The sequence below is a fragment of the Intestinimonas sp. HCP28S3_D6 genome, from assembly GCF_052065695.1.
Taxonomy (GTDB): Bacteria; Bacillota; Clostridia; order Oscillospirales; family Oscillospiraceae; genus Intestinimonas.
This window is the reverse complement of sequence record NZ_JBQHTM010000023.1, coordinates 1-51,939: the sequence shown is the minus strand read 5'-3', so window position 1 is coordinate 51,939 and position 51,939 is coordinate 1. Positions and strand designations below refer to the sequence as shown.

Here is a 51,939-nt window from a genome sequence, read left to right as displayed (position 1 = left end):
GTAAATGTTTCCTGTTTCTTCATCCCCATACACCACCATTGCGTTGATAGTGTTATTATCCCACATCCGGAGCCTTTATGGTAGTGCGGATTAAATCAGAGATTCCCTAGATAATGTACTTATGTGCCAGTGTTTTATCCGCAATCAAGCAGATTTTTCAGGGATGAATGCTGCCTATGCAAAATATTTTGGTGGTAATCTCAACCTTGCCCCTGCTCGATATACAGTAATTGCCCCTCCAACTGATGAAAAATATTTGGTCGAAATTGCTATGATTGTAGGGCTATAAATAAGACCTAATCCAGTACACCTAGACTTATATACTGTTGTAGTTCAATAAGAGCTACCAACTGTTGTATACACGGTACCAGAGGGTACCATCCGTTTCCGGTGGCCGAAAGTAAAAAAGAAAGACATCTGCCGAAAGCAGATGTCTTTCTTTTTTGGGACATCACAACAGTATAGATGCCGCAGCCTCCAGGTTTGCACCCAAAACCAAATCAAAGCCCAGCGAAGCAGGTCCAATTCGGAAAGGAGGAGCAGCGACATGAGCGCGCTCTGACTCTTGAAAAAAAGTCGGAGCAAGCGATATAACGCTTGCTCCGACATGGTACGCCTGAAGGGACTCGAACCCCCAGCCTTCAGAACCGGAATCTGACGCTCTATCCAATTGCGCTACAGGCGCGTACCTGTGCAGCTTTTTAAGTGCCTAATTATTATAACAACCTTTCCCTGGTTTGTAAAGGGGTATTTTTGCAAAAAACAAGGCGAGCGTCTTTTTCCGGGGTGGTCAGTACGGGATGGTGCTCCAGGTGTTGACGCCGGAGAGATCCAGAAACAGGGGGTGATCCGGAGGTAAAAAGGTGAAAAGGATCATGGCCGCGGCCAGGGCCAGCACGGCCAGAACCGACAGGGTCCCCAAAAGAGGGTGCTCCGAGGCGCCGTCCAGGACCTCCGGCAACAGGAAGCCGGCCGCCATGAGCACCACGTAGAGTCCGATGTCCACCGCCAGGGCCTCGCCGCCCAGGGTCATGTGATAGAGCCAGCCGATGCCCAGCATAGCCGCCGAGAGCACCGGCACCGTCAGCAGCCAGGGGGTGCGGCACCCGGGCGGGCCGTTCCGAGTGAGCAGGAGCATGGCGGCCAGATAGGGCCAGACCAGGATCTTCAGGTGCTCCCACAGGCTCTCGTTTACCGGCGCTAGCAGCGCCGTCACCGGATTGGGCAGCAACGTATACAAAAAATGCAGACAGGCGCCCACCAGCGTGGTCACCACAAAGGCGGCCAGCAGCCCCCTCGACAGCTTGGGCATATGCCATCTCTCCCTCCCGCAGCCGCCCGGAGTGGGACGGCCTTCTGAGATATGGTATGCGCCCAAAGCCCTTTTATGAACCCGTCCGCCTTTTTTCTGAAAAACCGGTAAAAACCGCCGTGGCCGCCGACGCCGTCCCCCGCCATTCGGTGCTTTCCACCTCTTTCCATGCCAAAGGTGTGTTTCATTGCCAGCGCTGGGGCGGCGTTTTTCCTGCCCGAGGCGGCCATATTAACTCTGACGGCGGTTTTTTGATCGCCGTCGGCGTTATTTTTTGCAAAAGGGGTGGTTTTATGAGAGAAGAAGAACAGGGGCGGCCATGGACCGGCGCCCTCCTGCTGCGGGGCCTGGTTTTGGTGGCGGCCATGGCCATGGTGCTGCTGGGCCTGGGCGTCCGGCCCGCCGCCGCGGAGGCCCTGCCCGCCATGGCCGCTGCGGAGGGCACCCACATGGTGGTCCCCATGGGCCGGGCGGTGGGCATCAAGCTCTTTTCCGACGGCGTGCTGGTGGTGGGTCTCTCCGACGTAACCGGCCAGACAGGGGAGTGCTCCCCGGCCCGCTCCTGCGGGCTCCGCCAAGGCGACATCATCACCCACATCAACAACACCCAGGTGGACACCATTGAGGAGGTCCGGGCAGTGCTCCAGAAGCTGGAGGGAGATCAGATGAGCATCCGGGCCATCCGGGATGAGGAGCAAGTGCAGTTCACCGCCCAGGCCACCGCCTGCACCGACGGCACCTACCGACTGGGGGCGTGGATTCGGGACTCCATGGCCGGCATTGGCACCATGACCTTCTATGAGCCCTCCACCGGTCTTTTCGGCGCCCTGGGCCACGGCATCAACGACGTGGATACCGCCCTCCTCATGCCCCTGGAGTCGGGGGCCATCCTGTCCGCTTCGGTCTCCGACGTAAAAAAGGGAGCCGCCGGCGACCCCGGTGAGCTCCACGGCACCTTCCAGACCGACCGCGATCTGGGTGAGCTGTGGGCCAACACCCCCGGCGGCATCTTTGGCACCCTGGAGGACACCTCCCTGGTCCCAGCCGGTGAGGCCATCCCCACCGCCCTCCGAAGCCAGGTGAAGGTAGGCCCCGCCACCATCCTCTCCAACATCGCCGGGGAGGAGGTCAAATCCTATGACGTGGAGATTGTCCGGGTCTTCCCCGAGGGCAGCCACGACACCCGGGACCTGATGGTGAAGGTCACCGACCCAGAGCTGCTTGAGGCCACCGGCGGCATCGTACAGGGCATGAGCGGCAGTCCCATCCTCCAGGACGGGCGGCTGGTGGGCGCCGTCACCCACGTACTGGTCAACGACCCCACCCAGGGGTACGGCATTCTGGCCGAAACTATGCTGAGCGCGGCCTCCTGATACAAAGTCTTTCCCAACAGGGCGGGCACAGGCCCGCCCTCTCTTTTTCTGGAAGCCTTTTATTTATCTGGATTGCCAGGCTCGACCTCGCTGAGCGTAGTTGGTAAAGCGGCGGTTTTTCTGTACAAAACCGCCGTTTTGCGTTATAAATAATAAAGTAGAGAGGACGCCTACCGGACCGGGCCTCTGGGCGTGCTCCCCGGCGTTTTCCCCTTGACAGCTTCGCCCCAACAAAACCGGTCGAAATTTGTTTGGAATATTCTGGTAAAAAAGGGTTGCGTCCGCTGTCAATTTGTGGTAAATTATGGTTACGGAACAAAGGCAGGGGCCGCCGTGCCTCTGTGGAAGGGGAATTTGGACATGGACAGCAAAAAGCGCATTCTTTTGGCCGACGCGGACGACGTTTTCCGGGACCTGCTGCGGGAGACCCTGCTGAACGAGCCTGATTTTGAGATCGTAGGGGAGACCGGTGACGGGGAGGAGGCGGTGGAGCTGTGCCGCCGTCTGTCCCCTGACCTTTTGATCATGGATCTGATGCTGACCCAAATGGACGGTCTGGACGTACTGGATACCCTGAATGGGCCTGAGAAGCCGCCGGTGCTGGTGCTCTCGGCCCTGGTCCGGGGGAGCACGGCAGAGGCGGCCCTGGCCAAGGGGGCCAGCTATTGCCAGATGAAGCCCTGCAAGCTCTCCTCGGTGGTGGACCGGGTGCGGCTGCTCTCCGGCGCCGCAAAAACCGAGGAGGACCCTGCAGAGCGCTCCGCCCGCATCCGCCAGAACCTGGAGAGCTCGGTCACCGCCATCATCCACGAGATCGGCGTGCCCGCCCACATCAAGGGCTACCAATACCTGCGCTACGCCATTATCATGACGGTGGAGAACATGGAGGTCATCAACGCCGTGACCAAGATCCTGTACCCGGAGGTGGCCAAGCACTTTAACACCACCGCCTCCCGGGTGGAGCGTGCCATCCGCCACGCCATTGAGGTGGCCTGGGACCGGGGCGATCTGGAGACGTTGCAGAAATACTTCGGATATACGGTCAGCAACGCCAAAGGCAAGCCCACCAACTCGGAGTTCATCGCCATGATCGCCGACCGGCTCCAGCTTCAGCGCCGGGAAAATTAAATTTTTATCCATATAATCCCACAGAGGGCGGGGGCGCGGCATGTGGCCGCACTCCCGCCCTCTGTTCTGTTCCGGCCCGGGTCTGAGCTAGATCTCCTCCAGAAACTTGCTCACCGGTACCTCCAACACATCCAAAACGCTAAACAGGGTGTCCAGAGCGATGCCTTTCACAATGGCGCCGTTGTTGGCCTCCACCTGGCTGATAAAGGACCAGCTCTTTCCGATCCGCTCGGCGAGCCGCTGCTGTGTGCAGCCCCAGATTTCGGTAACGCTCTCTGTATTCCTCGTGCAATATGTCCACCCCAATTATTATCCTACCGTAAACTGATGTGGATTGTTACTGACTCTCAGCAACTTATTATTTACTGACAGCCAAGAATATGTTATTATGAGCGCGAGAAAAAATTTTGTCGAAATTGGAGACAGCTATGCTCACATTATTGGAAAACCTTCAAGAGCGCCTGGGCTGCCTGTATCTATCCGACCTGCATACAGACAACTTCCGGCGGCAGGCGCTCCAGGAGGCCCTGGACTTTCCGCCAGACGCATATTCCCTTGAGCAGTGGCAGGAGGCGGTCCGCTACCTGTTGGGCAGCCCCCCCCCTTCCGCATCGGTCCAGGAGCTCCGTGAGATGCTGGCGCAGTATACCACAGAACTGTGACGGCGCTCCTCCGTATGAGTCAAATGGAATCAATATACAGCATGAAAGGGCCCGCCGCATATGCGGCGGCCCCTTTCATGCTCGGCACAATATATGGAGGTTGGGAAGTGCAGCTCAGGTGCGGCTCAATGCCGGCCCTCGTTGTGGAACATCTCCCCGACAGCGCGCCAGGGGCTCCCCTTCCAATAGTTCTTCCGCGCACCCAGGGAGTACAGATCCTTCTGCAGCAGCTTTTCCTCGCGGGCTTCGACCATACGCATCATGTTTTTCATTGTTCTCTACTCCTTTCCGGGCAACTATCTCTTGCCTTCCTTGTGACCTTATTATACAATGACATTAGACATTACGCAAACGACTCTTTGTCATGTCTCACATTCCAAAGCAGAATGGATGGTGCCGATGGAAACGGGAAAGTATCAGGCCCTGCTGCGGACAGCGGAGCTGGGCAGCATCACCCGCGCGGCAGAGGATCTGGGCTACACCCAGAGTGCGGTGAGCCGGATCATCTCCGACCTGGAGCAGGAATGGGGGGTAGCTCTGCTCATTCGTGGGCGGTCGGGAGTTACCCTCACCGCCGCCGGGGAGGCCCTGCTGCCCGGCCTGCGTGCGGTGTGCAACGCGGAGCGGGAGCTTCAGGAGGAGATCGCCGAGCTCCACGGCCTCACCCGGGGCACTATCCGGGTGGGCACCTTTAACAGCATCTCGGTCCACTGGCTGCCCCGGCTCATGAAGACCTTTTTGGAAAAATACCCCGCCATCCGCTTTGAGATCCTCACCCACATCGAGTATCGGGAGATCGAGGACTGGGTGGCCTCGGGCCATGTGGACTGCGGCTTCATCTCCCTGCCCTGCGCCCTGGAGCTGGACACCGTCTTTCTCCGCCGGGACCGGCACATGGCGGTACTCCCCGCCGACCACCCCCTGGCCGGGGCGGAGAGCTACCCCCTGGACCGTTTTGCCCAGGACCCCTACATCAAGCTGGAGGACGACCGGGACCGGGAGGTCATCCAGATCTTTGAGCACTGCGGCGTGAAGCCCAACCTCCAATACCTGGTCAACGACGACTACGCCGCCATCTCCATGGTGGAAAGTGGCCTGGGGGTGAGTGTGCTCACCGAGCTGGTCCTCCGGCGCACCCCCTACCACGTGGTGGTAAAGCCTCTGGACCCGCCCCAATTCCGGGACATCGGCCTGGCCGTCCGGGACCGACAGGCCGCCTCTCCCGCCACCGCCCGCTTCCTCTCCCACGTGGTGGAGGCCCTGGCCGCAGGAGAGATTTGACAGGGAGGCGGACCTGTTATATCATAGTAGGCACTGTGCAAAGGAGATGTTTTCATGACCATCGATTACAAGACCAAGGGCACCTGCTCCAGCCGCATGCTCATCGACGTGGAGGACGGCGTGGTGAAGTCTCTCCAGGTGACCGGCGGCTGCAACGGCAACCTTCAGGGCCTCTCCAATCTGGTGGCCGGCATGAAGGTGGAGGACGTGATTTCCCGGCTGGAGGGTATCCACTGCGGCTTTAAGCCCACCTCTTGCCCCGACCAGCTGGCCCAGGCCCTCAAGCAGAGCCTGTAAGACCCGCCCCCAAGACCGCCGGAAGGCGGTCTTGGAGCCTGTTGGCTTTGCCACCAGGCTCTCGCACAAAGTCGGAAGCATTTCTGCTTTTTTGACAAACGGAAGCCCCTCCGGCATTGGCCGGAGGGGCTGCTTTTCTTTTTCTTTTATCTTCTTCTGCGGCGGCCGCTGTAACGGCTGCCGTGGTAGGCCCGGCGGTGGCTGCCGCCGTAGCGGCGGCGGCGTCCGAAGAGGAGCCAGCGCAGCAGCAGCACCACAATGAGCACCGCCACCACGATGAGCACCACCCGCACCCAGAGCTGGCTGAAGAAGGTCTCGATCTGGTCCAGGCGATAGAGGAGCTCGGAGCGGGACACATCGTCCACCGCCACCAGGTCCAGCTGGCCGTACACCGTATCCCCGTTGGAGACGGTGACGTGGCCCACCACCTGACCCTTGGACACCGGGGCGTCCAGGCTCTCGCTGTCATAGACGGGGGTGAGCTGGAAGTCGGCGGGGTTCAGGTCGTTGGGCAGGATGGCCTCCAGCTCGCCGGTGGCCTGGACGCCAATGCGGTCGGTCTCCCGGGAGAGGTTCACCGGAATGGTGCCGGCAAAGTAGGTGGAATCCAGCAGTGTCTTGGTGGAGAAGCTATTGAAGCCCCAGTCCAGCAGCCGGCTGGACTCGGAGAACTGGAGCCGGTTGGTGGAGCCGTCCTCATTCTTGGGGTTCTCCGCCCCCAGCACCACGGCCACCAGGTTCACCCCGTCCTTGGTGGCGGAGGAGGCCAGGCAGTAGCCCGCCTCGGGGGTGGAGCCGGTCTTGATGCCGGTGGCGTACTGGTAGTAGTAGCCCGTGATCCGCCAGGTGGACACCAGAGCGTTGGTCTCGTGGAGCTCCCGGGCCTCGTGCAGGTTGGTGGCCGGGACGGTATAGCTCTTGGAGGTGACGATGGTGCGGAAGGTCTCGTGCTTCATGGCCTCCATGCACATGAGGGAGATGTCGTAGGCGGTGGTGTAGTGGTCCGGGTTGTGGTAGCCGTGGGTGTTGGCGAAGTGGGTGTCCTCCATGCCCAACTCCTGGGCCCGCTGGTTCATCAGGTCCACAAAGTCGTCCACGCTGCCGCTCACCACCTGGGCCAGCACGTTGCAGGCCTCATTGGCCGAGGCGATGAGGGCGCAGTAGAGCACGTCCCGGAGGGTGAGCTGCTCTCCCGGCTTGATGTCCTGGGTGGAGCTTCCGTCTCCCACCTCCCGGTTCACCTCGTCCCCTACGGTGATGACCTGGTCCAGGGAGAGCTCCCCCCGGTCGATGGCCTCGATGGCCAGCAGGGTGGTCATCACCTTGGTGATGCTGGCGGGGTAGCGCTGCTCGTGGGCGTTCTGCTCATAGAGCACGGTGCCGGTGTCGGCGTTCACCAGAATGGCGGCGGCGGCCTCGATGTGCATGTCATTGAGGAGCTGGCTCTCCACCGGCGTTTTCTCCTCTACCACCGGCCCAGGCGGCGTGGTCTCCGGCGTCTCGGTGGCCGCCGGGGTCTCGGTCTCCGGCGCCGGGGAGGAGGCCAGGGCCCAGGGGGTGGTCAGGGAGAGGCTCAGGCTCAGAGCCAGAAGGAGGGAGAGCAGGCTGCGTCGATATTTTTTCATGGGAAACTCCTAGCAAATATGTTATAATCGTTTTTGTGACCCACTGTGCCACAACGTCTTTGGCACATATTATATCAGACCCGACCGTCGGGTGCAATCGGTTGGAGGTGGGTAGACATAAAAATTTCCACACTGGAAAAAGTTCTGCTGGCCGTCACCGCCGCCTTCCTGCTCCTGGCGGCGGGCTATTTCCTGGGCGCCCGCAGTAGCACAGAGCCCTACCGGGTGGAGGCCCTGCCCCCGGCGGCGGAGACCGGGGCCCCGGCGCAGCCCCCGGAGACAGCGGCCCCTGCTGTCACCGAAACGGCCTCCCCGGAGACGGAGGCGTCCGCCACCGCCGGAACGGAGGCCCCGGAGACGCCGACCGTGCCGGACAAGATAAACATCAACACCGCCTCCGCCGAGGAGCTGGAGACCCTGCCCGGCATTGGGGAGCAGCGGGCTGCCGACATCGTCGCCGATCGGGCGGCCAACGGCCCCTTCCGCATTCCGGAGGACCTGACCCGGGTACCCGGCATCGGCGAGGGCATTCTGGAGGGGCTCATCGATTACATCACGGTGGAGTGAGGCTCCGCCCGTCAATAGGAGGACAATATGGCAAAGATCCTGGTGGTAGACGACGAAAAGGTACTGGTAAAGGGCATCAAATTCAACCTGGAGAACGAGGGCTACCAGGTGGAGGTGGGCTATGACGGGGAACAGGCGGTGGAGCTGGCCCGGAACGGCGGCTTTGACCTCATCATCCTGGACCTGATGATGCCCAAGATCGACGGGCTCCAGGCCTGCATGCGCATCCGGGAGTTCTCCAACGTGCCCGTCATCATGCTCACCGCCCGCAGCGAGGACACCGACAAGATCATCGGCTTCGAGTGCGGCGCCGATGATTATGTGACCAAGCCCTTCAACATCCTGGAGCTCAAGGCCCGCATCCGGGCCATGCTCCGCCGCTCCGGCACCTCCAGCCAGAAGGAGAAGGCCTCCCGGCTCTCTCAGGGCCACATTGTCCTGGACACCGACGAGCGCTCCGCCTTCCGGGACGGCACCCCCGTGGACCTCACCGCCAAGGAGTTTGACCTCATGGAGCTCCTCATGCGCAACCCCGGCCGGGTGTACAGCCGTGAAAACCTCCTTAACATCGTGTGGGGCTACGAGTACGCCGGGGAGTACCGCACCGTGGACGTCCACATCCGCCGGCTCCGGGAAAAGCTGGAGCTGGACCCGGCCAACCCGGAGTATATCCTCACCAAGTGGGGCGTGGGCTACTACCTGAAGAACGGCTGAAGCCAAGGAGGTGGATACCATGGCCCATACCCCCGGGGCGGACAAGATCCCCTTCCGCCGCTCCATCCAGCTCAAGTTCGCCCTCACCTACATCATTATCATTGCGGCGGTGCTCATATTGCTCAACACCTACCCGGTGCTGGTCTCCCAGGACCTGGTCTTCCGCTCCAAGACCAGCCTCTTGCAGTCCCAGGCCTCGGTCATCGCCGACACCATCGCCCGCACCGAATCCCTCACCAGCGAGGCCGTCCGGGACTACGTGGAGCCCCTGGGCTACACCGGCCAGTTCCGGGTGCTGGTCACCGACGAGTTCGGCCTCATCCTCTACGACAGCGACGAGCTCCGCTTCACCGAGGGGCGCTACGCCATGCTCAGCGAGGTGGTCACCGCCCTCAAGGGCTACGACGTGGCCACCTGCTCCTACCAGGACGGCGCCTTCCACAGCCGGGCCGCCGTCCCCGTCATCTACCGGGACATGACCATCGGCTGCGTCTACCTCTATGAGCGGGACGCCGACCAGGGCGGCCTGCTCACCGACATCCAGAACAACCTGCGCTCCATCTCCCTGGTCATCTGCGTGGTGGTGCTCATCATGAGCGTGGTCTTCTCCAAGGCCCTCACCCGGCGCATCGGCGACCTGCTGCGGGCCATCCGCATCGTCCGGGAGGGCGAGTACAGCCACCGGGTGAGCATCCGGGGGGGAGACGAGCTCAGCCAGCTGGCCGGGGAGTTCAACCAGCTCACCGACCGGCTCCAGACCACCGAGGAGGTCCGCCGCCGCTTCGTCTCCGACGCCTCCCACGAGCTCAAAACCCCCCTGGCCTCCATCCGCCTCCTCACCGACTCCATCCTCCAGACCGACGGCATGGACCTGGACACCGTGAAGGACTTCGTCTCCGACATCGGGGAGGAGGCCGAGCGCCTCACCCGCATCTCGGAAAAGCTCCTCACCCTCACCCGCATGGACAGCGCCGTCCCCATGGAGCGGCTGCCGGTGGACGTGGCCGCCGTGGTGGAGAAGGTGGAGCACATGCTCCTCCCCCTGGCCCAGGAGCGGGACATCACCGTGGAGACCGACCTCCAGTCCGGCTGCGTGGTCAAAGCCACCGAGGACGACCTCTACCAGATCGCCTTCAACCTCATGGAGAACGCCGTAAAATACAACGTGAGCGGCGGCCGGGTCATGGTGGGCCTGCGGTCCATGGGGGACCTGGTCCTCCTCACCGTGGAGGACACCGGCGTGGGCATCCCCGACGAGGACCTGCCCAAGATCTTCGACCGCTTTTACCGGGTGGACAAGGCCCGGTCCCGAGCCGCCGGCGGCACCGGTCTGGGCCTGTCCATCGTCCGGGACACCGCCCGGCAGCACGGCGGCGCCGTCACCGTCCGCCGCCGGGAGGAGGGGGGCACCTGCTTCCAGGTGGCCTTCCCCCGCTGGGACGAGGAAGGGGGCGACCTGCTGTGAGAAAACGTATCCTGAGCCTGCTCTGCGCCCTTCTCCTGCTGCTCACCGGCTGTGTCCGGGGCGGGGAGGTGGAGAGCGGCGCCTACGAGGTCTACTTCGCCGCCCCCCTGCCCGACAGCGGCACCGACAGCCCCGTCCAGGGCCCCGCCGTGCAGTGGGAGACCCGCCGCCTCCCCCAGGACGCCGACGTGCTCAGCGCTCTGGTGGAGTGCCTCCTCTCCGGCCCCGTCAGCGACGGTCTGCGCTCCCCCTTCCCCGACGGGGTCTACCAGGTCTCCGCCCCCACCCTCACCGACGGGGTGTGTGAGGTGGACCTGTCCGAGCGCTACGGCGGTCTGTCCGGGGTGGACCTGACCATCGCCGACTACTGCATCGCCCTCACCCTGTGCCAGGTGAAGGGGGTGGAGGCCGTCTCCATCCTGGTGGAGGGGGAGCCCATCTCCTACCGGGACCACCAGCTCCTCCGGGAGAGCGACGCCGTCCTCTCCAGCGCCGAGGACGAGCCGGTCTACCTCTCCGCCGACCTCTGCTTCCTCCGGGAGGAGGGGGGACTGGCGGTGGAACACCGGGAGCTGCTGGTGCCCAGCGGCTCTTCCCCGGAGTCCGTCCTCCTCCAGGCCCTCCTGGCCGGCCCCGAGACCGAGGGCCTCAGCGCCCCCCTCTCCGGCGAGGCCCGGGTCATCGACCTGTGGGTCAACGACAGCGGCATCTGCTATCTCAACTTTGACGCCGCCTTCCTCAGCGATCAGCCCGCCTCGGCCAGCCAGGCCCGGCTCACCCTCTACGCCATCGTCAACACCCTCTGTCAGCTCCCCAACGTGGACGCCGTGGCCTTCCTGGTGGAGGGGGAGTCCATCCCCGATTACGGCGGCGTGGCCGCCGACGTCCCCCTGGAGCCCAACCCCGACCTGGTGGTCTCCTGAATTTTCATTGACAAATGGCCGGGGAGCGTGTAGTCTTAATTCAATTATCCGCTCCAGAAAGGAAGAATGACCCATGTCCGACTACCGTCCCAGTACCAACTGCCTCCACGCCGGCTACGTGCCCGGCAACGGCGAGCCCCGCAACATCCCCATCATCCAGTCCACCACCTTCCGCTATGCCACCGGCGAGGCCATGGGCGCCCTCTTCGACCTGGAGGCCGCCGGCTACTTCTATACCCGGCTCCAGAACCCCACCAGCGACGCCGTGGCCGCCAAAATCTGCGCCCTGGAGGGCGGCACCGCCGCCATGCTCACCTCCTCCGGCCAGGCGGCCAACTTCTTCGCTGTCTTTAACATCGCCTCCTGCGGCGACCACGTGGTGGCCTCCTCCGCCATCTACGGCGGCACCTTCAACCTCTTCGCCGTCACCATGAAGCGCATGGGGGTGGACTTCACCTTTGTGGACCCCAACTGCTCCGACGCCGAGCTGGAGGCCGCCTTCCGGCCCAACACCAAGGCCGTCTTCGGCGAGACCATCGCCAACCCCGCCCTCACCGTGCTGGACATCGAGCGCTTCGCCAAGGCCGCCCACGCCCACGGGGTGCCCCTCATTGTGGACAACACCTTCCCCACCCCCATCAACTGCCGCCCCTTCGAGCACGGCGCCGACATCGTGACCCACTCCACCACCAAATACATGGACGGCCACGCCAACGCCGTGGGCGGTGCCATCGTGGACTCCGGCAAGTTCGACTGGACCGCCCACGCCGACAAGTTCCCCGGCCTCACCACCCCCGACGAGAGCTACCACGGCATCACCTACACCGAGAAGTTCGGCCTGGGCGGCGCCTATATCACCAAGGCCACCGCCCAGCTCATGCGGGACCTGGGGGCCAGCCCCGCCCCCATGAACGCCTATCTCCTCAACGTGGGCCTGGAGACCCTGCCCCTGCGGATGGCCAAGCACTGCGCCAACGCCCTGGAGGTGGCCCGCTACCTGGAGGGCCATGACAAGGTGGCCTGGGTCAACTACCCCGGTTTGGAGAGCAGTCCCTTCCACGCCCTGGCCCAGAAGTACATGCCCAATGGCACCTGCGGCGTGGTCTCCTTCGGCGTGAAGGGTGGCCGTGAGGCCGCCTCCAGGTTCATGGCCGGGCTGAAGCTGGCCTCGATCGCCACCCACGTGGCCGACGCCAAGACCTGCGTCCTCCACCCCGCCTCCACCACCCACCGGCAGATGAACGACGCCGAGCTGGCCGCCGCCGGGGTCTCCCCCGACCTCATCCGCCTCTCCGTGGGCATCGAGGACGCCGCCGACCTCCTGGCCGACCTGGACCAGGCCCTTGCCGCCCTGTAACCCCATCTTCTGAAAAGCAAAATGCCGCCGTCTCCCATATGGGAGACGGCGGCATTTTTTCTCGGTTCAGTTGTCGGCCAGAGCCCGGTCATAGGCGGCCTTGGTGGCCTCGTCAAAGCACACGAAGCGCACCCAGTCAAAGTCCTCCGGGTGTTCGTCCAGAAACGCCCGCACCGTCTTGACGGCGATGGGGGCGGCCAGGTTCAGGGGGAAGTGGTAGACCCCGGTGGAGATGGAGGGGAAGGCCACCGTCCGGCAGCCGTGAGCCAGGGCCAGCTCCAGGCAGGAGCGGTAGCAGCCCGCCAGCAGGGCGGGCTCCCCCTGCCCGCCTCCGTGCCAGATGGGTCCGGGAGTATGCAGAACGTATTTTGCAGGCAGATGATAACCTTTTGTGATCTTGGCCTTGCCGGTCTCGCAGCCGTGGAGTGTGCGGCACTCGGCCAGCAGCTCCGGACCGGCGGCCCGGTGGATGGCGCCATCCACGCCGCCGCCCCCCAGCAGGGAGGTGTTGGCGGCGTTGGCGATGGCGTCGGCCTCCACGGTGGTGATGTCTCCCAGGGTGACCTGGATGACAGGTTTACTCACTGTCCTCCGCCTCCTCAGGCTCCTCCGCCTGCTCCGGGTGGGCCAGGCGGGCCTCTACGGCGCCGGGATCGTCAAAGACCTGCTGGAAGGTGGTGCCGTCCATGGTCTCGAACTCCAGCAGATACCGGGCCACCAGCTCCAGAGCCTCCCGCTGATCGGTGAGGATCTGGCGGCAGCGGGCGTAGGCGTTGTCGATGAGGGACTTGACCTCCTCGTCGATGATGGCGGCCACTTCCTCGGAGTAGTTCTTGGTCTGGGCCATGCTCCGGCCAATGAATACCTCGTCGTGGCCGGAGTCAAAGACCACGTTGCCCAGGCGCTGGCTCATGCCGTACCGGGTGACCATGTTCCGGGCGATGTCGGTGGCCCGGCGGATGTCGCTGCCGGCGCCGGTGGAGATGTCCCCCAGCACCAGCTCCTCGGCCATGCGGCCGCCCAGCAGGCTGGAGAGCTGCTCGGTGAGCTCCAGCCGGGACCGGTAGCCCCGGTCCTCCTGGGGCAGGGAGATGGTCATGCCGCCGGCGCCCCCGCGGGGGACGATGGTGATCTGGTGGACCGGGTCGGCGGTCTCCAGGGCGTGGCCCACCACGGCGTGGCCGGCCTCATGGTAGGCGGTGAGCTTCCGCTCCCGCTCGATGACGGTCTTGCTCCGCTTCTCCGGGCCGGCGATGACCTTGATGACCGACTCCTGGATGTCGGAGAGGGTGATGAAGGGCTGGTTCTTCCGGGCGGCCAGGAGAGCGGCCTCGTTCATGAGGTTCTCCAGGTCGGCGCCGGTGAAGCCGCCGGTGGACTTGGCCACCTCGTGGAGGTCCACATCCTCGGCCAGGGGCTTTTTCCGGCAGTGGACCTTCAGGATGGCCTCCCGGCCCTTCATGTCGGGGTAGCCCACGTAGACCTGCCGGTCGAACCGGCCGGGGCGCAGGAGGGCGGGGTCCAGAATGTCCACCCGGTTGGTGGCGGCCAGGACGATGACCCCCTCGTTGGCGGAGAAGCCGTCCATCTCCACCAGCAGCTGGTTGAGGGTCTGCTCCCGCTCGTCATGGCCGCCGCCCAGGCCGGCGCCGCGCTGACGGCCCACGGCGTCGATCTCATCGATGAAGACGATGGCGGGGCAGTCCTTCTTGGCCTGGTCGAAGAGGTCACGGACCCGGCTGGCGCCCACGCCCACATAGAGCTCCACGAAGTCGGAGCCGGAGATGGACAGGAAGTTGACCCCGGCCTCCCCGGCCACGGCCTTGGCCAGCAGGGTCTTGCCGGTACCCGGCGGGCCCACCAGCAGCACGCCCTTGGGGATGCGGGCCCCCAGGGCCACGAACTTCTTGGGGTCCCGGAGGAACTCCACGATCTCCCGGAGCTCCTCCTTCTCCTCGTCGGCCCCGGCCACGTCCTCAAAGGTGACCTTCTTGTCCCCCTGGTCGGAGAGGGTGCGGGTCCGGGCCCGGCCGAAGCGGGCGGTCTTGTCGCCGCCGCCGGCCCCGTTCTGCCGGATGAACATGAGGTAGAACATGAACCCGAAGGCCAGCAGGATGCCCACGTAGGGCAGCATGGACAGCCAGGGGGAGGGGGTGGGATCGTCGGGGTACTCGTAGTCGGTGATGATGCCCGCCCGCCACTGGTTGACCACGGTGTCGTTGAAGTCCCGGTAGAAGAGCTCGAAGGAGTAGAGCTCATAGGTGAGGGTGGTGCCGTCCTTGAGGCCCAGGATCAGGTTGTTGTTCTTGTCCACCACCACGGTCTCCACCTGCTGCTGCTCCAGGGCCCGGCGGACCTGGGCGTAGGTGGGCTTCTCCCCGGTGTTCATGTTCTGGAGGGTCCACAGGGTGCCCACCAGGATCACCAGGATGAGGGCGTAAAAGGCCGCATCGCGCAGCGTGAATTTTTTCAAGAATAAACCACGTCCTTTATGTGGAGTGGGGTATACTCAGGCCTTTTCGTAGACAGCCGGCTTGAGGATCCCGATATAGGGCAGGTTGCGGTACTTCTCGGCGTAGTCCAGACCGTAGCCCACCACAAAGAGGTCGTCCACGGAAAAGCCGGTGTAGTCGGCGGTGACGGGCTTGGTGCGGCGGGAGGGCTTATCCAGCAGGGTGCACAGCCGGACGGAGGCCGGGTGCCGGGCCTGGAGGAGCTGGAACAGATAGGAGAGGGTGTTGCCGCTGTCCAGGATGTCCTCCACCACGATGATGTCCCGGCCCTCGATGCTCTCGGAGAGGTCCTTGGTGATCTTCACCTGGCCGGAGGAGGTGGTGCCGCTGCCGTAGGAGGAGACGGCCATGAAGTCCACGGTGCAGGGGAGGGTGATGGACCGGACCAGATCGGCCATGAAGATGAACGAGCCCCGAAGCACGCTGATGAGCATGGGCTCCTTTCCGGCGTAGTCCTTGTCGATCTGGGCGGCGATCTCGACCACCCGGTCTTTCAGTTCCTGTTCGGTAAACAAGACCCGTTCGATGTCCTGTTCCAGCATAAGCTCAAATCCTTCCTTCTTTTGAATGAGTCCCCGGGGTCGGGGCGGTTTCACACTGGGTCGCTGGGGCGAGGGGTACCGCCCGGAGTTCCAGGGCGGGTGTGCCGGGGGCGGCCAGGCGGGAAGCGTCGGGGCCGAAGCCCCCCAGCCACACCGGACCTCTCCGGTCGGCCACCACGGGGAGCCGTTCCCGGTCCTGCCGTGGCACCTTGGCGTTGATGAGGAGCTTCTTTACGCTCTTGTGGGGCCGGCCCGGCAGGGTGATGCCGTCCCCCGTCTCCCTGGGCCGGACGGTGAGGGGACCGTCCAGGGCGGCGGGATTCAGATAGCACACAAAGGGGGTTTGGGGCGGCTCCGCCGGCGCTTCGGCGGGGCGGCAGACCAGCTTCCAGCCCAGTTCGGGCAGAGCCGTCTCGCCGGGGACGTTCAGGGGGACCGGCGTCCAGCCGCTCTCCGCCGCCGAAGGTTCCACCACCAGCAGGCCGTAGGCCCGCCGGGCGGTGATGCCGTGGGGCAGGTCCACCGAGCCGGAGGGGTGGCCGCTCCGGGCCAGCTCCACCACGCTCAGCAGGTGGGCGGAGCGGTACTGGTGCTCTCCCAGCCGCCCCAGCAGGGCCGCCGCCGCCCGGATAGCGATGGGGTCGGGGCTGCGGCCGATGGTGTCGGCGGGGAGGACCAGGCCGCCGGTGACGGTGGGCTCGGCTCCCCGGACGGCGGCCATGGCCTGGGCGGTGAGGTAGTCGTTGTCGGCGCGGAGGTAGCCCACCGTGTCCGAAAGCCGGGAAATGAGGGCCGGGTTGAGCTCCTCCAGCAGGGGGATGACCTGGTGGCGGAGCCGGTTCCGGGCGTAGGCGGTGTCGGCGTTGGTGCTGTCCTCCACGTGGGAGAGGGCATGCGCCTCCAGGTAGGCCAGGATCTCGGCCCGGGTGGTGGTGAGAAAGGGCCGGATCAGCTTCCCCCGCCGGGGGCGGATACCGGTGAGGCCCTGGAGGCCGCTGCCCCGGATGAGGTGGAGGAGCATGGTCTCCACGTTGTCGTTGGCGTTGTGGGCGGTGGCGATGAGGTCGGCCCCCACCTTTTCCGCCGCCTCTTCCAGAAAGTCATAGCGCAGGGCCCGGGCGGTCTCCTCGATGCCGGTCCCACAGCGGGCGGCCTCCCCGGAGACGTCCCCGCTCCCCACCACGCAGGGCACCTTCCACTCCTTGCACAGCTTTTCCACAAAGGCGGCGTCCCGGTGGGACTCCGCCCCCCGGAGCCGGTGGTCGAAGTGGGCGGCGGTGAGGGTAAAGCCAATGGCCTCCGCCTGGTCTTTGAGCCAGTGGAGGAGGCACACTGAATCTGCGCCGCCGGAGACGGCGCAGAGGATGTGGCTTCCCGGGGCGAGCATGGCGTATTCTTTTGTGAGGGCCTGGGCCTCGTTCAGCATGGTCAGTACTCCTGATGGGTCCGGTCGATGGAGGAGAAGGTGGTGTACTCGGGCAGCCACTGGAGCTCCACCTTCCGGGTCTCGCCGTGGCGGTTCTTGGCGATGATGCACTCGGCCAGGTTGCGGCTCTCGCTGTCCTCATTATAATAGTCGTCCCGGTAGAGGAACATGACGATGTCGGCGTCCTGCTCGATGGCGCCCGACTCACGCAGGTCGGAGAGCATGGGCCGCTTGTCCTGGCGGCTCTCGGGTCCGCGGGAGAGCTGGGAGAGACAGACCACCGGCACGTTGAGCTCCTTGGCCATGATCTTCAGGGCCCGGGAGATGTCGGAGACCACCTGCTGGCGGTTCTCGCCGGCGTACTTCTGCTTGCCCCCCGCCGACTGCATGAGCTGGAGGTAGTCGATGACCACCAGCCCCAGGTCCTCCACCCGGCGGCACTTGGCGTTCATGTCGGCCACCGAGAGGGAGGGGTTGTCGTCGATGAGGATCTTGGACCGGCCCAGGGCGGCGGCGGCCAGGGCCACCTTGTCCCAGTCCTCGTCGGTGAGGCGGCCGGTGACCAGCTTTTTGTTGTCCACAAAGGCCTCGTTGGAGATGAGGCGCATGGCCAGCTGCTCCCGGCTCATTTCCAAAGAGAAAAAGACGGCCGTCTTGCCCGAGAACTTGCCCACCTGGAGGAGAACGTTGAGGGCGAAGGAGGTCTTGCCCATGCCGGGCCGGGCGGCCAGGAGGATGAGGTCGGAGTTGTTGAGGCCGGAGATGGCGCTGTCCACGTCGGGCAGGCCGGTGGACAGGCCCGGCACGGCGGAGTCGGACTTGGAGAGCTCCTCCAGCCGGTCCAGCACGTCCAGCACCACGGAGGAGAGAGGGGTGAGCCCCTGGCTGGAGCGGCCCTGCCGGATGGCGTAGATCCGCTGTTCGGCGGCGTCCAGCACCTCCTGTCCGGCGGCGGTGCCCTCCTGGACCATGGCGGTCAGGTCCCCCGCCGTCTCGGCGATGCGCCGGAGGAGGGACTTGTCCTTGACGATGTCCATATACTCCGCCACGTTGGCGGCGGTGGGGGTGACCTCCATGAGCTGGAGGATGTAGCCCCGGGAGGTGTTCTCGTCAAAGACGCCGTTTAAACGCATCTTGTCCAGCACCGTCACCGGGTCCACCGTCTCGGAGAGGGAGAACATGGAGTAGATGGTCTCGTAGATGTCCCGGTTCTGCTTGAGGTAGAAGTCCTCGGCCCGCAGCTTTTCGATGACGGCGGGGATGCACCGGGCGTCGATGAGCATGGAGCCCAGCACCGCCTGCTCGGCCTCCACCGAGTGGGGCATCTGCCGGGTCAGCAGCTCCTCATCCATGTTGTCCCTCCTCTCCGGTCTCTGCTTTCAAAGGGATTACTGCTCCTCGGCCACCGTCACGGTGAGGGTGCCGGTGATCTCATAGCCCAGCTTGCACTTGAGCTGGTAGGTGCCGAAGGCCTTGATGGGCTCGTCCTGGACAATCTTGGTCTTGGCGATGTCCAGGCCGAACTGCTCCTTCAGGGCGTCGGAGATCTCCTTGCTGGTGACGGCGCCGAAGAGGCGCCCGCCGGAGCCAGCCTTGGCGGTGAGCTTCACCACGACGGCCTTGAGCTGCTCGGCCACGGCCTGGGCCTCCGCCTTCTCGGCGGCCTCCTGGGCCTTCTTGGCCTTCTCCTGCTGCTTCATGGTGTTCAGGTTCTCGGCGGTGGCCAGCACGGCCAGCTTCCGGGGGAGGAGGAAGTTGCGGGCGTAGCCGTCGCTGGCGTCGATGAGCTGGCCCTTCTTGCCCTGGCCCTTCACGTCCTGCTGCAAAATCACTTTCATGGTCATTCATCCTTTCGGGGTGTTAATTTTTCATATCATGGTTTTTTTGGGGGTGCGGCGCTCAGTCCTCCTCAAAATACTGGTCTATGGCCCGGAGGAGCTGCTGGAGCACCGCGTTCACGTCCGGGTTCGGCACCTGGGCGCCGGCGGTGGCGGCGTTGCCGCCGCCCCCCAGCTTCTCCAGCACCACCTGGACGTTGGTGTTGCCCATGCTGCGGGCGGAGATGATGGTCCGCTCCCCGTCGGCGTCGGGGAAGAGGACGAAGGAGGCGTCGATGCCGCTGATGTTCAGCAGCTCGTCGGCGGCCTGGGCCGCCGTCACCCGGCCCACTGTGTGGTCCACCGCCGTGACGGCAATGTCCCCGTGGTACATCCGGGCGTTGCGGATGATGTCGTAGCGGGAGATGACCCCCGCCAGGTCGTTCTGGAAGAGCTTCTTCACATCGCCGGTGTCAGCGCCGGAGCGGCGGAGGAAGGCCGCCGCCTCAAAGGTGCGGGTGCCGGTGCGCATGGTAAAGTTCTTGGTGTCCAGCACGATGCCGGCCAGCACCGCCTCGGCCTCAATCTTCAATAGGTCGGTGGGCTCCAGAATGTACTGCAGGAGCTCGGTGACCAGCTCGCTGGCCGAGGAGGCGTAGGGCTCGTGGAAGTTGAGGGCGGCGTTGGAGATATAGGAGGCCGCCCGGCGGTGGTGGTCGATGACGGCCACCCGGGTACAGCACTCCAGCAGGTCCTGGCTCATGACCTGCTCGGGGCGGTTGGTGTCCACCACCACCAGCAAGGTCCGGGGGTCGGCCAGGACGATGGCGTCCTGGGGAGAGAGGAAGGCCTCCTTGTACTCCGGCACCTGGGAGAGCTTCTCCGCCATATCGGCGGCGGGGTTGTTGCCCCCCTCCTTGATGATGCGGACGGTGACCCCCTTCTTCCGGGCAATGGCACACACGCCGGCACAGGCGCCGATGCAGTCCAGGTCGGGGAACTTGTGGCCCATGACGAAGACGTAGGAGGAGTCGGCGATGAGCTCGGCCAGGGCGTTGGCCATGACCCGGCTCTTGACCTTGGTGCGCTTTTCCATCTCCTTGTTCCGGCCGCCGTAGAACTCGAAGTTGAACTTGTTCTTCACCACCGCCTGGTCGCCGCCCCGAGAGAGGGCCATCTCGATGGAGAGAGAGGCGTACTCAAAGAGCTCGTGGAAGCCGGGGGCGTCCTTGCCCACGCCGATGGATAGGGTGGCGGGTACCGCGCCGGCGGCGGGGATGTCGTGGATGGCGTCCAGCACGTCGAACTTGGTCTCCTGGAAGTGCTTGAGATAGCGCTCCTCGAAGATAAAGAGGTAGCGGTCCCGGTCGTAGCGGAGGAAGAGGCCGCCGGTGGGGTGGACCCAGGCCGAGAGCCGCTTATCGATCTCGCTGCGCAGGGCGGCACGGGCGGCCTCGTCGGTGTTCTTCATGGCGTCCTCGTAGTTGTCCAGCAGCAGGATGGCCACCACGGGCTGGGAGGCAAAGAACTCCTCCTTTACCTGGGCGTACTCGGTGATCTCCACCCAGTAGGTGGTGGCCAGCATGGCCGTCCGGCTGCGCTTCTCCTCGGAGCGGACCAGGGAACCGTAGACCAAAAACCGCCGGTCATCCAGCACCACCTCGCCGGGATAGACACTCTTCCCCTCCAGGAGCCACCGGGTGTCGAAGCCGGGGACCAGGGCGGAGAGGCTGGTGTCAAAGAGGTGCTCCTTGCCGTCGGTGAGCTGCAGGAACCGCTCATTGGACCAGATGATCTCGTCGGTGTCCGGGTGGAAGATGACCATGGGCAGGGGGGAGTTGATCATGGTGTCCCGGGTGGCCACGTCCATGTTGGCGGTGACCGACTCGATATAGCGGAGCATCTCCCGCTTGCGGATGCTGTTGCTGCGCCGGAGGTAGAGGTAGAGGATAATCACCACCACCCCCTCGATGACCGCCAGGGGGACGGAGAATAAGGCGGAAGCCAGTGCAAAGAGGACCAGGCAGGCCAGGTAGAGGCCCAAACTGGGCTCCAGCAGCCGGGACAGCTTGTTGTTCTTCAAAGGCACACCTCCTTGCACGGACACGGTGGAAACTACAGAAGGCGCAAGACCTCCTGGGCCACTTCCGCCCAAAGGCCTTGCGCCCACAGCGCAGGCAGGCCCCGCAAGCCACTTCCCGCATCGCGTCCGGTTTCATTCCGTGCCCAACATTATAGCAGAAGCGCCCCCGGATTACAAGCACAGCGGTGCAGGCTTTGTCCCTCTTTCCCGCAGTTTTTCCACACCCGGTGGAAGGATGACGGCATCCGGGGGAAAAATTTCGGGGATTTCCGTCAGATTCTCTATTGCTTTAAAGTAGTAACACTGCTATAATCATCCTTAATATCGGTCCCGGCGAGACTGGCGGGCCTCCGTCCGCCTCCTCGAGGCCCACTGCATTTTTTAGGGAGGCATCCACCATGGAGGAGATCAAGATCCAGCGCGCCGATCATCCCGCGGCCAAGCCCGACGCCCACGGCCTGGGCTTCGGCAAGGTTTTTTCCGACCACATGTTCCTGCTCAACTATGACAAGGGCCAGGGCTGGCACGACCCCCGGGTCGTACCTTACGGTCCCTTTACGCTGGCTCCCTCCGCCATGGTGTTCCACTATGCCCAGGAAGTCTTCGAGGGCCTGAAGGCCTACCGCACCGCCGACGGCACCGTCCAGCTCTTCCGCCCCATCGACAACGCCCGGCGTCTCAAGGACTCCTGCGAGCGTCTGTGCACCCCCCCCATCCCCGAGGAGGACTTCGTGGAGGCCGTAAAGACCCTGGTAAAGGTGGACATCGACTGGGTGCCTGACGTCCCCGGCACCAGCCTCTACATCCGCCCCTTCATCATCGCCACCGACGCCAGCCTGGGCGTCCACGCCTCTCACAGCTATATCTTCTGCATCATCACCGGCCCCGTGGGCGCCTACTACGCCGCCGGCATCAACCCGGTGAAGATCTACGTGGAGTCCGACGACGTCCGCGCCGTCAAGGGCGGCACCGGCTACACCAAGTGCGGTGGCAACTATGCCGCCTCCATCCGGGCCGGTGAGCGGGCCGAGGAGCATGGCTATGCCCAGGTGCTGTGGCTGGACGGCGTCCACCGCAAGTATATCGAAGAAGTGGGCTCCATGAACGTCATGTTCAAGATCGACGGCAAGATCGTCACCCCCATGCTCACCGGCTCCGTGCTGCCCGGCATCACCCGCCGCTCCTGCATCGAGCTGCTCAAGAGCTGGGGCTATGAGGTGGAGGAGCGGCTCATCACCGCCCAGGAGCTCTTCGACGCCGCCAAGGCCGGCAAGCTGGACGAGGCCTGGGGCACCGGCACCGCCGCCGTGGTCTCCCCCATCGGTGAGATGGGCTGGGAGGACCAGCACGTGGTGGTCAATGGCGGCCAGATCGGCCCTGTCACCCAGAAGCTCTACGACACCCTCACCGGCATCCAGTGGGGCACTCAGCCCGACCCCTACGGCTGGGTGGTCAAGCTCTAAGCAAACACCAAAAGGCCGCGGACTTACGTCCGCGGCCTTTTTCTGTCCGAAAACCATATTTTTGTGGGGCGCGCCATCCCTCAAACCATCCTGCGTCGCAGCAGAGGGAATATCAGTCAGTGGCGCCACGTCCCGACACCCACCCACGCAGGCGGCGAAAAAATGTGGGATAGGACCACAACTTGTCCCTGTTCCGCCGGCGCAGTCACCTGTGGACGGTGCTGGTCCTCAACGGGGGCGTAAAGACGGGCCGCCGGATTCCTATTTGGAGCCACTCAACCCACACGGGAGCCCCTTTTTCTTTGGATTCCAAAAACCGTTCTTTTTCCAGCAGGGAAAAAGAAACGGGTTTTGACCGTCCTCCTGAGAAACACTCAGCGCAACCCCATCCGCCCCAGTGTACGCACTAGGGCACCTTCCCCCTGGGAGGGGGAAGGTTTGATCAAGCCGCCCCTGCGGCATTCCAGCGGAGGAGGAGCTCACTTCCCCCACACCAGAGTGATGGCCTTGTGGAGGTTTTCGATTTTGGCCACCTGCGGGTTGCCGCCGTACTCGCCGTCCAGGGTCCAGGGCAGGGCCTCGGCGGCGGTGACCTTCAGCTTGCCGGTGTGGAAGGCCACCACCTGGCGGCTCTCCTCGTGGTTCTGGCGCACCAGGCTCACCAGAGCGTCCTGGAGATCAGCCACGTTCCGGGGCTGTCGGACCAGCACCACCTCAAAGACCCCGTCGTCCAGGGAGACCTGGTTGGCCGGAAAGACCTGAAAGCCCCCCACCGAGTTGGTGTTGGTAATCATGCCGTAGATGAAGTCCCCCTCCAGAGTGCCGCCGTCGTGCTCCACCGTCAGATGGTAGCCCCGGCCCAAATCCCCCAGCTTGGTGGCCCCCTCCAGCAGGTAGGCCAGGTGTCCGAAGGCGTTTTTGAACTCCTGGGGCGTGCCATAGCTCACGTCGGTAAAGACGCCGAAGGCGGCCACATAGACGAAGTTCCGGTCGTTGAAGCGGCCCATGTCGCACTGTCGGGGCGTCCCCTCCACCGCCGTGGCCGCCGCCTTCTCCACCCCACGGGGCAGGCCCAGATTCTTGGAGAAGTCGTTGGTGGTGCCGGCTGGGATGTAGCCCAGCACCGGCGGCGCGTCCAGGGTGAGCAGCCCCGACACCGTCTCGCTGAGGGTGCCGTCCCCGCCGCAGCAGACCACCCGGTCGTACCACCAGCCCTGCCGGGCGGCCACGTGGGTGGCGTCCTCCTTGCCCTGGGTGGGCCACACCGTCACCAGATAGCCCGCCTTGGTGAAGGTGTCCACCACGTTGGCCAGATGGGGCTTGATGATCCCCTTGCCCGCCTGGGGGTTATAAATGAAGAGCAGTCGTTTCATGTCCCTTTCCTCCGCAGGATTTGATCTTCCCTTAGATTACAATCATGCACATTGCAAAATTGCGCAGCGGTTTATTCAATAGACATTATGATACAAGCCCTCCCCAAAAGGCAAGTCTAATTTTGTGAACAAAACTCTTGGAATACACTTGCATTTTTATGCACACAAGTCTAAACTACTGTTCTGACAGTGTATGACACAAGGGAGTGTTTTTCATGTACCGCCGTGCCTTCCGTGCCGCTTTTCCGGCCACCGTTCCGGTGCTCATGGGCTATCTGGCCATCGGCATGGCCTTTGGGCTCATGCTCCAGGCCATCGGATACAATTTCATCTGGGCCTTCTTCATGTCCGTCACCATCTATGCCGGCTCCGGGCAGTACCTGGGGGTGGAGCTGCTGGGTACCGCCGCCACTCTGGGCAGCGTGGCCCTCTTGACCTTCATCATCAACTTCCGCCATCTGGTCTACGGCCTGAGCCTGCTGGAGAAGTTCAAGGGCATGGGCATCCGGAAGCTCTACATGATCTTCTCCCTCACCGACGAGACCTACGCCCTCCTCTCCTCGGCCCGGGTGCCGGAGCGGGTAGACCCCCACACCTACTATTTTGCCATCGCCGTGCTGGACCACTGCTACTGGATCGCCGGGTCGGTGATCGGCAGCGTGGCGGGCGCCCTGTTGGGCTTTGACACCACCGGCATCGACTTCGCCATGACCGCCCTCTTCATCGTCATCGCCGTGGACCAGTGGAACGCCTACCGCGAACACCTGCCCGCCCTGCTGGGCTTCGGGGTCACCGTGGTCTCCCTGATCCTGCTGGGGCCCGACGCCATGCTCATCCCCGCCCTGTGCGCCATCGTGGTCATCCTGCTTCTCCTCCGGGTCCGGCTGGACGCCCGGGAGGAGAACGTCCAAAAGGAGGAAGTCTGACATGCCTCTCACCACCGGTCAAGCCATCGCCGCCATCGCCGTCATGTCGGTGGTCACCTTTCTCACCCGGGCCCTGCCCTTCCTCCTTTTTGACCGGGGCGGCACACCCCCAAAAGTGGTCCTCTACCTGGGCCGGGTCCTGCCCCCCGCCGTCATCGCCATGCTCATCATCTACTGCCTGCGCAATATCAGCTTCGGCTGGGGCACCGACCTGGCCGCCTTCGCAGGCTGGGCGCCCCAGCTCATCTCCGCCGCCGTGGTGGTGGCCCTCCACCTCTGGAAGCACAACAACCTCCTGAGCATCTTCGGCGGCACCATCCTCTATATGGTGCTGGTCCAGGCCGTCTTTTGATTCTTTTTCTTGATTCTTTTTCTTGTAAGAAAAAGAACCAAAAAGAACTTTGGTAGCGCTCCGGACCCGGTTGCAGACGGCAAGGCTGCGCCCGGTGACGATGGGTCAATCAAATGGGAAACGCAAAGCGGGCGCTGCCGACAGCAGCGCCCGCTCGATTTTTTAGAAAAGGGAAAGTCGCCTGCTGACCCACGCCGCAGTCCTCGCCTACATAGCGATGAACGCCGCACGCGCCGCAGCAACGGCAATATCAGGCAGCGGCGCCACGTTCCGACGCCCACCCACGCAGGCGGCGAAAAAATGTCGGATAGGACCACAGCTTTTCCCTGTTCCACCGGCGGAGTCTCCTGTGGACGGTGCTGGTCCTCTACGGGGGCGTAAAGATGGGCCGCCGGATTCCTATTTGGAGCCACTCAACCCGCTCGGGAGCCCCTTTTTCTTTGGATTCCAAAAACCGTTCTTTTTCCAGCAGGGAAAAAGAAACGGGTTTTGAACGTTCCTTGAGGAACCACTCAGCGCACCCTCATCCGGCGGCTTACGCCGCCACCACGGGTTAAGGAAGAAGTCATTTCTTCTGACTGTCCACCGGACAGTCAGACCCCCCAGGGGAAGGCTCACGGACAAAGGCCGCCCCCTTATCCCTTATATTCCAGCAGCACAGCCCCCAGAGCCCGTGCGAACATCCGTGCAGCGGCGAGGGCCTCCTGGAGGGTATTGCCGTGACTGCCCACCTCTACCAGCATGGCGCCGGGGGCGGTCTGCTGGTTGTAGCGGTTTTCCCGCAGACCGATGGGCCGGGCCAGGGTGGGCCAGAGGGTGTTCATCTCCTTCTGGACCTGCACCGCCAGGGCCAGATTTTCCAGCCAGTTGGGGTGGTCGTAGAGGGCGTTGGAGCCCATGACCAGCATGACCTGGGCGCACTTCTCCCCGTTGATGGTGGTGATGGGCTTGTAGACGGTGCCGTCGGAGCCGATGAGGGCATCCCGGTGGACGTCCAGCACCACCTGAATGGTGGGGTACTGCGCCAGCCAGTTTTCCACCGCCGCCAGGGAGCGGTCATAGGCGCCGTTGTACTCCGGGTAGTCGTAGAGGGCGGTGTCGTGGACCACGGTGAGTCCCATCTCGGTGAGCACCTTGGCGATCTCGTCCCCCACCCGGACCACGCTTTTCTCCGTGTCGGTGGTACGGCACTCCCCGGTGGCCACGTAGGTGTCGGTGCCGTCGGGGGTATAGGCCTCACTGCCGTGGGTATGGACGATGAGGACCTGGGGGCCCTCCTCCGGCAGGGTCAACGTGAGCTGGGCCTGGGCCAGGGCGGCCACGTCCAGGTCCAGCCCCGGCCGGTTCTCGATGTACACCCCCTGGGCACTGTCATAGCCGGCGCCGCTGGTGGGAAGCAGGGTCTTGCCCACGATGTCCTCCGGGGCGGCGGTGACCTCGGGCAGCTCCTCCGGGTCCTCCGGGTCGTCGGGCTCGCCGGTGGGCTGGGGGGACTCCTGCACCTCCTCCGCAGTCTCCCCCTTGCCCACACCGGCAGAGAGGGTGGGGGACTGACCCAGCACCAGCTTCTGCCAGCCGGTAAGGCCAGTCTCCTCCTCCGGCAGGTTGCCCAGCTCAGCCCGCAGCGCCGCCGACACAAAGGCCGGGCTCTCCGCCAGGGTGCGGAAGGTCTCCGCCGCCGCCCCCATGTCCGCCGTCAGCGACAGCACCCACACCGTTACCGTGGTCAAAAAGAGGGCCACCCCTCTCCGCAGCATCCTCGTCCACCGGCCTTGTCCCTTTTTCATGGCGCTCCCCGTCCTTTCTTTCGTTTCTTGGAGAGTCTATGCGCCTTGGGTATCCGCTATGTCCCCCGAAAAACGACGGGAAATCCTTTGAGATTCTCCCCGCCCTGTGATATACTGGATGGACACTTCAGATAAAGGCAGGTAGGGCTATGCGGGCGATGTGGGACTCCTCGGGGGTGCGTTTTATACGGGAAATGGTCACGGTGTACTTTGACCGACGGGTCTCCCGCTCGGCGGCGGAGCTGGCCTATTTCCTCATCCTCAGCTTCTTCCCCGTCCTCATCTGCATCAACGCCTTTGTGGGTCTGCTGCGGCTGGACGTCAACCTGGTACTGGAGGCGGCGGACGGCTTCCTCCCCCAGGAGATCCTCCCCATCCTGGGGGAGTACATCCGGTATATCTCCATCAACCAGTCCAACACCATGTTCTTCGCCGGCCTCACCATGGTCCTCTTCTCGGCCTCGGCGGCCTTCCGGGCCCTCATGAACATCATGGCCGACATCTATGAGCGACCCACTTACCGGGGGGTGGGCCAGATCGTGGCCAGCGTCCTCTTCTCCCTCCTCTTCCTGGTGACCATCTACCTCTCCATGGTGGTTCTCCTCACCGGAAACTGGTTTCTCCACCTGGTGGAGGGCCGCTTCGTCTGGATCGCCCGGGTGGTGGGGGACTGGCAGTCCCTGCGCTTCCTCATCCTCTTCTGCCTGGTCCTCCTCTTCGTGCTGCTGGCCTACCGCCTGGCCGCCCCCAAAGGCCACCCCCGGCCTCCCATTCTCACCGGCGGCATCCTGGCCTCGGTGTCCCTGGTGGCCGCCTCCATGCTTTTCTCCTGGTTCATCGGCCTCTCCTCCCGGTACTCCCTGGTCTACGGGTCCCTGGCCTCCGTCATCATCCTGCTGGTGTGGCTCTACCTGTGCGGCAACATCTTCATCCTGGGCAACGTCTTTAACTACGTCTGGTACAAGCGCCGGAAAAACTGAGAGACCGCCCCTCTCCCGAACCCAAAAGGTCGTGGGAGGGACGGTCCTTTTTTTCGGCCCGTCCGCGCTAAAAGTCCGTTTTATTGTACTTTATATTTGCTATCCTTGGGGTACAACAAAGGAGCGGAAAGGAGCGCTGAAAGATGGAATACAGCATGCGTTGGGTGAGAGGACACATCGAAGTCTATGACGGGGCCGGGCGGTTCCTCTTTTCGGCGGACAGCGAGTGGGAGGCCGAACGGGAGCTGGAATCCTCCGCAGCGTAAAAACGGCAAAAAGGGGTCCTCCTTCTCTTCACGGCGCTCACCGTGGAGCGGGGGAGGTCCCTTTTTGATGCCGGGCGGGGCAGCCCCAAAACGCACCCTCTTCTGTGGCGAACATGCACCAACATCCCCCTTCCCGTATAGAATGGGGGCAGCACAGGGAGAAGGACGGTGACCGGGAGATGGAGGAAGACATCCTGGCGGGGGAGGCGCGGACGCTGGACGACTCCCTGGGCTACATACTGGCGGTGATCGGGTCGGTGCTGCTCTCCTACAAGGCCACGGCCCTCCAGCGGGATGGGGTGTGCCTGGCCCTGGCCGGAGACGAGGCCGGGGCGCAGGATGCCCAGGCGCGGGTCCGGCGGGTCCGGCTGCTCTCTGGGGCGGTCCTCATCGGGGCACTGGGGTATTTCCTCTGCCTGGCCCTCCGGGCGGTGGACCAGACCAGGGGCGACCCCGCGGCGGCGTCCTCCGCCCGGACCAATCTGACGGCCTCGGTGCTGGTGCTGCTGGCGGCCCTGCTGCGGTTCCTGGACCAGAAGGGGCAGACCGCCGCCTGACACCGCATCGGGAGGGATACCATGACAGATCTGGAGCTTTTGGCCCGCATCATCCAGTGTGAGGCCGGGGGCGAGGGGGAGCAGGGCATGAAGGGGGTGGCCTGCGTGGTGATGAACCGGGTCCAGGTGGACTATGGGGAGTACGGCCGGCTGGAGCCCACCATCCGGGCGGTGATCTACCAGCCGGGGCAGTTCGACTGCGCCCGGGAGTCCATCGGCGGCCGGTACAACGCCCAGAACATCTACAACATGTCCGTGGAGCCCATCCACTACGAGATCGCCGAGTGGGCCATCGCGGGGAACCGGCTGACCAACCTGGGCTTTGCCCTGTGGTACTTCAACCCCTTCAGCCCCACCTGCCGGCAGAACTTCCCCTCCAGGGTGGGGGAATTCGTGGTGCGCATCGGCAACCACTGCTTCTACAACCCCACCCCCGCCTACGCCGACACCTAGAAGGAGGAGCGCTATGAGTCAATTTTATCCCAACGCCGTCCGCAGCATCGCCATGGACCAGGCCCAGGGCTCCGGGGGACTGGTGACCCCGCCGGAGGAGAACTTCAATACCGACACCATGCGGGGCTCCCTCCAGCAGATTTTGTCCGACAACCTGGGGGCCTATGTCTCCTGCGAGTTCCTGGTGGGGCTCCAGGCCATGATTAAAAAGGAGGGGATCCTCTACTCCGTGGGCCGGAGCTACCTCACCCTCTACGAGGAGACCACCCAGACCTTCATGGTCTGCGACATCTTCTCCCTCAAGTTCATCACCTTCTACCTGCCCGGACAGCGGCCCGGCCAGCCGGGGACCTCCACGGTGCCCACGGTGACCATCCCCGGGGTGGGGGAGGTGCCCGCCGGCAATTACGGCCTGGGCACCGGCAACATCTCCTGGAACCCGGGCCGGGGGGGCTGACTCAGTCCCCCTCTGCCCAGCGGCAGAAGCCTTCCCACAGCTCCATGGCCTTGAATTTGATGACATAGCCCTCGTTCTCCCCGGTAAGGAGGGCGGCCTCCTCCTGGCCCAGAGCGGCCAGGACGGGCTGGGCCTCGGTGGCGGAGCTCTGGCACAGGGGCGGAAAGACCACGCACCACCAGTTCCGCCCGGCCCCCTCGCCCAGCACTACCCGCAGGGCGGTGTACTGGCCCTGAGGGAGGGCAAAGCCGTCATAGGTCTTGGTGGGGAACCACACATCGTCCTCCAGGGAGGCGGAGACCGGGCAGTCCGCCCCTGCGGCCGCCACCGCCTCCTCCGCCGCCGTCTCCAGCTCGGGCAAGGCCCGGCGGAGGAGGTCCACCGCCTCTTCAGCGCTCCGGGCCCCGGCGCAGGCCTCTGCCGCCGCCTCCAGCACCCGGTCCCGGACCTGGAGCTTTAACGCCTGGTCGGCGACGGAGTCCGAGTTGGCGATGACGTGGAGCCGCACCACCTGCTCGGCCAGGGCGGCCTGCTCCCGGTCCAGCCACAGCCCTGCCAGCAGGGCGATGGCCAGCCCCGCCATCAGCGCCGCCTCCCAGCGGCGCAGCCGCCGCCCATTGTCCTTCCAAACCTTTTTCCGTACAAGCTCCATATCCGGGCCCTCCCTTGTCTCAGCTGCCTCTATTGTGCCCACCGCCGCCCCGGTCCAGACGGGAGGGCGGCAGTTTTTTCCACCCCTTTTTAACCAAATTTTTATCTTTCCTTGCCCTTTTCTTTTAAAATAGCGTGGTATCCTTGGGATACAGACAGGAAAGGAGGATGCACATGTTCACTCTGTTTGCCCTGACGCTGGTCTGCCTGGCCGGCGTGGCCGCCATCAGCGTGGTGGCCGCCCTGGTCCTCACCCTCATCGGCCTGCCCCTGGCCATTCTCTTCGGCCTGCTGCCCTGGCTGCTGCGGCTGGCCGGCATCGTGCTGCTGGTGAAGGGCCTGCTGGACCGCCCCTTCCAGCCGGAGAACCTGCTCCCCGCCGTGGGCGCCTTTGCCGCCAGCTGGCTGCTGGGCTGGCTGTTCTGAGCCGGTTTTGTGATGTTTTTCTTACGTTTTCCCCCGGCCGTTGACTTTTCCCGCCCCAAGCGGCTATAATCATAGCCAAACGGACCGTGAGGAGGGGAGCGGCATGGACATCCATATTCTGGTGGTGGACGACGAGCCGGAGATCGCCGACCTGGTGGGGGTGTATCTGCGCAGCGAGGGCTTCACCGTCTACACCTGCGGCACTGCCGGGGAGGCCCTGGACACCCTGGCCCATCAGAGCGTGGATCTGGCCATCCTGGACGTGATGCTGCCCGACAAGTCGGGCTTCGAGCTGTGCGGGGAGCTGCGGCGGGAGCACCGCTTCCCGGTGCTCATGCTCACGGCCAAGAGCTCCGACATGGACAAAATCACCGGCCTCACCATCGGCGCCGACGACTACATCACCAAGCCCTTCAACCCCTTGGAGCTGGTGGCCCGGGTGAAGGCCCAGCTGCGGCGGTACACCCGCTACAACAGCACCCAGGAAAAGGCCCCGGGCAGCGAGGTCATCGACTTCAACGGCCTGGTCATCGACCGGGGCACCCACCAGTGCACCTTATACGATAAGGAATTGAACCTCACTCCCATCGAATTCGACATCCTGTGGATGCTCTGCTCCAACCGGGGACAGGTCATCTCCGCCGAGCGCCTCTTCGAGTCGGTGTGGGGGGAGAAGTACCTGGACCGGAACAACACCGTCATGGTCCACATCCGACGGCTGCGGGAGAAGATGGGGGAGCCCAGCCGGGACCCGCGGTTCATCAAGACCGTCTGGGGCGTGGGCTACAAGGTGGATTGACTGCCCCACAACAGCAAAGAAAATTTTTGAGAAAAATTTGATATTTCAGTTGACAACCGGCGTGACATCGGGTATACTATCTCTTGCCCTGTTCGTGAGGGCTGATATGGCGGCATAGCTCAGTTGGCTAGAGCACTCGGTTCATACCCGAGTTGTCCCCGGTTCAAATCCAGGTGCCGCTACCATGCAGCGTATGCTGCACCGCATGGCGCGTTGGTCAAGCGGCTAAGACACCGCCCTTTCACGGCGGTAACACGGGTTCGATTCCCGTACGCGTCACCAACGTCTCCCATATGGAGGCATAGCTCAGCTGGTAGAGCGCTCGCCTCACACGCGAGAGGTCACAGATTCGAGTTCTGTTGTCTCCACCATGAAGAAAGACACGACTTACGTCGTGTCTTTCTTTTTTCCTTCCGATACCAAAACGGCCCGATCCCATAGAGGGATCGGGCCGTTTTTTGTCTCAGGGGAAGGTATAGCCGTAGGCCGCGGCCACGCCCAGGGGCACCTCCATGCGGCAGGTCACCTGGGGGTCCACCATCTGGCAGATCCGTACGTCCCCCGCCACGCTCAGCAGCATGCCGGCCTCGTGCTCCTCCATGCCCACCTGATGGATGAGGACCTCCCGCATGCGCAGGGTGGCGTCGGAGGCAGCGGTCTCCAGGGTGTCCGCGGAGGAGATGGTCATGAAGGCCCCCTCCGTGGTGAGGAAGGGGGTGGGCAGGGGGCAGTCGTGGAGCACCGTCACCCGAACGGTGACCCGCCCGGCGATCTCCACGCCGCACACCACCACCTCGCCGTCCCCCATGACGGCGTGGAGGTCCCCCATGGCCAGCAGGGCCCCCTCCACCGCCACCGGCAGGTAGAGCGTAGCCCCGGAGCCGATGCGCTTGCAGTCCATGTTCCCGCCGTGGGAGCCGGGGGTGCCCGTGGGGACGGCCCCCGCCGCCGGAGCGGTGCCGATGACGCCGATCATGGGCCGGACGGGGAAGGAGAGCTTGTCGTTAAAGACCACCCGGCCGTCCCGGACGGGGATGAGCTTGGTGGATTCCTCGGTGAGGGCGGCCCCGATGACCCCCTCGTTGGGGGCGTCGGTCATGACCCCGTGGTCGGCCAGGGCGATGTCCAGGATCTCCACCTTTAATACGTCGCCGGGCTGTGCCCCCTCCACATAGAGGGGCCCCGTGGCCGGGTTGATGTTGTCCCAGTCCAAGCCGCCCAGCCGCCGCTCCAGGCTGGTGATCTGCCCGCCGAAGCAGTCGATGGTCTCAAAGCACACCGTGGCCCCGCTCTCCGCCCGGGCGGCGGGGGGATTGTCCGGGGACATGGCATAGATGACGGTTTTACTGCGGATCTCCATACGCGAAAAACCTCCTTGTCTGTATCCGCCCCCGCCGCTGCCCGGCGGGACGGTCTCTTTGGTTGCTCTCATTGTAGTCAATGCCATTGGGGGTGTCAAGGCCGCCGGGCGGAGCGAAAAGGCCCGGGACAGCGCTGCTGTCCCGGGCCTTTTTCCAGGATAAGAGACGGTATTACTCCGCGGCGGCGGTGAGCAGGGCGCTGGCGCGGACCATCAGGGTGGCCAGCTCGGCGCGGGAGGCGTTGCCCTGGGGATTCAGGGCGCCGGTGTCGCTGCCGGTGAGCAGGCCGCTCTCCACAGCCCAGGCCACGGCGTCGGCGGCCCAGCTGCTCACAGAAGCGCCGTCGGGGTAGGCGGCCAGGTCGCCTTCGGCGGCGGGGCTGCCGGCGTAGCGCCACAGCATGGTGACCAGCTGCTCGCGGGTCAGGGTGCCCTCCATGTTGGTGCCGTCGGACACGCCATTTTCCACGGCCCAGGCCTGGCCGTCGGCATACCAGACGTCGCTGGCGGTGGTGTCAGTGCCGGCGCAGCGGGCCAGGATGGTGACCAGCATGCCGCGGCTGGTGTCCATGGCGGGGGCGAAGGTGGTGGCGCTGGTGCCGTTCATGAGGCCCATCTCGGTGACGGAGGCCACGGCGTCGGCGTACCAGGCGTCGGCGGCCACGTCGGTGAAGCCGGTGGTCTCGGTGGGAGCGGTGGCCTCGCCGTCCATGACACTCACGAAGGCGGCGTTGGAGACGAAGTTGAACTCGTCACGCTGGTGGACCTTGTTGGTGAGGGTGTTGGCGAAGAGGACCACGTCCAGACCGGCGCCCTCATAGGAGATGGCCTGGATGGAGTTATCCAGGAAGTCGGCGTAGTGCTCGCCGTTGGAGGGGAGGAAGCCCTCCATGAGCTCCTTGGAGCCGTCCAGCTGCACCAGCACCTGAGCGCCCTCGGGGATGGCGGCGAAGTAGCCGGCGCCGTAGCCGTAGAGGATGTCGTCACCCTCGGAGACATAGCTGGCGGTGATGAGGCTGTCGGTGGGATAGGTCACGTAGGCCAGGGCGTCCATGGCGTTGTCGCTGACGGTCTCCCGGACCAGGGCGCCGTCGGCGAAGAGGTCGGTGGCGGAGCTCACAGCGGAGGAGCCGTAGCCGATGTAGGGGGTGCCGCTCTTGACGGCGGCCAGGGCCTGGTCGTCCAGGGCAGCGGCGCCGATGATGATGTCGGCCTTGGAGGCGTCGTCGGTGACGGTGAAGCCCAGCATCTCCATCGCCTGGCGATCATAGTTGTAGGCATAGGCGCCGCTGACCAGGGTGGTCTTGACGAAGCCGGTGTCGTTGTCGGCAGGCTTGCCGGAGATGTAGACCACGGGGGCCTTGGTGAGGGCCTGGGCGGCGGGGGCCTCCTCCACGCCGATGCCGGAGATCAGGTAGTCGTCGGCCACGCTCTGCCAGTCGGCGTAGGAGCACAGGAAGCTGCCCTTGTACTCACCCTCGGTGATGAGGGAGACGGCCTTGCCGGCCTTCAGCAGGGCGTTGACGGCGGCGGTGGAGTCCTCGGAGGAATTCATCAGCACCACCTGGGCGTTCTCCACGCCGGTGAAGGAGGAGGTGAGGGCGGCCACATAGGCCAGGGTGTCCTCGTAGTCCATGGCGTCGCCGCAGGCGGCGGCGATGGTCTCATAGGCGGCGGGCTCGGCGCACACCACCATGTCAAAGCCGCGGGTCTTGTCGAAGGCGGTGATGCCCTCGGAGTAGAGAACGGGCCACTCGGTGATGACGGTGCCGTCATAGAGGACGCCGTTGGCCACGCTGCGCTTGGCCTGGTACATGGAGACGATCAGGGTGCCGGCGGGATACTCCACGCCGTCATAGGTGAAGGCCTTCTCGGTGAGGTTGACCTTCACGCCGTTGCGGGCCAGGTACACCATCATATCGGCGGCGTCCTGCAGGTTGGACTGGTTGGCGCCGTCCATGGGGATGATGTAGCACTCGGGGTAGAAGTTGCCGTTCTGGCCCTCGCCGTCGTACTCGGGACGGAAGAGGTCGGACTCGGCGCCCTCCACGTCGTACTGGTCGCAGAACCACTGGCCCACCAGGTCGTAGGCGTCGGAGTTGGCGTTGGTCACGCCCCGCTCGAAGATCTTGGTCTGGGCCAGGAGGTAGCTCTCCTTGTTGGCGGCGATGTAGTTGGACTGGCCCAGCTGGCCGTAGGCCACGCCCTGCACCATGAACTCGTCATAGGCGGGGACCTCCACCGTGTAGGACACGGTGCCGTGGAGCATGGCGTACTGGGGAGTGTAGCTGGTGGACATGTCGTCCCAGGGGTCCAGCCACTGGGTCTGATTCTCACCGTCGGCGGTCTTCTCACCGGTGTAGGTGAGGTAGTCCCGCTGGGGGATCACATAGCTGTTGTGGCCGTCGTTGTTGGCCACGGCGGCAATGCCCAGCGCCTCGCCGCCGGCCATCAGGTGCTCGGCCAGCAGGTCGTACTCAAAGTTGGGCTCGTGGGGGGGATCGCAGGGCTCGCACTGGAAGGCGGAGACACGGCCGTGGAACTCGGTGAAGCTCACGGGGTTCCACTCGGCGATGAGCCGGGTCATGTTCTGGGTCTCGGCCTGGGTCTGGAAGGAGTTGTCCCGGTTCAGATCGAAGCCGCCGGAGGAGGTACGGGTCACATAGGTGCGGCCCTCCACGTTCTCCTCGGGCACGATGATGAAGAACACGTCGTTGAGGAGCTCGTCCACATCCACGGTCTCGGTCTCAATGGTGTAGTACTTCTCCAGGTCCACCACGGTGGAGTTGGTGGCGGTGGTGCCGTCGGCGTTCTGGCCCTTGATGTAGCCCAGGTAGGTGGCGGTGTCAGCCACCAGGTCGGGCACGGCAACCGAGCCCTCCTTGCCCACGGGGCCCATCTGGGCGGCCAGCTCGGCCTCGCCCTCGGCGGTGAAGCCGGTGAGCTTGTCGTAGTCCACGGTGCCGGTCTCAGAGGCGGCGGTCTCCACCAGCATCCAGGCGAAGGTCAGCACGCCGTCGGCGGCGGCCACCTCATTGGCGTGGACGTTGGAGTAGAGGACGGGGACCTGGTAGTCGCCCAGGGTGCCGTTCTCGATCTTCTCGATGAGTCCGGAGGGGTCGCTCTCGGCCTCGGCCTTGATGCTCTGCCACTTGTCCAGGACGCTCTTGTCCTTGGCCACGATCAGGTAGGGCATGTCCAGGCTCTCCATGCCGTTGTCGCCCTGGCTGGAGCCCATGGAGAAGCGCTCCACATAGAGGTCGGTGTTGTCGGCGGCATAGTCCACGATCTCGTCGATCTGGCTGTACAGCTCGGCCATGGTGTGGAAGCTGTCATAGGGGGTGACCTTGATGCCCTCCACGGAGCCCAGCACGGTGCCGTCGGCACCGGTGGCGGTCAGATCGAACCAGCCGCACACGTCCAGGTAGTAGCCACCGTTGACGTGGGGGGCGCTGAGGTCCTCACCGAAGTAGCCGGTGTTGGAGAAGGTGACGGTCAGGCAGACCTGATCGTCCACAGTCTCAGCGGCGGTCACAATGTCGGAGAAGAAGGGGGTCTCCCCATCCTTGCACATCCAGGTATCCAGAGCGCCGCCCTGGGACTGGTTGGGGTAAAGGGTCTCATCCACATAGGTCTGGGTCTCGTCGCGGTCCAGAGACCAGACCACCGTCTCGGCGGCGGCCTGAGCCTCCTCCAGGGTCATATCCACCGGGATGCTGGCCTTGAAGGTCCGCTTGTTGGTCAGAGAGATCATGTTCTCTCCATTGTCGCCCGCGGTGTTCTCAAATGAGGCCGCGGGGGCTGCGGTGCTCTCTGCGGCGGACGCGGGGAACACGCACAGAGACAGCAGGAGGGCCAGCGCCGTCACCAGTGACAGCAGCCGCCCAAGGGACAGTTGTTTCTTCATGCTCATCACCATTCTCTTTCCTTTGAATACCGTATGAATAATATTCACATACTTGGAATATTATTTATGAATGATACCACCAAGTTCCGGGGGCGTCAAGTATAAAAATACATAAAATATAGCCTCTTCATGTATTTATTCTCCGCTGCACTATACAGAGAGGAATATATGAATATATATAAATATAATTTAGTACGATACATAATCACAGTGAGAAAGACGCAGGCGAATAAACGGCCGGAGCGGCCGCCTATGTCAAGGCGGCCGCCCCGGCCCTTTGTATCTCTTATTCGCCGGCAACAGCGTCACGCACTCACCGGCACAAAGCAGGGGACCTCTCTGTACCTTATTCAAAGTACCGGATCAAAGCCTGGGTGCCCAGATCTCCCATCCCACGGTCGGCCAGGGCCTGATACATGGCCAGCACCTGGTTCGTGACAGGAAGGTCGGTCTGAACTGCGCGGCTCTCCTCCTCCGCAATGGAGAGATCCTTGATGAAGTGCTTGACAAAGAATCCAGGGGCAAAGTCCTGAGCCAGAATCCTGGGGGCGGTATTGCTCATCTGCCAGCTGCCCGCCGCGCCGGTGCTGATGGTGTCCAGCAGGGTCTGGAGGTCCAGACCGTGTTTTTGGGCGTAGGTCAGGGCCTCGGCCAGGCCGGCCATTACCCCGGCCAGGGCGATCTGGTTGGCCATTTTGGTGTGCTGGCCAAATCCCGCCGGACCCTCGTAGCGGATGTTGCTGCCCATGGCCTCAAAGAGGGGCAGGCAGGCTTCAAAATCGGCCCGCTCCCCACCCACCATGATGGCAAGGGTGCCGTTTTTCGCGCCGGTATCCCCGCCGCTCACCGGCGCGTCCAGGGCGTGCAGCCCCTGTTCCCGGGCCCGGTCGGCGATCCGTTTGCTGAGCTGGGGGTTGGTGGTGGTCATGTCGATGACGTACCCCCCCGGCGCCATGGCATCCAGGATGCCGTTTTCGCCAAAGTACACGTCCTCCACATCCTTGGGATAGCCCACCATGGTGATGACGGCCTCAGAAGACCTGGCACAGGCGGCGGGGCTGTCGGCCCACCGGACTCCCTCGCCCAGCAGATCCGCCGCCTTTTCCTTGGTGCGGGTGTAGATGGTCACCTCAAAGCCGTGGGACATCAGATTCCGGACCATACCATGTCCCATCACGCCCACGCCTACAAATCCGACTTTTTTCACCGTCTGTTTCCCCTTTCAGCAGCTGGTCTCGTCCCAGAGGGCGCGATAGAGGACCTTCAGATCCTCCACCGTGGGTGTCCGGCGGGTATTGGAGGGGCTGCCGCTGGCCATGGCATCCTCGGCCATCTTGTCGATGGCGTCAAAAAAGGCGGTCCGGTCCAGGCCGTATTCGGCCGGGGTGGGAATCTTCAGCTTGTGCAGCAGCTCACTGACCGCCGCCGCGAAGGCGGCCGCGCCCTCCTCGTCGCTCATCCCATCCTGGTAGACGCCGATGGCCTTGGCCAGGTCACAGAAACGCTCCGGCGCTCCGGGCAGGGCAAAGCGGAGGCAGGTGTCCAGCAGCATGGCGTTGGAAAGGCCGTGGGCCACATGGAAGAGGGCGCCGATGGGGCGGCTCATGCCGTGGACGATGGTGACCGACGCATTGGAAAAGGCGATACCGGCCTCCAGGGAGGCAATGGCCATCTCCTCCCGGGCCTTTCCGTCGGAGCCGCACTCGTAGGCCCGGTACAGGTTGCCAAAAATCCGCTTCACGGCGCTGAGGGCAAACATGTCCGACATGGAGAAGGCCTTGGTGCTGGTATAGGCTTCCACGGCGTGGCACAGGGCGTCCACACCGGTGGAGGCCGTCACAGACGGGGGCGCCGTCATGGTGAACTGGGGGTCCACGATGGCCATACGCACCATCAGGGCGGGGTCCTTAATCATCATTTTGACCTGGGTCTGCAGGTTGGTGATGATGGTGACGCTGGTGGCCTCACTGCCGGTGCCAGCCGTGGTGGGGATGGCGCAGGTGGGCGGCATGGGGTTGACCAGGGTCTTTCCCACATAGTCGCAGATGCTGCCGCCGTTGGCCACCACCGCCGCGATGGCCTTCATGGAGTCGATGGGGCTGCCGCCGCCGATGGCCATGAGGAAGTCGCATCCGCTCTCCTGATAGACCGCTACGCCGCGGTCGATCATCTCGTGGTTGGGCTCGCCGGTGATACCATCATAGATCGCGTGCTCAATCCCCATGGAGTCCAGCATGTCGGTCACCTTATCGGTATTGCCCAGCTTGACCATCATAGGGTCCGTTACGATGAGCGCCTTCTTTCCGAACGCGGGGAGCTCCCCACCGGCCAGCCGCAGTGCGCCTTCACCGGCTACGATGCGGTTCGGAATGGTAAAAATATTCGCCATGGTTATCCCGTTCCTTTCTCATATCATCTGATCCCGGACTCCCGTCCTGCATAGATCCGGGAGACTCTTCTTCTGACGCCGTCTAAACTTATTTCTGACCCAGGACGCCCAGGTCCTCCAGCAGGCCCCGCAGGACCTCCAGCTTTTCCGGCTTGCAGCCGGTGATGGGGGCCACAGGCTGGCCCACCTCGAAGCCCATGAGGTTCAGGGCGTCCTTGGTCACCGCCGGCCAGCTGGCCATGCCGAAGGAGAGGCGGAAGGGCGCCAGCTTGTACTGGTCGGCCAGGGCGCCCTGCCAGTCCCCCTGCTGGACCTTGTTGTAGAGGTCCACCAGAAGGGCGGGGGCCACGTTGGCGGTGGCGGCCACGCTGCCGCTGCCGCCATGGGTGAGGTTGGCGAAGATCAGCATGTCCCGGCCGCACAGGACGTCGAAGTCCATGTCCGCGGTGCGGCGGATATAGTCCATCATCAGGCCCAGATCGCCGCTGCTGTCCTTCACCGCGGCCACATTGGGAATGGCCGCCAGCCGCTCCACCACCTTGGCGGAAATGTTCACATGGGTGCGGTCGGGGTTGTTATAGAGGGTCACAGGCAGGTCCGTGGACTCCGCGATGGCCCGGTAATGCTGATAGATCTCCTCATCGTTGGGGGTGATCATCATGGGGGTGAGCACGCTCACCAGGTCGGCCCCGGCCTCCTTGGCCATGGCCACCATGCGGATGGCCTCCTTGGTGCCGATCCCGTAGGCACCCGCCATGACGGGCACTCTGCCGTGGATGTGGTCCACGGTGATCTCAATGGCCCGCCGCTTCTCTTCCTCGCGCAGACCGTAAAATTCCCCTGTGCTGCTGAGAATAAAGACGCCGTGGCACCCGTTGTCCACCGTGTAGTCCAGCAGATGCCGCAGGGCCTTTTCGTTGACGCGCTCATCCTCGTCGATGGGCGTGACCAGCGCCGGAATAATCCCTTTTACCGCCATAATTTTGAACCTCCTAAGCATGATTGAAGCTATATAAACTTTATCGAGAACTCATCCGTTGTACCGGCGCCTACGCGCCATTCTCCCCACTGCCGAGCTGGAGGAGAATCTTCTGCGCCGTGTTGCGCAGGTGGGGGAGCAGCCGCTGCATCTCATCCAGGCCGAACTCGTTGGAGGCCCCGCTGACGCTGATGGCGGCGCGCACGCCGCCGTCCAGCCCCAGAATGGGGACGGCCACACAGTTGTACCCGTGGATGCACTCCTCCATGTCGGTGCCGTAGCCCTGGAGGGCCGTCTTTTCCAGCTCCGCCAGATAGGTCTCCCGGTCTGTGATGGTGGAGAAGGTAAAGCGCCTGGGACCCGCCCCCTCAAACATGGGCGCGGCCTGTTCCGGGGTGGCGCACAGGAGCACCTTGCCCAACGCGGTACAGTGGGCGGGACGGCGCATGCCCGCGTGGTAATAGCCTCGGGAGCCCTCCTCCCCCTCGGCCCGGCACAGATAGACCACCTCTGTCCCGTCCAGCACCGCCAGGTTTACGTTCTTGCGCAGCAGCAGGGCCAGCTGCTCCAGATAAGGCATGCTCAGCCGCCGCAGCGACATGGACTGGAGTACCACGCCCTCCATCCGCAGCACCTCCTGCCAGCCCAGGCAGTAATAGCCGTCCTCCTGGAGGATGAACCCCTGTTCCCGCATGGTGGCCAGGAGACGGCTGGCTGTGGCCTGGTTGATTCCGGTGCGCTGGCTGATGTCCTTCAGGCGCAGACGGGGCGTCTGCTGGGTAAAAACGCGCAGGATCTGCAGGGCCTTTGCCACGCTCTGGTTCGGGCTGCCCGCCTGGGCAGAATCCTTGGGCTTCAACTCTGTGTCCCCCTTTTTATTTCATTCTTTGAAATTCAATTTCATATATTGTGGCTGCATTATAGAAGCCATGGGAATGGTTGTCAAGTCCCAATTTGACCTTGCGCGCGGAAAAAACATCGTGGTATGATAGTACAAAACTTTTTCAGCTATGCCCGCGGAGGGGGAGTTCAGATGGTACGCATCGCCCTTTTATTTCCACAAAAAGGATTTTTTGAGGCAGCCTTTGAAACCTTTGCCGAGCACAACCAGTTCCAGCACGACTTCGAAACCGTTACGGAGGAGTATGTACTGGAGGAGGTGGTCACCCCGGGGAGCCAGTTTGATCCCGAGGTGATTGGCACCTATGACGTGGTAATCTCTCGGGGAATTACAGCAGAGCTGTTCCGGCGGCAGTTTCAGCAGCCGCCCCTGGTGGAGATCCCGGTGGCCGGGAACGATCTTGTCCGCAGTATGGAGCAGCTCCGGCGCCAAGTAGGGGACAAGCTCATCGCCATCGTCGGCGCCCATAATATGCTCTACGGCGCCGAAGAGCTGGCCGAGATCGTGGGCATGCGGGTGCGCTGCTATGAGCGGCACTCTGACTCAGACTGGGCTTCCGCGGTGGACGAGGCCCTCGCCGACGGCTGCGAGGCCCTGTTGGGCGGCGTGGAGACCTGCGCCTACGCCCAGAGCCGGGGGCTTCCCTGCGCCCTGCTCCGCACGGGGAAGGAGGCCCTCTGGCAGGCCTACACCGAGGCCAAAAAAATGGTGCAGGTCCAGATGATCGAACAGCGCAAATCCCTGCGCCTGCGCACTATCTTTGACTACACCTACGAGGGCATTCTGGAGATCGGGGTAGACGGCACCCTGATGTCCTTCAACCATACGGCCTGCTCCACCCTGGGCCTGTCCCCCTCAGACGAGGGAAAATCTGCCGCCGCCTGCATTTCGGCCGGCCCCTTCCAGGAGCTGCTTCTGAGCGCCCGCACCTGTGAAAACACCCTGGTGCCCTATGGCCCGCTGAAGCTGGCGGTGAGCAAATCCAGGCTGGAAAACAAGGGGTGTGTATGGGGTTACATCATCACTTTCCAGGATGTCACCCGGCTGCAGCAGATGGAAAAGAGCATCCGAAAACAGCTTCACGCCCACGGATATGAGGCCAAGCACACCTTCACTGACATTCTGGGCGGCAGTCCCCAGCTCCGCCGGGTCATTGCGCTGGCCAAGCAGTATGCCGGCACCGACCTGGACGTGCTGATCACCGGCCCGTCCGGCACCGGAAAGGAGCTCTTTGCCCAGAGTATCCACAACCAGAGCGCCCGGCGAAATCAGCCCTTTGTGGCCATCAACTGCGCCGCGCTCCATGAAAATCTCCTGGAGAGCGAGCTCTTCGGCTATGTGGAGGGCGCCTTTACCGGCGCCGCCAAGGGCGGAAAAACCGGACTGTTTGAGCAGGCCCACGGCGGCACCATCTTCCTGGATGAGGTGGCCGAGATCAGCACCGCGTTGCAGTGCAAGCTGCTGCGGGTGTTGCAGGAGCGTGAGATCATGCGCCTGGGGGACAACCGAATCATCCCCATTGACATCCGGGTTATTGCCGCCACCAATAAAAACCTGTTTCAATATGTGAAAGAAGGCCGGTTCCGTGAGGACCTATACTATCGGCTGGATGTGCTGCGGGTCCAGCTGCCCTCCCTCAATGAGCGCTCCGGGGACATCCCCATCTTGGCCCAGCACTTCATTGACGCCTACGCCGCTCACTATCAGCCCGGCGCCGGCGCCATGCAGCTCACCGAGGACGCCTGTGCCCTCCTGGAGCAGATCCACTGGCACGGCAACATCCGACAGCTGAAAAATATCTGCCTGAGGACCGTGGTGACCTGCCGCCAGCGTCAAATCGGCGCCCGTGCCCTGGCGGAGGTGCTGGGTGACGCCGGTGTGGGTACGGCGCCGGACGCCTCCACGTCGCTTCCGGAGCCCAGCGGCGGCACGGCTACCACCCCGCCCGCCGCCGAAAGTGAGGCGCAGCGAATCCGTCACGCCTTGGTGCGCTGTGGATACCGGCGGGAAGCGGCCGCTTCACTGCTGGGCATCAGCCGCTCTACGCTGTGGAAGAAAATGAAAGCCCTTCAGATAAATGAAAAGTAAGGCTCCGGCACAAAACGTTTCGTTTTGTTTGAAACAAATTGTTTGATTCGAAACATTTGTCTCCGGCTGCCCCCATGCCTCAGCCGCATGTGGGCAGCCTGTTTTTTTGGCCTGATTTGTTGGGAGAATCGGGGCAAATGTGGGGGACGTACTCCCTTTTCATGTCAAATTCCCCAGCGGCAAGAAATTTGGCATATGTTTTGCTCTGATAGAGGGCGTCACCCGGTTACGACAATGTGCCGGTGACCATTCCAAACAAAGCAAACAGAATCGAGGGAGGAAACATGAACGACAAACCTTATCGAAGCCGGGTTGTGGTGGAGGGCCCGGAACACGCGGGAAACCGCGCCCACCTGAAATGTGTAGGGCTCCTGGAGGACGAGCTGGACCGCCCCTTCATCGGCGTTGTCAACACATTCAACGAGATGAACCCCGGACACATCCATCTGCGCTCCGTGGCCCAGGCGGTCAAGGAGGGCGTCATCCGGGAGGGCGGCATCCCCTTTGAGTTCAACACCACCGCCATCTGCGACGGCATTACCCAGGGCAATGTGGGCATGTGCAGCGTGCTGCCCAGCCGGGACGTCATCGTGGATTCCATTGAGCTGACGGTGGAGGCACAGCAGCTCGACGGCATGGTCATTATCGCCACCTGTGACAAGATCGTACCGGCGGCCATGATGGCGGCCGGCCGTCTGAACATCCCCTGTGTGATCGTGCCCGGCGGTCCCATGCTGCCCGGCAAGTACCGGGGCCAGGAGCTGGCCATCCACCAGATCCGGGAGGCCAGCGCCCAGATCACCGCCGGCGGCATGAGTGAATCCGAACTCAAGGAGATGGAGGAGGCCATCTGCCCCTCCGCCGGCGGCTGCTCCATGCTGGGTACAGCCAACACCATGTCCTGCCTGGCAGAGGCCCTGGGTCTGACGGTGCCCGGCGCCGCCACCACCCACGCCGTATACTCCCGCAAGCTGCGGGAGGCCAAGCTCTCCGGTATCACCGTGGTAAAACAGGTGAAGGAGGGCCTTCGTCCCCGAGACATCATCAAGGAAAACAACTTCAAAAACATGCTGCGCGTCAACATGGCCATCGGCGGCTCCACCAACACCTGCCTCCACATCCCGGCCATCGCGGCGGAATTCGGATACAAGATCACCCCTGAGGACTTTGAGCAGGCCAGCCGCACCACCCCCCACCTGGTCAATGTGAAGCCTTCCGGAAAGTACTCCATGCTCCAGTTTGATGAGGCGGGCGGTGTGCCGGCCGTCATCCAGACCCTGGGGGAGAAGTTCCTGGACATGACGGCCATGACCGTCAACGGCATCCCCATCGGCGACTACCCGGTCCACAACCATTCGGAGTATTCCGACGTCATCACCACACCGGATCATCCCCTGCACGAACAGGGCAGCATTGCCATTTTGAAGGGTAATCTGGCGCCGGAGGGCGCGGTCTGCAAACAGAGCGCCGTGTGTGAGCAGATGCGGGTCCACACCGGCCCCGCCCGGATCTTTGACTCCCAGGAAGAGGCCATCGAGGCCATGCAGCACAACCAGCTCAAAAAGGGCGATGTGGTGGTCATCCGCTACGAGGGTCCCAAGGGCGGCCCCGGCATGCGGGAGATGCACGCGGCCATGACCACCCTTGTGGGCCTGGGTCTCTCGGACTCCACCGCCCTCATCACCGACGGCCGCTTCTCCGGCGCCACCCGCGGTCCGTGCGTCGGCCACATCTCTCCGGAAGCCGCGGTGGGCGGCCCCATTGGCCTGCTGAAGGAAGGCGACATGATTCACATTGACATCAACAGCCGCGAGATCTCCGTAGATGTCTCCGAAGAGGAGTTCGCACGGCGTCGGGCCCAGTGGACGCCCAAGCCCACCCAGGGCCACGGCAAATACCTCACCCGATACAGCAATCTGGTGGGCAGCGTCTGGGAGGGTGCCCAGCTCGCCGTGGATTTTGACCGGATCGACAAGAAATAAAAAGGAGGAGACATTATGTTGGGTATCATTGGTATCGTAGTAGCGCTGGCCCTGCTTATCTTTCTCATCTTCAAGGGCTGGCATATGGGCGTTGTGGCCCTCATTTCCTCTCTGGTCATTGTTCTGACCAGCGGCATGGACATCTGGCCCGCCTTCGCGGAAAGCTTTGCCGTCTCTTTTAAAGACTTCGCCGGCACCTGGTTCCTGATGTTCACCCTGGGCGCCATTTTCGGCAAGATCATGGAGGACAGCGGCGCCTCCGTCTCCATCGCCAATGCCATTGTCCGGGCCGTCGGCAAGAAGCGGGTCATTCTGATCGTGCTGCTTACCACGCTGGTCCTCTCCTATGGCGGCATCGGCGTATTCATCATCGCCTTTACCATGTATCCCATCTGCATGGCCCTCTTTAAAGAGGCCGATCTGCCCAAGTCCATCTTCCCCGGCCTGCTGCTGGCCATCCCCGCCACCATCACCATGAGCTTTGCCCCTGGCGTGCCCGCGGTGCAGAACATGATCCCCACCGAGACCTTCGGCACCACCATCTACGCCGCTCCCGTCATCGGCACCGTCACCTCCGTGGCCATCTTTGTGATGGACTACGCGTTCTACACCTGGGCCGCCAAGCGCTGCGCGGCGAAGGGCGAGCACTTTGTGGCGGGTCCTGACGACCACATCATTGATCTCAACGACGCTGAGGCCGTGAAGAACCTCCCCAGCCCTCTGGCCTCCTTCCTGCCCATCATCGTGCTCATCGGGTCCATCTTCATCTTCATGCAGCTGGTCTCCGTCTCCAACTATGCCGTGGTCCTGGGCATGGTCCTGGCCATCGTCCTCGCCCTCATCCTCTTCCATGACCGTCTGAAGATCCGTGACGCCATGGGCGCCGGCATGAACAGCGGTCTCAACGCCCTGATGGTCACCTCCATGATTATGGGCTTCGGCGGCGTGGTGCAGGCCTCTCCCGCCTTCCAGTCCTGTGTGAACTGGCTGCTGAGCCTCCAGATGAACCCCATCCTGATGGCCTTCTTCTCCATTAATGTGATCTGCATGATCACTGGCTCCTCCTCCGGCGGCCTGAACATCTTCCTGAACACTCTGGGCGACTATATGCTCTCCACCGGCATCAACCCCCAGATCCTGCACCGTCTGTGCTGCGCGGCTTCCGCCGGCCTGGACGCCATGCCTCACGCCTCCGGCGTGGTGCTGGCCAACTCCGTGGCCAAAACCGAGATGAAGAACACCTACAAGTACACCTTCGTCTCCCAGTGCATCATCCCCATCATCGCATTCTGGCTTGGTACGCTTCTGTACTCTCTGGGCCTGTGCTGATTGATTTTCTCCCGGGCTCCGCAGCATGTCTGTTGCCCGGAGCCCGGGAGAATCCCATTTGGAAAGGAAGATCTTCATGACCAAACTGGATTACGTCATCAAAAACGGCCATGTTGTGGACCCGGCCCGCGGCCTGGACGGTATCGCGGACATCGCCATTGTCAGCAACAAGATCGTGGACATGCCGATGGAATATGAGGCGCTCCGGACCGTGGACGCCTCTGGCTGTTATGTATTTCCGGGTTTGATCGACTTTCACACCCATGTGTTTCGCGCGGGCAGCGGCGTAAGCGTCCGCCCGGACTATCTGCTGGCCACCGGTGTGACCGCCACTGTGGATGCCGGTACCGCCGGCTGCTCCAACTTTGAGGCGTTTTTCTCCAGCACAGTGGTCCCCAGCCAGGTCCGTATCAAAAGCTATCTCAATATGTACGGCTCCGGTCAGACGGACTACAACATCATTGAAAAGTTCGACGTGCCCGAATTCCGTCCCCAGGCCATCCGCCGGTTGGTGGAGAAATACCGGGACAATATCCTGGGTCTCAAGATCCGGATGAGTGAGGGCGTTGCCGTCAACATGGCAGCCATGGACTACACCATGGAACTGGCTGAGGAGTTGGGCATCGGCGTATGCGTACACGTGAGCCGGCCCCTGGTACCCCTGGACGAGATCGTGAGCCGCCTGCGCCCGGGAGATATCTACTGCCATGTGTATCAGAATGTGGGCATCGACAACATCTTTGACAAGGCCACAGGCAAAGTAAAACAGTCCATGCTGGACGCCAGGGCCCGCGGTGTCATTTTTGACGCGGCCAACGGCAAAATGAACTTTAATATCAACACCTGCAAGGAGGCTGTCTCCCAGGGGTTCTGGCCCGATGTGGTCTCCAGCGACTGGCTGAGCGACAAATACAACTTCTCCCCCTACACCAAAAACCTCATGTTCATCGTCACCAAATACCTCCAGCTGGGCATGCCGCTGGAGCAGGCGCTGGCCACAGTTACCTCCACCCCCGCCCGGCTGATGGGTATGGAGGGCAAGATCGGAACTCTGGCCCCCGGGGCCTACGCAGACGTCTCCATCTTCAAGGTGATCGATAAGAAAGTCCGCCACCTGGACTTTGACGGCACACCCTTTGAAACGGACAAGCTGTTTATTCCCCAGATGGTCATCAGCGACGGTGAATTCGCCTTCTGTCAGGCTGACTTTGCGCTCATCTAAACTGATACAACCAGCCATGCCATTTGTGCGCAGGCAAATAACAGACAGCCGCCCCGGCGCTCGGACCGAGTGCCGGGGCGGCTGTCTGTATGTGTCCTACCTTAATATTATTTATCCCTCCGCAGCAGGGGAGCAGGGCATCTGCCGTCCGGTGTGGTCGATGGTGTAGTCGGTGTTGTAGGTCCCGGGGAGAATGAGCTCCGACACCGGCACCAGGGTGTAGCCGTCCTTTAGCAGAGCCTCGATGATACCGGGCAGGGCCTCCGGGGTGTGAAGAGCAGCATTGTGGAAGAGGATGATGGACCCCGGCTGCACCTTGGAGGTGACCCTCTGGGTGATCTCGCTTGCCGAGAGGTCCTTCCAGTCCAGGCTGTCCACATCCCACTGGATGGGCTCAATGCCCAGGGCCCGGACAGCGGTGATGACCTTGTCGTCGTACTCGCCGTAGGGCGGCCGGAAGAGGGTGGGCCGGACCCCGGTGACCGCCTCGATCTTGTCGGCGCAGGCGGCGACGTCGGCTTGAATTTCCTCCCGGCTGAGCTGGGACATGTGGGGGTGAGTGTTGGAGTGGTCCATAACCTCGTGCCCCGCGTCGGAGAGAGCCTTTACCGACTCGGGGTATTTGTCCACCCACTCACCCACCACAAAAAAGGTGGCCTTTACGTCGTACTTTCCCAGAATGTCGATGAGCTGCTGGGTGTCCTCGTTGCCCCAGGCGGCATCAAAGGTGAGAGAGGCCACCTTCTGATCCCGGGCCACACAGTAGATGGGCAGCTGCCGGGTGGTGGCCGACGCCCCCACGATGGCCGGGTGGTTCACCACGTAGAGCATAGCCGCCGCCGCCAGCAGACACAGCCCCACCGTAAAGACCCGCCGCCGGATCAAATACAATTTCATTCCATACGCCTCCTTGTCGCATCTCCCCGGCTGGCCGGGGACCGTCCTTACCTCTTTACATATATGTACGTTCTGCCGCCGTCATGAGAACGTGCTGGCGGCGTTTTACCTGTCAGACAGCTGTTACCGGCACCGCACTCCGGGGACAACGATAACAGAGGTTCAAATTGGGACTTGCGGGCATCTCCTTGTGTTATTAAAATAGGAAATCATTGGGTCAAGCGCTTGAGCCCCCACCGGATGGCGCGTAGGATAAACCATTCGGAATATGGACAGGAGGGACGCTTCATGGAGGAAAAGAAAATAACCGCACTGGAATGGCTGCAAGAGGAACTGGAAATGATCAATGGCAAAATGGCGCTTACATTGAATGGAAGACTCCGGGCAGAGCTACATGGATGCGATGAGGAAAAACAGATATTGACCCTCCTTTTTCCCCTTCAGGACTGGCAGATCAATGGTCTGGGCACCCTTCACGGTGGGATCATCTCTGCTATGATGGATCTGACCATGAGTATGGCGATATACTGCTTTTCCAGGCAGAGCATCCCACCAACCGTCACCATGACTGTTAACTACCTGCGCCCCGTTCCCATGGACGGCGGCCTGGTTGTCCAGGCGCGGGTGACCTCTATTGGGAAGCACAACGCCACCGCCTATTGTGAGGCCGTGATCCCGAATAGCGGCAAGACAGCCTGCACTGCTGTAGGCACCTATGCCGTTGTGGCCGCGCGGAACTGAGTCCAATATCCGTTGCTTATCTGGACTTGCGTCGGGCAAAGGGCTGTGCTACAATAAAGCTGCATAGTGTGGTGGCATCTGCTCAGAGCCACCTGAGCCAATAAAATTTAGAAACCTCCCTGTCGGGTTGGACTGCCGTCCCTGGGCCTCGTGCCACAGGGGCTGGTTAATTGTGTCCTTTCCGGCAGGTTTTTTTGTTATTATGTCGCAGAAATCGATTCTATAGATTTCAGGAGGTTGTATTTTTATGAAAACAAAAGGCATGAAATTGCTCGGGATTCGCCGTCCCATCATCCAAGGGGGGATGCAGCACTTTGGAACGCCTGAACTGGCGGCGGCAGTCTCCAACTCTGGAGGTATGGGGACCATCAATGTGACCATTTATCCAACACCTGAGACTTTCCGACAGGCGGTGAGAGAAACCAAGGCCCGTACAGACCAGCCCTTCTGTGTCAACATCTCTCTGCTGCCCGACGTCACCGCTGGGGAGCGAACCATGGACTACATCGAAATATGTGGGCAAGAGGGTGTGCGGGCTATTGAGACGGCGGGGCGCCGGCCGGACAGCCTGGTAGCCGCTATTCACAATGCGGGCTGCCTTCACATCCACAAGGTGCCCACCGTACGCCATGCTCTGTCGGCCCAACGCGCCGGGGTGGATGCCGTCACCATTGTAGGAGCAGAGTGCGGAGGACATCCCGGTCAGGATCTGGTGGGTACCGTAGTGTTGGCCGCAAAGGCAGCTCAGGAGATTGAGATCCCCTATTTTATCGGGGGCGGGATTGCCGACGGGCGGGGACTAGCAGCCATGTTGGCCCTGGGGGCTGATGCAGTAGTCATGGGCACCCGCTTTGTGGTCACAAAGGAGTGTATTGCCCATGAGAACTTCAAGCGATGGATCATGGATCACGGCGAAAAAGATACCGCCCTCATCCAACGTAGCATTCACAATATGATGCGAGCAGCCAACAACCAGGCTGCCCAGGCCTGCCTGGTTTTAGAGGAGCGAGGGGCCACCCTGGAGGAGCTTTTGGAGGTCATCTCCGGAGAGCGGGCACGAAAGGCCCAAGCAGAAGGCGACCCGGAGGGGGGCGTCCTGGTGGCCGGTCAGGCCATGGGACTCATCCACGAGATTCCGACTGTAGCGGAACTGTTCCAGTCCATGTGGATGGATGCCATGGCCGCTTCTCGTCGCCTTGGCACCGTTCTGGAGGAGTGATTTTGACCCGCAGATCCTGCAAAAAGAGACAGGCGTATTGCGTCTGTCTCTTTTCTATACATTTTGATCAAAAGCATCCGCTACCAGTATGCCTGCAAGGACGGGGAGAAGGCAAAAATAATTTTTTCTTTTTTGACGGAAATAAAGATGTGGCCTTTGGATTCATAATTTTTATTTTTATGTAAACTATCGGAATTTCATCTAGAGCAACAGCTAAAAACCATCGGAGTACAAATATGTGTATTTTATATAGGTCAAACATCTGTAGCGGTGATTTTGTATCCCTTCTATACACTTCTCTTTGTGACTCTCACTCGCCCCGCTGGACAAAAGCACCGATTAAATACATATTTTTCTAGAAATGTTTACAATTCAGGAAGAATATTAGAAAGATTAATTTTTTAAGGCAGCCGCTTGCCCATTGGCATCGCAGTTGCTTTTTTATTGGGCGTCAAACGCAAACACACAAGACTGCCTTGCACGAGGGGATGTCGACATGTCATACGAATACATCCACGTGGAGCGCCACGAGGAAGTGGCGGTAATCAAACTGGACCGGCCTAAGGCCCACAATGCGCTATGCTCTGCTTTGAACCTGGAGCTGGAGAGCGCACTGTATGCCCTGGAAAAAGAAGAGCAGGTCAGAGTCCTCATCCTTACGGGAGGGGAAAAATGCTTTGCAGCCGGTGCCGACATCAAGGAATTGGTGGGCAAGGACCCATCGGGCGCCAGGCGCGTGGCGGAATCCGGCCAGCGGATTAATGTAGCGCTGGAACGATTTCCTGTACCGGTCATCGCAGCAGTAAACGGCCCGGCGCTTGGGGGCGGCTTCGAGATGATCCTGGCCTGTGATTTTCGGATCCTGTCCACTGATGCCATCTTGGGATTGCCCGAGGTGACTCTTGGAATTTTACCGGGTGCCGGCGGCACCCAAAGACTGACCCGGCTCATCGGCTTGGCCAAAAGTAAGGAAATGGTGCTGCTGGGCACGGCCATCTCAGCCAAGACAGCGAAGGAGTACGGTCTGGCTACCAAGCTGGTGGAACCTGAACAGGTGATGGAAGAGGCCATGGTACTGGCCAAAAAGTTGTCCGCCAGTCCAGCCTCCTCGCTGATGCTTGCCAAGCAGGCTATGGCGTATGGCGAAGCCTACGGGCCTCAGGCCGGGCGGGAATTTGAAAACATCCTTTTTGGTCAGACCTTCTCCAACCAAGACCAGGTGGAGGGCATGACCGCCATGTTAGGGAACCTCTGAATAAAAGCCTTTATCCTGTTTCTACTCAATGTATTAGCCGCCATTTGCGCTTGGTTAAGGTGATTTCAGTGCAAAATAGCCATTATTTATCTGCT

Annotated in this window: 49 protein-coding genes and 4 tRNA genes; 31 read left to right on the top strand and 22 right to left on the bottom strand. The window is 62.6% G+C overall.

Translation table 11 applies throughout. The annotated features are described in order from the left end of the window. Positions 1 to 94: 94 nt before the first annotated feature. The gene (locus tag ACTNBK_RS09385; protein WP_441145527.1) at positions 95 to 289 is read left to right on the top strand and encodes a RidA family protein; all 195 of its coding nucleotides are present in this window, start codon (positions 95 to 97) and stop codon (positions 287 to 289) included. 319 nt (positions 290 to 608) lie between these two features. Here the strand turns inward: ACTNBK_RS09385 and ACTNBK_RS09380 are convergent. Then, positions 609 to 685, bottom strand: a tRNA-Arg gene (locus ACTNBK_RS09380). A 105-nt stretch (positions 686 to 790) separates the two neighbouring features. Then, positions 791 to 1,312: a DUF6512 family protein gene (locus tag ACTNBK_RS09375; protein ID WP_441145525.1), complete on the bottom strand. Its 522-nt coding sequence runs from the start codon at positions 1,310 to 1,312 to the stop codon at positions 791 to 793. 293 nt (positions 1,313 to 1,605) lie between these two features. Here ACTNBK_RS09375 and spoIVB point away from each other — a divergent pair, with 293 nt between their 5' ends. Together spoIVB and spo0A are read left to right on the top strand one after the other, a co-directional pair. Next, positions 1,606 to 2,685, top strand: a complete 1,080-nt coding sequence (spoIVB, locus tag ACTNBK_RS09370) for a SpoIVB peptidase (protein WP_441145523.1) — start codon at positions 1,606 to 1,608, stop codon at positions 2,683 to 2,685. A 360-nt stretch (positions 2,686 to 3,045) separates the two neighbouring features. Further along, positions 3,046 to 3,813: a sporulation transcription factor Spo0A gene (spo0A, locus tag ACTNBK_RS09365; protein WP_441145521.1), complete on the top strand. Its 768-nt coding sequence runs from the start codon at positions 3,046 to 3,048 to the stop codon at positions 3,811 to 3,813. 87 nt (positions 3,814 to 3,900) lie between these two features. On the opposite strand, the gene ACTNBK_RS09360 is transcribed toward spo0A, so the two are convergent. Beyond that, entirely contained in the window at positions 3,901 to 4,119 is a 219-nt protein-coding gene (locus ACTNBK_RS09360; RefSeq protein WP_441145519.1) for a helix-turn-helix domain-containing protein, read from the bottom strand. Between the two features lie 122 nt (positions 4,120 to 4,241). Here ACTNBK_RS09360 and ACTNBK_RS09355 point away from each other — a divergent pair, with 122 nt between their 5' ends. Continuing rightward, positions 4,242 to 4,475, top strand: coding sequence for a hypothetical protein (locus ACTNBK_RS09355; protein ID WP_441145517.1), 234 nt, complete (start codon positions 4,242 to 4,244; stop codon positions 4,473 to 4,475). 125 nt (positions 4,476 to 4,600) lie between these two features. Here the strand turns inward: ACTNBK_RS09355 and ACTNBK_RS09350 are convergent, their stop codons facing one another. Then, a complete protein-coding gene (locus tag ACTNBK_RS09350; protein ID WP_294513046.1) occupies positions 4,601 to 4,747 on the bottom strand; it encodes a hypothetical protein in 147 nt (48 codons plus the stop codon). A 127-nt stretch (positions 4,748 to 4,874) separates the two neighbouring features. On the opposite strand from ACTNBK_RS09350, the gene ACTNBK_RS09345 reads away from it, so the two are divergent. Continuing rightward, on the top strand, positions 4,875 to 5,756 hold the full coding sequence (locus ACTNBK_RS09345; RefSeq protein ID WP_441145515.1) for a LysR family transcriptional regulator: 882 nt from the start codon (positions 4,875 to 4,877) through the stop codon (positions 5,754 to 5,756). Positions 5,757 to 5,810: 54 nt separating this feature from the next. Next, positions 5,811 to 6,053, top strand: a complete 243-nt coding sequence (locus ACTNBK_RS09340; RefSeq protein ID WP_441145513.1) for a TIGR03905 family TSCPD domain-containing protein — start codon at positions 5,811 to 5,813, stop codon at positions 6,051 to 6,053. A gap of 146 nt (positions 6,054 to 6,199) precedes the next feature. On the opposite strand, the gene ACTNBK_RS09335 is transcribed toward ACTNBK_RS09340, so the two are convergent. Then, positions 6,200 to 7,678 carry a D-alanyl-D-alanine carboxypeptidase family protein gene (locus ACTNBK_RS09335; protein WP_441145511.1) on the bottom strand — a complete coding sequence of 493 codons (1,479 nt, stop codon included), beginning with the start codon at positions 7,676 to 7,678 and terminating at the stop codon, positions 6,200 to 6,202. A 45-nt stretch (positions 7,679 to 7,723) separates the two neighbouring features. Between ACTNBK_RS09335 and ACTNBK_RS09330 the strand changes: the two genes are divergently transcribed. From ACTNBK_RS09330 to ACTNBK_RS09310, 5 genes are all read left to right on the top strand, one after another. Next, positions 7,724 to 8,245 (top strand): helix-hairpin-helix domain-containing protein, encoded by a 522-nt coding sequence (locus ACTNBK_RS09330; RefSeq protein WP_441145509.1) that lies wholly within the window; start codon positions 7,724 to 7,726, stop codon positions 8,243 to 8,245. 27 nt (positions 8,246 to 8,272) lie between these two features. Further along, positions 8,273 to 8,959, top strand: a complete 687-nt coding sequence (locus ACTNBK_RS09325; RefSeq protein ID WP_441145507.1) for a response regulator transcription factor — start codon at positions 8,273 to 8,275, stop codon at positions 8,957 to 8,959. 19 nt (positions 8,960 to 8,978) lie between these two features. Beyond that, the gene (locus ACTNBK_RS09320; RefSeq protein ID WP_441145505.1) at positions 8,979 to 10,424 is read left to right on the top strand and encodes a sensor histidine kinase; all 1,446 of its coding nucleotides are present in this window, start codon (positions 8,979 to 8,981) and stop codon (positions 10,422 to 10,424) included. Next, on the top strand, positions 10,421 to 11,347 hold the full coding sequence (locus ACTNBK_RS09315; RefSeq protein ID WP_441145503.1) for a GerMN domain-containing protein: 927 nt from the start codon (positions 10,421 to 10,423) through the stop codon (positions 11,345 to 11,347). The genes ACTNBK_RS09320 and ACTNBK_RS09315 overlap by 4 nt, the downstream gene beginning before the upstream one ends. A 73-nt stretch (positions 11,348 to 11,420) precedes the next feature. Beyond that, complete coding sequence (locus tag ACTNBK_RS09310; RefSeq protein ID WP_441145501.1) at positions 11,421 to 12,704, top strand: O-acetylhomoserine aminocarboxypropyltransferase/cysteine synthase family protein; 1,284 nt, start codon at positions 11,421 to 11,423, stop codon at positions 12,702 to 12,704. 66 nt (positions 12,705 to 12,770) lie between these two features. Here ACTNBK_RS09310 and ACTNBK_RS09305 read toward each other — a convergent pair whose 3' ends face one another. The 7 genes from ACTNBK_RS09305 to ACTNBK_RS09275 all read right to left on the bottom strand — a co-directional run bounded on the left by ACTNBK_RS09305 (position 12,771) and on the right by ACTNBK_RS09275 (position 21,091). After that, positions 12,771 to 13,289 carry an O-acetyl-ADP-ribose deacetylase gene (locus tag ACTNBK_RS09305; protein WP_441145499.1) on the bottom strand — a complete coding sequence of 173 codons (519 nt, stop codon included), beginning with the start codon at positions 13,287 to 13,289 and terminating at the stop codon, positions 12,771 to 12,773. Beyond that, positions 13,282 to 15,177 (bottom strand): ATP-dependent zinc metalloprotease FtsH, encoded by a 1,896-nt coding sequence (gene ftsH, locus ACTNBK_RS09300; protein ID WP_441145497.1) that lies wholly within the window; start codon positions 15,175 to 15,177, stop codon positions 13,282 to 13,284. The genes ACTNBK_RS09305 and ftsH overlap by 8 nt, the downstream gene beginning before the upstream one ends. A 36-nt stretch (positions 15,178 to 15,213) precedes the next feature. Beyond that, a complete protein-coding gene (hpt, locus tag ACTNBK_RS09295; protein WP_441145496.1) occupies positions 15,214 to 15,759 on the bottom strand; it encodes a hypoxanthine phosphoribosyltransferase in 546 nt (181 codons plus the stop codon). Positions 15,760 to 15,763: 4 nt separating this feature from the next. Continuing rightward, a complete protein-coding gene (gene tilS, locus ACTNBK_RS09290) occupies positions 15,764 to 17,185 on the bottom strand; it encodes a tRNA lysidine(34) synthetase TilS (RefSeq protein WP_441145494.1) in 1,422 nt (473 codons plus the stop codon). Between the two features lie 2 nt (positions 17,186 to 17,187). Next, a complete protein-coding gene (gene dnaB / locus ACTNBK_RS09285) occupies positions 17,188 to 18,537 on the bottom strand; it encodes a replicative DNA helicase (protein WP_441145492.1) in 1,350 nt (449 codons plus the stop codon). 36 nt (positions 18,538 to 18,573) lie between these two features. Beyond that, positions 18,574 to 19,023, bottom strand: coding sequence for a 50S ribosomal protein L9 (gene rplI / locus ACTNBK_RS09280; RefSeq protein ID WP_441145490.1), 450 nt, complete (start codon positions 19,021 to 19,023; stop codon positions 18,574 to 18,576). Positions 19,024 to 19,084: 61 nt separating this feature from the next. Continuing rightward, positions 19,085 to 21,091, bottom strand: a complete 2,007-nt coding sequence (locus ACTNBK_RS09275; protein ID WP_441145488.1) for a DHH family phosphoesterase — start codon at positions 21,089 to 21,091, stop codon at positions 19,085 to 19,087. Between the two features lie 392 nt (positions 21,092 to 21,483). On the opposite strand from ACTNBK_RS09275, the gene ACTNBK_RS09270 reads away from it, so the two are divergent. Then, the gene (locus tag ACTNBK_RS09270) at positions 21,484 to 22,548 is read left to right on the top strand and encodes a branched-chain amino acid aminotransferase (protein ID WP_441145486.1); all 1,065 of its coding nucleotides are present in this window, start codon (positions 21,484 to 21,486) and stop codon (positions 22,546 to 22,548) included. A gap of 479 nt (positions 22,549 to 23,027) precedes the next feature. Here ACTNBK_RS09270 and ACTNBK_RS09265 read toward each other — a convergent pair whose 3' ends face one another. Then, positions 23,028 to 23,921, bottom strand: coding sequence for a diacylglycerol/lipid kinase family protein (locus ACTNBK_RS09265; protein ID WP_441145484.1), 894 nt, complete (start codon positions 23,919 to 23,921; stop codon positions 23,028 to 23,030). Positions 23,922 to 24,136: 215 nt separating this feature from the next. Between ACTNBK_RS09265 and ACTNBK_RS09260 the strand changes: the two genes are divergently transcribed. Further along, on the top strand, positions 24,137 to 24,847 hold the full coding sequence (locus tag ACTNBK_RS09260) for an AzlC family ABC transporter permease (protein WP_441145482.1): 711 nt from the start codon (positions 24,137 to 24,139) through the stop codon (positions 24,845 to 24,847). Between the two features lies 1 nt (position 24,848). Continuing rightward, entirely contained in the window at positions 24,849 to 25,199 is a 351-nt protein-coding gene (locus ACTNBK_RS09255; protein ID WP_130848718.1) for a branched-chain amino acid transporter permease, read from the top strand. A 635-nt stretch (positions 25,200 to 25,834) separates the two neighbouring features. Here ACTNBK_RS09255 and spoIIP read toward each other — a convergent pair. Continuing rightward, positions 25,835 to 26,986 carry a stage II sporulation protein P gene (gene spoIIP / locus ACTNBK_RS09250; protein ID WP_441145479.1) on the bottom strand — a complete coding sequence of 384 codons (1,152 nt, stop codon included), beginning with the start codon at positions 26,984 to 26,986 and terminating at the stop codon, positions 25,835 to 25,837. Positions 26,987 to 27,135: 149 nt separating this feature from the next. Between spoIIP and ACTNBK_RS09245 the strand changes: the two genes are divergently transcribed. The 5 genes from ACTNBK_RS09245 to ACTNBK_RS09225 all read left to right on the top strand — a co-directional run bounded on the left by ACTNBK_RS09245 (position 27,136) and on the right by ACTNBK_RS09225 (position 29,699). After that, positions 27,136 to 27,966 carry a YihY/virulence factor BrkB family protein gene (locus tag ACTNBK_RS09245; RefSeq protein ID WP_441145477.1) on the top strand — a complete coding sequence of 277 codons (831 nt, stop codon included), beginning with the start codon at positions 27,136 to 27,138 and terminating at the stop codon, positions 27,964 to 27,966. 143 nt (positions 27,967 to 28,109) lie between these two features. After that, the gene (locus ACTNBK_RS09240) at positions 28,110 to 28,232 is read left to right on the top strand and encodes a hypothetical protein (protein ID WP_278045144.1); all 123 of its coding nucleotides are present in this window, start codon (positions 28,110 to 28,112) and stop codon (positions 28,230 to 28,232) included. A 179-nt stretch (positions 28,233 to 28,411) separates the two neighbouring features. Beyond that, on the top strand, positions 28,412 to 28,789 hold the full coding sequence (locus ACTNBK_RS09235) for a hypothetical protein (RefSeq protein ID WP_441145475.1): 378 nt from the start codon (positions 28,412 to 28,414) through the stop codon (positions 28,787 to 28,789). A 21-nt stretch (positions 28,790 to 28,810) separates the two neighbouring features. Continuing rightward, positions 28,811 to 29,242, top strand: a complete 432-nt coding sequence (locus tag ACTNBK_RS09230) for a cell wall hydrolase (protein ID WP_294515803.1) — start codon at positions 28,811 to 28,813, stop codon at positions 29,240 to 29,242. A gap of 13 nt (positions 29,243 to 29,255) precedes the next feature. Beyond that, positions 29,256 to 29,699 carry a hypothetical protein gene (locus ACTNBK_RS09225; protein WP_441145473.1) on the top strand — a complete coding sequence of 148 codons (444 nt, stop codon included), beginning with the start codon at positions 29,256 to 29,258 and terminating at the stop codon, positions 29,697 to 29,699. Between the two features lies 1 nt (position 29,700). Here ACTNBK_RS09225 and spoIIR read toward each other — a convergent pair whose 3' ends face one another. Then, positions 29,701 to 30,351, bottom strand: a complete 651-nt coding sequence (gene spoIIR, locus ACTNBK_RS09220; protein WP_441145471.1) for a stage II sporulation protein R — start codon at positions 30,349 to 30,351, stop codon at positions 29,701 to 29,703. 173 nt (positions 30,352 to 30,524) lie between these two features. Here spoIIR and ACTNBK_RS09215 point away from each other — a divergent pair, with 173 nt between their 5' ends. From ACTNBK_RS09215 to ACTNBK_RS09195, 5 genes are all read left to right on the top strand, one after another. After that, positions 30,525 to 30,776 carry a phage-shock protein gene (locus ACTNBK_RS09215; protein ID WP_441145469.1) on the top strand — a complete coding sequence of 84 codons (252 nt, stop codon included), beginning with the start codon at positions 30,525 to 30,527 and terminating at the stop codon, positions 30,774 to 30,776. A 103-nt stretch (positions 30,777 to 30,879) separates the two neighbouring features. Beyond that, on the top strand, positions 30,880 to 31,575 hold the full coding sequence (vanR, locus tag ACTNBK_RS09210; protein WP_441145467.1) for a VanR-ABDEGLN family response regulator transcription factor: 696 nt from the start codon (positions 30,880 to 30,882) through the stop codon (positions 31,573 to 31,575). A gap of 108 nt (positions 31,576 to 31,683) precedes the next feature. After that, a tRNA-Met gene (locus ACTNBK_RS09205) sits at positions 31,684 to 31,760 on the top strand. Positions 31,761 to 31,782: 22 nt separating this feature from the next. After that, positions 31,783 to 31,857, top strand: a tRNA-Glu gene (locus ACTNBK_RS09200). 13 nt (positions 31,858 to 31,870) lie between these two features. Beyond that, positions 31,871 to 31,946, top strand: a tRNA-Val gene (locus ACTNBK_RS09195). Positions 31,947 to 32,038: 92 nt separating this feature from the next. Here the strand turns inward: ACTNBK_RS09195 and ACTNBK_RS09190 are convergent. The 6 genes from ACTNBK_RS09190 to ACTNBK_RS09165 form a co-directional block, all read right to left on the bottom strand. Further along, positions 32,039 to 32,935, bottom strand: a complete 897-nt coding sequence (locus ACTNBK_RS09190) for an acetamidase/formamidase family protein (protein WP_441145465.1) — start codon at positions 32,933 to 32,935, stop codon at positions 32,039 to 32,041. Positions 32,936 to 33,107: 172 nt separating this feature from the next. Then, a complete protein-coding gene (locus ACTNBK_RS09185; RefSeq protein WP_441145463.1) occupies positions 33,108 to 36,842 on the bottom strand; it encodes a M14 family metallopeptidase in 3,735 nt (1,244 codons plus the stop codon). Between the two features lie 346 nt (positions 36,843 to 37,188). Further along, the gene (locus tag ACTNBK_RS09180) at positions 37,189 to 38,049 is read right to left on the bottom strand and encodes an NAD(P)-dependent oxidoreductase (RefSeq protein ID WP_441145462.1); all 861 of its coding nucleotides are present in this window, start codon (positions 38,047 to 38,049) and stop codon (positions 37,189 to 37,191) included. Between the two features lie 15 nt (positions 38,050 to 38,064). Then, positions 38,065 to 39,231: an iron-containing alcohol dehydrogenase gene (locus ACTNBK_RS09175; RefSeq protein ID WP_441145460.1), complete on the bottom strand. Its 1,167-nt coding sequence runs from the start codon at positions 39,229 to 39,231 to the stop codon at positions 38,065 to 38,067. Positions 39,232 to 39,319: 88 nt separating this feature from the next. Then, entirely contained in the window at positions 39,320 to 40,210 is an 891-nt protein-coding gene (gene dapA / locus ACTNBK_RS09170) for a 4-hydroxy-tetrahydrodipicolinate synthase (protein WP_441145458.1), read from the bottom strand. Positions 40,211 to 40,280: 70 nt separating this feature from the next. After that, positions 40,281 to 41,069, bottom strand: a complete 789-nt coding sequence (locus ACTNBK_RS09165; protein ID WP_294510650.1) for an IclR family transcriptional regulator — start codon at positions 41,067 to 41,069, stop codon at positions 40,281 to 40,283. 174 nt (positions 41,070 to 41,243) lie between these two features. Here ACTNBK_RS09165 and ACTNBK_RS09160 point away from each other — a divergent pair, with 174 nt between their 5' ends. The 4 genes from ACTNBK_RS09160 to ACTNBK_RS09145 all read left to right on the top strand — a co-directional run bounded on the left by ACTNBK_RS09160 (position 41,244) and on the right by ACTNBK_RS09145 (position 47,732). Continuing rightward, complete coding sequence (locus ACTNBK_RS09160; protein WP_441145456.1) at positions 41,244 to 43,199, top strand: sigma 54-interacting transcriptional regulator; 1,956 nt, start codon at positions 41,244 to 41,246, stop codon at positions 43,197 to 43,199. Between the two features lie 284 nt (positions 43,200 to 43,483). Then, positions 43,484 to 45,181, top strand: a complete 1,698-nt coding sequence (gene ilvD / locus ACTNBK_RS09155) for a dihydroxy-acid dehydratase (protein ID WP_441145454.1) — start codon at positions 43,484 to 43,486, stop codon at positions 45,179 to 45,181. Between the two features lie 15 nt (positions 45,182 to 45,196). After that, the gene (locus tag ACTNBK_RS09150; RefSeq protein WP_441145452.1) at positions 45,197 to 46,510 is read left to right on the top strand and encodes a GntP family permease; all 1,314 of its coding nucleotides are present in this window, start codon (positions 45,197 to 45,199) and stop codon (positions 46,508 to 46,510) included. Between the two features lie 76 nt (positions 46,511 to 46,586). Next, a complete protein-coding gene (locus tag ACTNBK_RS09145) occupies positions 46,587 to 47,732 on the top strand; it encodes an amidohydrolase family protein (RefSeq protein ID WP_441145450.1) in 1,146 nt (381 codons plus the stop codon). Between the two features lie 111 nt (positions 47,733 to 47,843). Here ACTNBK_RS09145 and ACTNBK_RS09140 read toward each other — a convergent pair whose 3' ends face one another. Then, the gene (locus ACTNBK_RS09140) at positions 47,844 to 48,629 is read right to left on the bottom strand and encodes a polysaccharide deacetylase family protein (RefSeq protein ID WP_441145448.1); all 786 of its coding nucleotides are present in this window, start codon (positions 48,627 to 48,629) and stop codon (positions 47,844 to 47,846) included. Positions 48,630 to 48,917: 288 nt separating this feature from the next. Between ACTNBK_RS09140 and ACTNBK_RS09135 the strand changes: the two genes are divergently transcribed. The 3 genes from ACTNBK_RS09135 (at position 48,918) to ACTNBK_RS09125 (ending at position 51,844) form a co-directional block, all read left to right on the top strand. After that, complete coding sequence (locus tag ACTNBK_RS09135) at positions 48,918 to 49,370, top strand: PaaI family thioesterase (RefSeq protein WP_441145446.1); 453 nt, start codon at positions 48,918 to 48,920, stop codon at positions 49,368 to 49,370. A gap of 247 nt (positions 49,371 to 49,617) precedes the next feature. Further along, positions 49,618 to 50,589 (top strand): NAD(P)H-dependent flavin oxidoreductase, encoded by a 972-nt coding sequence (locus tag ACTNBK_RS09130; RefSeq protein ID WP_441145444.1) that lies wholly within the window; start codon positions 49,618 to 49,620, stop codon positions 50,587 to 50,589. 496 nt (positions 50,590 to 51,085) lie between these two features. Further along, positions 51,086 to 51,844, top strand: coding sequence for an enoyl-CoA hydratase/isomerase family protein (locus tag ACTNBK_RS09125; protein WP_441145442.1), 759 nt, complete (start codon positions 51,086 to 51,088; stop codon positions 51,842 to 51,844). Positions 51,845 to 51,939 lie beyond the last annotated feature (95 nt).

What these genes read in the sequence shown, in the direction of transcription:
- spoIIR (WP_441145471.1), bottom strand. Translation starts at nt 30,351, where the DNA reads ATGGAGCTTGTACGGAAAAAGGTTTGGAAGGACAATGGGCGGCGGCTG.
- ACTNBK_RS09350 (WP_294513046.1), bottom strand. Translation starts at nt 4,747, where the DNA reads ATGAAAAACATGATGCGTATGGTCGAAGCCCGCGAGGAAAAGCTGCTG.
- ACTNBK_RS09240 (WP_278045144.1), top strand. Translation starts at nt 28,110, where the DNA reads ATGGAATACAGCATGCGTTGGGTGAGAGGACACATCGAAGTCTATGAC.
- ACTNBK_RS09230 (WP_294515803.1), top strand. Translation starts at nt 28,811, where the DNA reads ATGACAGATCTGGAGCTTTTGGCCCGCATCATCCAGTGTGAGGCCGGG.
- ACTNBK_RS09245 (WP_441145477.1), top strand. Translation starts at nt 27,136, where the DNA reads ATGCGGGCGATGTGGGACTCCTCGGGGGTGCGTTTTATACGGGAAATG.
- ACTNBK_RS09355 (WP_441145517.1), top strand. Translation starts at nt 4,242, where the DNA reads ATGCTCACATTATTGGAAAACCTTCAAGAGCGCCTGGGCTGCCTGTAT.
- ACTNBK_RS09310 (WP_441145501.1), top strand. Translation starts at nt 11,421, where the DNA reads ATGTCCGACTACCGTCCCAGTACCAACTGCCTCCACGCCGGCTACGTG.
- ACTNBK_RS09175 (WP_441145460.1), bottom strand. Translation starts at nt 39,231, where the DNA reads ATGGCGAATATTTTTACCATTCCGAACCGCATCGTAGCCGGTGAAGGC.
- ACTNBK_RS09325 (WP_441145507.1), top strand. Translation starts at nt 8,273, where the DNA reads ATGGCAAAGATCCTGGTGGTAGACGACGAAAAGGTACTGGTAAAGGGC.
- ACTNBK_RS09260 (WP_441145482.1), top strand. Translation starts at nt 24,137, where the DNA reads ATGTACCGCCGTGCCTTCCGTGCCGCTTTTCCGGCCACCGTTCCGGTG.
- hpt (WP_441145496.1), bottom strand. Translation starts at nt 15,759, where the DNA reads ATGCTGGAACAGGACATCGAACGGGTCTTGTTTACCGAACAGGAACTG.
- ACTNBK_RS09140 (WP_441145448.1), bottom strand. Translation starts at nt 48,629, where the DNA reads ATGAAATTGTATTTGATCCGGCGGCGGGTCTTTACGGTGGGGCTGTGT.
- rplI (WP_441145490.1), bottom strand. Translation starts at nt 19,023, where the DNA reads ATGAAAGTGATTTTGCAGCAGGACGTGAAGGGCCAGGGCAAGAAGGGC.
- ACTNBK_RS09335 (WP_441145511.1), bottom strand. Translation starts at nt 7,678, where the DNA reads ATGAAAAAATATCGACGCAGCCTGCTCTCCCTCCTTCTGGCTCTGAGC.
- dapA (WP_441145458.1), bottom strand. Translation starts at nt 40,210, where the DNA reads ATGGCGGTAAAAGGGATTATTCCGGCGCTGGTCACGCCCATCGACGAG.
- ACTNBK_RS09150 (WP_441145452.1), top strand. Translation starts at nt 45,197, where the DNA reads ATGTTGGGTATCATTGGTATCGTAGTAGCGCTGGCCCTGCTTATCTTT.
- ACTNBK_RS09225 (WP_441145473.1), top strand. Translation starts at nt 29,256, where the DNA reads ATGAGTCAATTTTATCCCAACGCCGTCCGCAGCATCGCCATGGACCAG.
- ACTNBK_RS09320 (WP_441145505.1), top strand. Translation starts at nt 8,979, where the DNA reads ATGGCCCATACCCCCGGGGCGGACAAGATCCCCTTCCGCCGCTCCATC.
- ACTNBK_RS09135 (WP_441145446.1), top strand. Translation starts at nt 48,918, where the DNA reads ATGGAGGAAAAGAAAATAACCGCACTGGAATGGCTGCAAGAGGAACTG.
- dnaB (WP_441145492.1), bottom strand. Translation starts at nt 18,537, where the DNA reads ATGGATGAGGAGCTGCTGACCCGGCAGATGCCCCACTCGGTGGAGGCC.
- ilvD (WP_441145454.1), top strand. Translation starts at nt 43,484, where the DNA reads ATGAACGACAAACCTTATCGAAGCCGGGTTGTGGTGGAGGGCCCGGAA.
- spoIIP (WP_441145479.1), bottom strand. Translation starts at nt 26,986, where the DNA reads ATGAAAAAGGGACAAGGCCGGTGGACGAGGATGCTGCGGAGAGGGGTG.
- tilS (WP_441145494.1), bottom strand. Translation starts at nt 17,185, where the DNA reads ATGCTGAACGAGGCCCAGGCCCTCACAAAAGAATACGCCATGCTCGCC.
- spo0A (WP_441145521.1), top strand. Translation starts at nt 3,046, where the DNA reads ATGGACAGCAAAAAGCGCATTCTTTTGGCCGACGCGGACGACGTTTTC.
- ACTNBK_RS09375 (WP_441145525.1), bottom strand. Translation starts at nt 1,312, where the DNA reads ATGCCCAAGCTGTCGAGGGGGCTGCTGGCCGCCTTTGTGGTGACCACG.
- ACTNBK_RS09215 (WP_441145469.1), top strand. Translation starts at nt 30,525, where the DNA reads ATGTTCACTCTGTTTGCCCTGACGCTGGTCTGCCTGGCCGGCGTGGCC.
- ACTNBK_RS09185 (WP_441145463.1), bottom strand. Translation starts at nt 36,842, where the DNA reads ATGAAGAAACAACTGTCCCTTGGGCGGCTGCTGTCACTGGTGACGGCG.
- ACTNBK_RS09255 (WP_130848718.1), top strand. Translation starts at nt 24,849, where the DNA reads ATGCCTCTCACCACCGGTCAAGCCATCGCCGCCATCGCCGTCATGTCG.
- ACTNBK_RS09235 (WP_441145475.1), top strand. Translation starts at nt 28,412, where the DNA reads ATGGAGGAAGACATCCTGGCGGGGGAGGCGCGGACGCTGGACGACTCC.
- ACTNBK_RS09340 (WP_441145513.1), top strand. Translation starts at nt 5,811, where the DNA reads ATGACCATCGATTACAAGACCAAGGGCACCTGCTCCAGCCGCATGCTC.
- ACTNBK_RS09145 (WP_441145450.1), top strand. Translation starts at nt 46,587, where the DNA reads ATGACCAAACTGGATTACGTCATCAAAAACGGCCATGTTGTGGACCCG.
- ACTNBK_RS09190 (WP_441145465.1), bottom strand. Translation starts at nt 32,935, where the DNA reads ATGGAGATCCGCAGTAAAACCGTCATCTATGCCATGTCCCCGGACAAT.
- ACTNBK_RS09270 (WP_441145486.1), top strand. Translation starts at nt 21,484, where the DNA reads ATGGAGGAGATCAAGATCCAGCGCGCCGATCATCCCGCGGCCAAGCCC.
- ACTNBK_RS09345 (WP_441145515.1), top strand. Translation starts at nt 4,875, where the DNA reads ATGGAAACGGGAAAGTATCAGGCCCTGCTGCGGACAGCGGAGCTGGGC.
- ACTNBK_RS09265 (WP_441145484.1), bottom strand. Translation starts at nt 23,921, where the DNA reads ATGAAACGACTGCTCTTCATTTATAACCCCCAGGCGGGCAAGGGGATC.
- ACTNBK_RS09125 (WP_441145442.1), top strand. Translation starts at nt 51,086, where the DNA reads ATGTCATACGAATACATCCACGTGGAGCGCCACGAGGAAGTGGCGGTA.
- spoIVB (WP_441145523.1), top strand. Translation starts at nt 1,606, where the DNA reads ATGAGAGAAGAAGAACAGGGGCGGCCATGGACCGGCGCCCTCCTGCTG.
- vanR (WP_441145467.1), top strand. Translation starts at nt 30,880, where the DNA reads ATGGACATCCATATTCTGGTGGTGGACGACGAGCCGGAGATCGCCGAC.
- ACTNBK_RS09160 (WP_441145456.1), top strand. Translation starts at nt 41,244, where the DNA reads ATGGTACGCATCGCCCTTTTATTTCCACAAAAAGGATTTTTTGAGGCA.
- ACTNBK_RS09130 (WP_441145444.1), top strand. Translation starts at nt 49,618, where the DNA reads ATGAAAACAAAAGGCATGAAATTGCTCGGGATTCGCCGTCCCATCATC.